The sequence below is a fragment of the Streptomyces sp. NPDC029296 genome, from assembly GCF_055569255.1.
This window is the reverse complement of record NZ_JBVHXT010000048.1, coordinates 1-57,671: the sequence shown is the minus strand read 5'-3', so window position 1 is coordinate 57,671 and position 57,671 is coordinate 1. Positions and strand designations below refer to the sequence as shown.

Annotated in this window: 44 protein-coding genes and 3 pseudogenes (1 of these 47 running past the window's edge); 28 read left to right on the top strand and 19 right to left on the bottom strand. The window is 74.0% G+C overall.

All coding sequences use genetic code 11. The annotated features are described in order from the left end of the window. Both ACZ4W9_RS33500 and ACZ4W9_RS33495 read left to right on the top strand, forming a co-directional pair. Positions 1–428, top strand: the end of a protein-coding gene (locus tag ACZ4W9_RS33500) for a hemolysin family protein (protein WP_467942149.1). The gene continues 907 nt to the left of window position 1, outside the view; only the last 428 of its 1,335 coding nucleotides appear in the window; its start codon lies beyond the left edge, outside the window; its stop codon occupies positions 426–428. Then, positions 425–1,495: a hemolysin family protein gene (locus ACZ4W9_RS33495; protein WP_467942147.1), complete on the top strand. Its 1,071-nt coding sequence runs from the start codon at positions 425–427 to the stop codon at positions 1,493–1,495. The genes ACZ4W9_RS33500 and ACZ4W9_RS33495 overlap by 4 nt, the downstream gene beginning before the upstream one ends. Positions 1,496–1,504: 9 nt before the next feature. Here the strand turns inward: ACZ4W9_RS33495 and ACZ4W9_RS33490 are convergent, their stop codons facing one another. Next, the gene (locus ACZ4W9_RS33490; RefSeq protein ID WP_467942146.1) at positions 1,505–3,370 is read right to left on the bottom strand and encodes an AAA family ATPase; all 1,866 of its coding nucleotides are present in this window, start codon (positions 3,368–3,370) and stop codon (positions 1,505–1,507) included. Between the two features lie 427 nt (positions 3,371–3,797). Then, positions 3,798–4,460: a uridine kinase family protein gene (locus ACZ4W9_RS33485; RefSeq protein WP_467942145.1), complete on the bottom strand. Its 663-nt coding sequence runs from the start codon at positions 4,458–4,460 to the stop codon at positions 3,798–3,800. 292 nt (positions 4,461–4,752) lie between these two features. Between ACZ4W9_RS33485 and ACZ4W9_RS33480 the strand changes: the two genes are divergently transcribed. From ACZ4W9_RS33480 to ACZ4W9_RS33465, 4 genes are all read left to right on the top strand, one after another. Next, positions 4,753–5,709: a hypothetical protein gene (locus tag ACZ4W9_RS33480; RefSeq protein ID WP_467942144.1), complete on the top strand. Its 957-nt coding sequence runs from the start codon at positions 4,753–4,755 to the stop codon at positions 5,707–5,709. A 94-nt stretch (positions 5,710–5,803) separates the two neighbouring features. Next, positions 5,804–7,342: an amino acid permease gene (locus tag ACZ4W9_RS33475; protein ID WP_467942142.1), complete on the top strand. Its 1,539-nt coding sequence runs from the start codon at positions 5,804–5,806 to the stop codon at positions 7,340–7,342. A gap of 214 nt (positions 7,343–7,556) precedes the next feature. After that, positions 7,557–8,912: a peptidase C39 family protein gene (locus ACZ4W9_RS33470; RefSeq protein WP_467942141.1), complete on the top strand. Its 1,356-nt coding sequence runs from the start codon at positions 7,557–7,559 to the stop codon at positions 8,910–8,912. 107 nt (positions 8,913–9,019) lie between these two features. Beyond that, entirely contained in the window at positions 9,020–9,160 is a 141-nt protein-coding gene (locus ACZ4W9_RS33465; RefSeq protein WP_467942140.1) for an SCO1431 family membrane protein, read from the top strand. Between the two features lie 97 nt (positions 9,161–9,257). Here the strand turns inward: ACZ4W9_RS33465 and ACZ4W9_RS33460 are convergent, their stop codons facing one another. Next, the gene (locus ACZ4W9_RS33460) at positions 9,258–10,496 is read right to left on the bottom strand and encodes a glycoside hydrolase family 18 protein (protein WP_467942139.1); all 1,239 of its coding nucleotides are present in this window, start codon (positions 10,494–10,496) and stop codon (positions 9,258–9,260) included. Between the two features lie 326 nt (positions 10,497–10,822). Here ACZ4W9_RS33460 and ACZ4W9_RS33455 point away from each other — a divergent pair, with 326 nt between their 5' ends. Continuing rightward, positions 10,823–11,998, top strand: a complete 1,176-nt coding sequence (locus tag ACZ4W9_RS33455; protein ID WP_467942137.1) for an acyl-CoA dehydrogenase family protein — start codon at positions 10,823–10,825, stop codon at positions 11,996–11,998. A 484-nt stretch (positions 11,999–12,482) separates the two neighbouring features. Here the strand turns inward: ACZ4W9_RS33455 and ACZ4W9_RS33450 are convergent, their stop codons facing one another. Then, positions 12,483–12,917: a hypothetical protein gene (locus ACZ4W9_RS33450; RefSeq protein WP_467942136.1), complete on the bottom strand. Its 435-nt coding sequence runs from the start codon at positions 12,915–12,917 to the stop codon at positions 12,483–12,485. A gap of 234 nt (positions 12,918–13,151) precedes the next feature. Between ACZ4W9_RS33450 and ACZ4W9_RS33445 the strand changes: the two genes are divergently transcribed. The 4 genes from ACZ4W9_RS33445 (at position 13,152) to fxsA (ending at position 17,265) form a co-directional block, all read left to right on the top strand. Next, entirely contained in the window at positions 13,152–13,592 is a 441-nt protein-coding gene (locus tag ACZ4W9_RS33445) for an Lrp/AsnC family transcriptional regulator (protein ID WP_362192249.1), read from the top strand. Between the two features lie 88 nt (positions 13,593–13,680). Then, a complete protein-coding gene (locus ACZ4W9_RS33440) occupies positions 13,681–15,288 on the top strand; it encodes an amidohydrolase (RefSeq protein WP_467942135.1) in 1,608 nt (535 codons plus the stop codon). A 557-nt stretch (positions 15,289–15,845) separates the two neighbouring features. Continuing rightward, positions 15,846–16,640 (top strand): polyprenol monophosphomannose synthase, encoded by a 795-nt coding sequence (locus ACZ4W9_RS33435; protein WP_467942133.1) that lies wholly within the window; start codon positions 15,846–15,848, stop codon positions 16,638–16,640. Positions 16,641–16,710: 70 nt separating this feature from the next. Next, a complete protein-coding gene (gene fxsA, locus ACZ4W9_RS33430) occupies positions 16,711–17,265 on the top strand; it encodes an FxsA family membrane protein (RefSeq protein WP_467942132.1) in 555 nt (184 codons plus the stop codon). A 148-nt stretch (positions 17,266–17,413) separates the two neighbouring features. Here fxsA and ACZ4W9_RS33425 read toward each other — a convergent pair whose 3' ends face one another. The 3 genes from ACZ4W9_RS33425 to yczE all read right to left on the bottom strand — a co-directional run bounded on the left by ACZ4W9_RS33425 (position 17,414) and on the right by yczE (position 19,544). Beyond that, a complete protein-coding gene (locus ACZ4W9_RS33425; RefSeq protein ID WP_003977404.1) occupies positions 17,414–17,788 on the bottom strand; it encodes an RNA polymerase-binding protein RbpA in 375 nt (124 codons plus the stop codon). A gap of 284 nt (positions 17,789–18,072) precedes the next feature. Beyond that, complete coding sequence (locus ACZ4W9_RS33420) at positions 18,073–18,849, bottom strand: glycerophosphodiester phosphodiesterase (RefSeq protein ID WP_467942131.1); 777 nt, start codon at positions 18,847–18,849, stop codon at positions 18,073–18,075. Continuing rightward, a complete protein-coding gene (gene yczE, locus ACZ4W9_RS33415; RefSeq protein ID WP_467942129.1) occupies positions 18,846–19,544 on the bottom strand; it encodes a membrane protein YczE in 699 nt (232 codons plus the stop codon). Before yczE ends, ACZ4W9_RS33420 begins: the two co-directional genes overlap by 4 nt. 103 nt (positions 19,545–19,647) lie before the next feature. On the opposite strand from yczE, the gene ACZ4W9_RS33410 reads away from it, so the two are divergent. After that, entirely contained in the window at positions 19,648–21,156 is a 1,509-nt protein-coding gene (locus ACZ4W9_RS33410) for an SCO1417 family PLP biosynthesis transcription factor (protein ID WP_467942128.1), read from the top strand. Positions 21,157–21,217: 61 nt separating this feature from the next. On the opposite strand, the gene ACZ4W9_RS33405 is transcribed toward ACZ4W9_RS33410, so the two are convergent. Next, positions 21,218–22,828: a hypothetical protein gene (locus ACZ4W9_RS33405; RefSeq protein ID WP_467942126.1), complete on the bottom strand. Its 1,611-nt coding sequence runs from the start codon at positions 22,826–22,828 to the stop codon at positions 21,218–21,220. Between the two features lie 40 nt (positions 22,829–22,868). Further along, positions 22,869–23,063, bottom strand: coding sequence for a hypothetical protein (locus ACZ4W9_RS33400; RefSeq protein WP_030620070.1), 195 nt, complete (start codon positions 23,061–23,063; stop codon positions 22,869–22,871). A 303-nt stretch (positions 23,064–23,366) separates the two neighbouring features. Between ACZ4W9_RS33400 and ACZ4W9_RS33395 the strand changes: the two genes are divergently transcribed. The 3 genes and pseudogenes from ACZ4W9_RS33395 to ACZ4W9_RS33385 form a co-directional block, all read left to right on the top strand. Beyond that, on the top strand, positions 23,367–23,759 hold the full coding sequence (locus tag ACZ4W9_RS33395) for an ankyrin repeat domain-containing protein (protein ID WP_467942125.1): 393 nt from the start codon (positions 23,367–23,369) through the stop codon (positions 23,757–23,759). A 301-nt stretch (positions 23,760–24,060) separates the two neighbouring features. Next, positions 24,061–25,479, top strand: coding sequence for a HEAT repeat domain-containing protein (locus ACZ4W9_RS33390; protein ID WP_467942124.1), 1,419 nt, complete (start codon positions 24,061–24,063; stop codon positions 25,477–25,479). Positions 25,480–25,666: 187 nt separating this feature from the next. Beyond that, a pseudogene (locus tag ACZ4W9_RS33385) lies at positions 25,667–25,895 on the top strand (glycosyltransferase family 1 protein); the annotation flags it as partial. Positions 25,896–25,955: 60 nt separating this feature from the next. Here ACZ4W9_RS33385 and ACZ4W9_RS33380 read toward each other — a convergent pair. From ACZ4W9_RS33380 to ACZ4W9_RS33365, 4 genes are all read right to left on the bottom strand, one after another. Then, on the bottom strand, positions 25,956–26,825 hold the full coding sequence (locus ACZ4W9_RS33380) for a 5-oxoprolinase subunit C family protein (protein WP_467942122.1): 870 nt from the start codon (positions 26,823–26,825) through the stop codon (positions 25,956–25,958). A 43-nt stretch (positions 26,826–26,868) separates the two neighbouring features. Beyond that, positions 26,869–27,486 carry a 5-oxoprolinase subunit B family protein gene (locus tag ACZ4W9_RS33375; RefSeq protein WP_467942121.1) on the bottom strand — a complete coding sequence of 206 codons (618 nt, stop codon included), beginning with the start codon at positions 27,484–27,486 and terminating at the stop codon, positions 26,869–26,871. Continuing rightward, a complete protein-coding gene (locus ACZ4W9_RS33370; RefSeq protein WP_467942120.1) occupies positions 27,483–28,241 on the bottom strand; it encodes a LamB/YcsF family protein in 759 nt (252 codons plus the stop codon). Before ACZ4W9_RS33370 ends, ACZ4W9_RS33375 begins: the two co-directional genes overlap by 4 nt. Before the next feature lie 101 nt (positions 28,242–28,342). Beyond that, entirely contained in the window at positions 28,343–29,665 is a 1,323-nt protein-coding gene (locus ACZ4W9_RS33365) for an MFS transporter (RefSeq protein WP_467942119.1), read from the bottom strand. 124 nt (positions 29,666–29,789) lie between these two features. Here ACZ4W9_RS33365 and ACZ4W9_RS33360 point away from each other — a divergent pair, with 124 nt between their 5' ends. The 5 genes and pseudogenes from ACZ4W9_RS33360 to ACZ4W9_RS33340 all read left to right on the top strand — a co-directional run. Continuing rightward, a complete protein-coding gene (locus ACZ4W9_RS33360; protein ID WP_467942117.1) occupies positions 29,790–30,497 on the top strand; it encodes a GntR family transcriptional regulator in 708 nt (235 codons plus the stop codon). Positions 30,498–30,843: 346 nt separating this feature from the next. After that, the gene (locus ACZ4W9_RS33355; RefSeq protein ID WP_467942116.1) at positions 30,844–32,373 is read left to right on the top strand and encodes a hypothetical protein; all 1,530 of its coding nucleotides are present in this window, start codon (positions 30,844–30,846) and stop codon (positions 32,371–32,373) included. A 31-nt stretch (positions 32,374–32,404) separates the two neighbouring features. Beyond that, a complete protein-coding gene (locus ACZ4W9_RS33350; RefSeq protein ID WP_467942115.1) occupies positions 32,405–33,283 on the top strand; it encodes a hypothetical protein in 879 nt (292 codons plus the stop codon). A 38-nt stretch (positions 33,284–33,321) separates the two neighbouring features. Beyond that, complete coding sequence (locus ACZ4W9_RS33345; RefSeq protein WP_467942113.1) at positions 33,322–37,956, top strand: hypothetical protein; 4,635 nt, start codon at positions 33,322–33,324, stop codon at positions 37,954–37,956. Between the two features lie 252 nt (positions 37,957–38,208). Further along, a pseudogene (locus tag ACZ4W9_RS33340) lies at positions 38,209–39,646 on the top strand (NF041680 family putative transposase); the annotation flags it as partial. A 365-nt stretch (positions 39,647–40,011) separates the two neighbouring features. Here the strand turns inward: ACZ4W9_RS33340 and ACZ4W9_RS33335 are convergent. Together ACZ4W9_RS33335 and ACZ4W9_RS33330 are read right to left on the bottom strand one after the other, a co-directional pair. Continuing rightward, entirely contained in the window at positions 40,012–40,851 is an 840-nt protein-coding gene (locus ACZ4W9_RS33335; RefSeq protein ID WP_467942111.1) for an IclR family transcriptional regulator, read from the bottom strand. 199 nt (positions 40,852–41,050) lie between these two features. Then, on the bottom strand, positions 41,051–41,560 hold the full coding sequence (locus ACZ4W9_RS33330) for a hypothetical protein (RefSeq protein ID WP_467942110.1): 510 nt from the start codon (positions 41,558–41,560) through the stop codon (positions 41,051–41,053). A gap of 420 nt (positions 41,561–41,980) precedes the next feature. Here ACZ4W9_RS33330 and ACZ4W9_RS33325 point away from each other — a divergent pair, with 420 nt between their 5' ends. The 5 genes and pseudogenes from ACZ4W9_RS33325 (at position 41,981) to ACZ4W9_RS33305 (ending at position 46,477) form a co-directional block, all read left to right on the top strand. After that, positions 41,981–44,785 (top strand): nitrate- and nitrite sensing domain-containing protein, encoded by a 2,805-nt coding sequence (locus ACZ4W9_RS33325; protein WP_467942108.1) that lies wholly within the window; start codon positions 41,981–41,983, stop codon positions 44,783–44,785. Then, complete coding sequence (locus tag ACZ4W9_RS33320) at positions 44,782–45,216, top strand: roadblock/LC7 domain-containing protein (protein ID WP_467942107.1); 435 nt, start codon at positions 44,782–44,784, stop codon at positions 45,214–45,216. The genes ACZ4W9_RS33325 and ACZ4W9_RS33320 overlap by 4 nt, the downstream gene beginning before the upstream one ends. A gap of 9 nt (positions 45,217–45,225) precedes the next feature. Next, on the top strand, positions 45,226–45,621 hold the full coding sequence (locus tag ACZ4W9_RS33315) for a DUF742 domain-containing protein (protein ID WP_467942106.1): 396 nt from the start codon (positions 45,226–45,228) through the stop codon (positions 45,619–45,621). Between the two features lie 84 nt (positions 45,622–45,705). Next, positions 45,706–45,891: pseudogene (locus ACZ4W9_RS33310) on the top strand (hypothetical protein); the annotation flags it as partial. Beyond that, the gene (locus tag ACZ4W9_RS33305; RefSeq protein WP_467942104.1) at positions 45,872–46,477 is read left to right on the top strand and encodes a GTP-binding protein; all 606 of its coding nucleotides are present in this window, start codon (positions 45,872–45,874) and stop codon (positions 46,475–46,477) included. The pseudogene ACZ4W9_RS33310 and the gene ACZ4W9_RS33305, both read left to right, overlap by 20 nt. 315 nt (positions 46,478–46,792) lie before the next feature. On the opposite strand, the gene ACZ4W9_RS33300 is transcribed toward ACZ4W9_RS33305, so the two are convergent. Beyond that, positions 46,793–48,442, bottom strand: coding sequence for an EAL domain-containing protein (locus ACZ4W9_RS33300; protein WP_467942103.1), 1,650 nt, complete (start codon positions 48,440–48,442; stop codon positions 46,793–46,795). 346 nt (positions 48,443–48,788) lie between these two features. Here ACZ4W9_RS33300 and ACZ4W9_RS33295 point away from each other — a divergent pair, with 346 nt between their 5' ends. Then, complete coding sequence (locus tag ACZ4W9_RS33295) at positions 48,789–49,325, top strand: NUDIX domain-containing protein (RefSeq protein WP_467942102.1); 537 nt, start codon at positions 48,789–48,791, stop codon at positions 49,323–49,325. A gap of 10 nt (positions 49,326–49,335) precedes the next feature. On the opposite strand, the gene ACZ4W9_RS33290 is transcribed toward ACZ4W9_RS33295, so the two are convergent. Next, a complete protein-coding gene (locus tag ACZ4W9_RS33290) occupies positions 49,336–51,696 on the bottom strand; it encodes a glycoside hydrolase family 31 protein (protein WP_467942100.1) in 2,361 nt (786 codons plus the stop codon). Positions 51,697–51,909: 213 nt separating this feature from the next. Between ACZ4W9_RS33290 and ACZ4W9_RS33285 the strand changes: the two genes are divergently transcribed. Together ACZ4W9_RS33285 and ACZ4W9_RS33280 are read left to right on the top strand one after the other, a co-directional pair. Beyond that, complete coding sequence (locus ACZ4W9_RS33285; protein WP_467942098.1) at positions 51,910–53,886, top strand: acetoacetate--CoA ligase; 1,977 nt, start codon at positions 51,910–51,912, stop codon at positions 53,884–53,886. A 196-nt stretch (positions 53,887–54,082) separates the two neighbouring features. Then, positions 54,083–54,973 (top strand): hypothetical protein, encoded by an 891-nt coding sequence (locus ACZ4W9_RS33280; RefSeq protein WP_467942096.1) that lies wholly within the window; start codon positions 54,083–54,085, stop codon positions 54,971–54,973. 88 nt (positions 54,974–55,061) lie between these two features. On the opposite strand, the gene ptsP is transcribed toward ACZ4W9_RS33280, so the two are convergent. Continuing rightward, positions 55,062–56,732: a phosphoenolpyruvate--protein phosphotransferase gene (gene ptsP / locus ACZ4W9_RS33275; RefSeq protein ID WP_467942095.1), complete on the bottom strand. Its 1,671-nt coding sequence runs from the start codon at positions 56,730–56,732 to the stop codon at positions 55,062–55,064. A 79-nt stretch (positions 56,733–56,811) separates the two neighbouring features. Further along, complete coding sequence (locus ACZ4W9_RS33270) at positions 56,812–57,261, bottom strand: PTS sugar transporter subunit IIA (RefSeq protein ID WP_467942094.1); 450 nt, start codon at positions 57,259–57,261, stop codon at positions 56,812–56,814. Positions 57,262–57,671: the final 410 nt, after the last annotated feature.

Sequence of the window (57,671 nt, the reverse complement as noted above, 5' to 3'; positions counted from 1 at the left end):
TGCTGGCCCGGCTGCGCAGCGAGCAGCCCATCGCGGTCGTCGTGGACGAGTACGGCGGCACGGCCGGCGTGGTCACCCTGGAGGACATCGTCGAGGAACTGGTCGGCGAGGTCCGCGACGAGCACGACGCCAAGGACACGCCCGAGCTGGCCCCCGCCCCGCCCGAGGACGGCCGGCCCGCCTGGGACGTGGACGGCGGCTGCCGCGTGGACCTCCTGACGCGCATAGGCCTGGAGGTGCCCGAGGGGCCGTACGAGACCGTGGCCGGGCTGGTCGCCGACCTGCTCGGCCGGATCCCGGCCCCCGGCGACCGGGCCGAACTGCCCGGCTGGCGGCTCTCGGTCCGCCAGGTCGGCCACTACCGCGCCGAACGGGTCCGCCTGGTCAGGACGGCCCCGGTGCCCGGAGCGACGGAGGCCGTCCGATGAGCGTGCTGCAACTGCTCTTCGCCGCGCTGCTCGTGCTCGCCAACGGATTCTTCGTCGGCGCCGAGTTCGCGCTGGTCTCCGTCCGCCGCAGCCAGATCGAACCGCTCGGCACCGCCCGGGCCCGCCAGGTGCTGTACGGCCTGGAGCGGCTGCCGCAGATGATGGCCGCCGCCCAGTTCGGCATCACCGTCTGCTCCCTGACGCTCGGCGCGGTCGCCGAGCCGACGGTGGCGCGCCTGCTGGAGCCGGTGTTCGAGTGGGTCCACCTGCCGCACGGCATGATCCACCCCCTCGGCTATGTCGTCGCGCTGGCCGCGGTGGTCTTCTTCCACCTGGTCATCGGCGAGATGGTGCCGAAGAACCTGGCCATGGCGGCGCCCGAGAAGGCGGCGCTCTGGCTCAGCCCCGGCCTGGTCTGGTTCGCCCGCCTGTGCAGGCCGGTCACCGCGGCCCTCGGCGCCTGCGCCCAGGGCATCCTGCGGCTGTTCCGGGTGGAGCCGAAGGACGAGGTCGAGGCGGTCGTCACCACCGAGCAGCTCAACCGCCTGCTGGAGGACTCCGGCGAGGCCGGGCTCCTCGACCCCGAGGAGCGCGAGCGGCTGGAGGACGCCCTCGAACTGGGCTCCCGCCCGGTGACCGACGTCCTGCTGCGCCGCGAGTCCCTGGTCACGGTGGAGCCGTCGGTCACCCCGGGGGACATCGTGGAGCTGACCGCCCGCACGGGCTACTCCCGCTTCCCGGTCGCGGCGGCCGGCAAGGGCCCCTTCATGGGGTACGTGCACGTCAAGGACGTCCTCGACCTGGAGGACTCCGACCGGGCCGTCCCGCAGCAGGTCTGGCGGCCCATGGCCACCCTCCGCGCCGAGCTGCCGCTCGACGACGCCCTCACCGTGATGCGCCGGGCGGCCACCCACCTGGCCCAGGTGGCCGACGCCTCCGGCCGGATACTGGGCCTGGTCGCCCTGGAGGACGTCCTGGAGACGCTGGTGGGCGAGGTCCGCGACCCGGCCCACCGGGGCATGCCGGAACCCCGGGCGAGCGGCGAGCCGGAGGAGGCGCTGGCCTAGCCGACGCCCCTAGGAAGAGGGATCCTGCGGCCCCCGGCCCGACAGCACCTCGCCGTAGGCCTGCATCAGGTCGGGCAGCCGCAGGGTCGCCAGGTCCTCCCGGGACAGGGGACCGGCGTACGACGACAGCCGCAAGTCCCGGTACGCGCAGCTCTTCTCGTACAGCGTCCGCAGGAACCGTCCGTTGCCCAGCTCGTCGATCCACCCCTGGTCCACCACGTGCCCGGCGATCGACCGCAGCTCCTCCAGCGCCTCCTCGTCCCACTGGTCGCCGTTGTCCGCGGCGAGCACCTTGCCGATCTCGGTGAGTTCCAGCGGCCGGTACGAGGGGAAGTCCACCCGGGTCGTGAAGCGGGAGGACAGTCCGGGGTTGGCGGCGAGCAGACGGTCCATGCCCTCCGGGTAGCCGGCCAGGATCACCACCAGGTGGTCCCGGTTGTCCTCGGCCCGCTTCAGCAGCACCTGGAGCGCCTCGTCGCCGTAGGCGTCCCCCTTGCCGTACCCGGTATTGGACAGCGAGTACGCCTCGTCCACGAACAGCACCCCGCCGATCGCCGAGTCGATCAGCTCGTTGGCCTTCACGGCCGTCTGCCCCAGGTACTCGCCGACCAGGTCGGCCCGCTGGGCCTCCACGAGGTGGTCGCCGCCGAGCAGGCCCAGGGCGTAGAACACCCGGCCGAGGATGCGCGCGACCGTGGTCTTGCCGGTGCCGGACGGGCCGGAGAAGACGAAGTGCCGCTTGGGCGGCTGCACCGGCAGACCCTGCCCGGCCCGCAGCCGCGCCATGTTCAGCTGCGCGGACAGTGCCTTGACCTGGCGCTTCACCGGCTCCAGGCCCACCATGCGCTCCAGTTCGGCGAGCGCCTGCTCGAGTAACGCGGGGTCGGTCGGCCCGGTGGGGACCGGCGGGGCGGACGCCCCGGGCCCGGTCCTGGTCCGCACCGAGGGATCGGCCGCCGACGGCAGCGGGACGGCCGGCGGATCGGGCTCCGGCAGCCTGAGGTCGCGGCCCTCCATGCCGAACAGCGGATCGAACCCGTCGGGGCCGTCCACCGCGTCCTGTCCCGCGCCGGTCAGCGTGATCGCGGCGAGGTCGCCCGTCTCGTCGTACCCGTCGCCCTCGGCGATCGCGGCGAGCCGGGCCGAGGTGTCCATGAAGGCCGGATCGACCCGGTGCACCGCCCGGTACAGGGGGAGCGCGGCGGCCGACCGCCCCGTCCCCTCGTGCGCTCGCGCCAGCCAGTAGCGCAGCTCCTTGCGCTGCGGCTGCTCGCTGCGGCACCGCATCAGCGCCGCCGACAGCAGCGGTTCGGCCTGGCCGTACATCTCCAGCCGGACCCGGGCCATGCCGCCGAAGAGCCCGGCCTCGATGCCGAGCAGGGGGTCGTCCAGCAGCGGGTCGGTGTGCCGGACCAGCTGCTCCCAGTCCTTGACCAGATAGGCGCGGCAGGCGTGCAGGAAGCGGACCTGGGCGTCGGTGTCGACCGGGGGCAGCCCGGCCAGGGCGCGGTCCAGCTCGGGCACGTGCCGGCCGTCCAGCCAGTGCGAGGCGTGCGCGAGCAGCAGATCGCGCGGGTTCTCCAGCACCGGCTGCACCCACCAGCCCAGCCAGTACCAGGAGTTGAGGGAACGGCGGTGCCGGGCGCGTTGTTCGCCGAAGCGGTCGCGGTGCCGGAACATGCGCAGCAGCGCGGTGGTGGTGTCGACCCGGAGGGCGTGCAGTCCGAGCCAGGCGTCCGCCATGCCCGGGTCCATCCGCACCGCGGTGCGGAACTCCTCCTCCGCCTGCGGGTAGGCGCCCATCGTGTAGGCGTCCACCCCCCGCAGCCAGGCGAGGTCGGCCGGCGCCTCGGGGCCCTGCGTGCCGAAGTCCATCGTCCCCCCACAGACCTTGCCCCGTGGTTCGCCACCGGGCGGTCGCCCGACGGCCGCCGCGGTCGAACCGCTGTGCCGCGGACCGGAGTTGCAGGTGCGCGAGGCTCCCGCTCGAAGGCCGCACCGAGGGCATCGTACCCGCGGTGCGGGTGCCTGCCGAAGGGTGCCGCACAGGGCGTTCGGCGAGGTGGGAGCAGACGGGGCGCACGGGGTTTCGTGACCGAGGGTGAGAGGGCCGGTGCGCCGGCGCGGGGAAACGGGGACCCGCGGGCAGAACGAAGCCCCCGGTCACGGGGGAACAACCGGGGGCTTCGTGTCGGCGGGCGGCTCCGAAAGCCGCACATTGAGAACGTAAGACCTGTACGGGCCCCCGGTCAAGCGAAGTTGAGGTACTGGGGGAACTTCTCCCGCAAGGGTCTTCACAACTTCACCACATCGCGGAGAGTCCGTCACCGAGCGTCACATCGGGCCCGGATTCGGGGGCCGCGGACGGTCCCGGGAGCACCTCGTACCCCTCGGTTCGCTGCCGTATCAGGAGATCGGCGTGGGGGCGTGAGGGATCCGTGGCGAAGTGCGCGCGTTCCGCCGCCACCCACCCGTCCCAGAACTCCCGCTGCTCCGCCCCGTCCCGCCGCCGGCCGCGCGCCCAGGACTCCTCCCGGGGCAGCTCCATCCACAGCAGCCGGGCCAGATGGGGCCGCAGCGCCCGACGGCCGGCGCCGACGCCCTCGAGCAGCACCACGGGCGCGGCCGGCAGCGGGCGGGGACCGCCGAAGGCGCGGGCCCGCCAGTCGTACGGCGTGACGTACCCGCTCTCGCCGCGCCCCAGCGGTTCGATCACCTGGGCCATGAGCCGGCCGGTCCAGTCGAACAGCCGCTCATGGCTCGCGAAGTCGTCGAGGTGGACCACCGGGGCACCGCCCAGCGCCCGCGCCAGCCGCCCGGCGAACGTCGACTTCCCCGAGCCGGCGTGCCCGTCGACGCCGATCAGCCGGACCGGTCCCAGGGACGGGGGGAGCCCGCGCAGCCGGGCGGCGAGGTCGTGGATGGCGGTTCCCGAGGTGTGAGGCGAGGGGGCTGTTCTCCCCATGAAACAGTCTGGTTTCCGCGAAACAGTCTAGTGGCGGGTCCCGGGCGGGCGGCCGGGGGAGAGGTCGGCGGGGCCCGTCGGCGACCCGCGGGGCACGGCGGCGCCGGCGGGAGCCCGCCGGGCCGGGGAAAGTCTCACCTTGAATCACCGGCCGGCAGCCAGTCAAAGGCGTCGATAAACAATCCGAATCCGCTGACCGATATGTCGAATTCGGCGTTTCGGGTGGGCCCCACGCTGAGTAAGGTGCCTCCTGCGCAACGTGATGCGCCGCACGCTGGACGGGCAGGGGGATATGGCCGCGGACTTATTCGAAGGGCACTATGTGTGGCATCCGGCGGCCGACGACCGGGTCCTGGCGAGCGTCTGCGTCGACGTGCGCGCCGGGCGCTACCGGTCCGCCGACGAGGCCCTCGCCGACACCCGGACCGACTTCGCGCTGCGCGCCCACCGCTCCCTGGTGCTCGCCTCCGAGGCGGCCGGCACCGATCTCGCGGAGCGCTGGCTCGCCGAGGAACCGACGCCCGAGGCCGCGCTGATGTGGGCGCGGGTGGCCGTGCAGCGCGCGCTGCGGGCCGCCGACGCGCGCGACGAACGCGCCGAGGCGCTGGAGCGGATAGCGCTCACCGCCTGCGACCGGGCCGCCGAGGCGGCCCCCGCCGACCCCACGCCCTGGGTCGCGCGGCTCGCCATGGCCCGGCTGCACCGGCTGCGCGACCCGGCCCCGAAGGGCCTGCTCACCTCCCCGCCCGGCCCCTGGCGGCTGTTCGCGCACATCCTGTCCCTGGACCCGTGGCACCGCGAGGCACACCACCGGTTCCTGTCCTGCTTCTTCACCCGCCACGGCGGCTCGGTCACCGCCGCCTGGGACGTGGCCGCCTTCCTCAGCCAGCGGGCACCCGCCGACTCCGCCCTGCGGCTGCTGCCCCTGGTGGCCCTGGTGGAGAGCTACAACCCCACCCAGCTGCTCGCCGACCGGGTCTGGGAACAGCCCCAGTGGCGCTCCACCGCGCTGGCGATCTACCAGAACTGGCTGCCCACGATGGCCGGTTACCGCTTCACCCCGGTGCTCGACCTGGCCTACCTCGCGCACGCGCTGGTGATGGGCCAGCGCGAGTTCGAGGCCCGCGCCGTCTTCACCGCGATGGGCCCGTACGCCTCCCGCATGCCCTGGAGCGCCTTCGGCGACCCAGTCGAACAGCTCTCCCGGGCCCGGCGCGCCTGCGGCCTGCCCGTCCCCGGACCGGGCTGACCCCGCTCGTCGTCCCCCGCTTCCCGGTCCGCCCCCTCCCGTCCCCGCTGTCCCCCCTGCCCCCCCTTGTTCCCACCGAGAGAAAGGCCGATCCGTGTCGGAACGGATGTCGACCTCCCGGGCCCGCACCCGGGCCGCGGACACCGTCGTGCTCGACGACGACGCGACGCTGCACGCGATGGGTTATCCGCGCAAGCTCACCCGGCGCTTCAAGGCGTTCGACAATTTCGCGATCTCCTTCACCATCATCAATATCCTCTCGGGCATTTTCTCGTCCTTCGGATTCGGCATGAACGCGGGCGGCCCGCGTGTTCTCGTGTTCGGCTGGATCGGTGTCTCGGTGATGGTGCTGCTCATCGGCGCGGCCATGGCGGAGGTCGCCTCCGCCTATCCCACGAGCGGCGCCCTCTATTTCTCCGCCGGCAAACTCGCCAAGCGGCACAAGGGTGCCTGGTCCTGGTTCACGGGCTGGCTGAACTTCGTGGGCCAGATCGGCGGCACCGCCGCCACCGGCTACGCCGCGGCCACCTTCATCCAGGTGTTCGTCGCGCTCCAGTGGCCCTCCTATGAGCCGACCGCGCACCAGACCGTGCTGATCACAGCCCTGATCATCGTCCTGCAAGGGCTCGCCAACACTTTCACCGTCCAGTTCGTCGCCCTGCTGAACCGCATTTCCGTGTGGTGGCTGCTGATCGGACTCGTGGTGATCGTCGCCGCACTGATCGTGATGCCCGACCATCACCAGTCGGCGTCCTTTGTCACGCATTTCGAGAACAACACCGGCTTCACCAGCGGCCTTTACGGCGGCATGCTCGGCCTGCTGGTCACCAGCTGGACCTTCACCGGGTTCGACGGCAGCTTCCACATGTCCGAGGAAACCGTCCAGGCGACGGTCAGCGCCCCGAAGGGCATCACCCGCGCCATCGCCTGCTCGGCGATCGCCGGCCTGGTCCTGATGCTGGCGCTGGTCTACAGCATCGGCGACTACGCCAAGGTGGCCGGCGCGGCCGCCCCGCCCATCCAGATCCTCATCGACGGCCTCGGGCTGCGCACCGCCAAGGTGCTGCTCCTCGTCGTCATCGGCGCGATGCTCTTCTGCGGCCTCGCCAACCTCACCAGCAACACCCGGCAGATCTTCGCCTTCTCCCGGGACGGCGCCATGCCCGGCTCCCGCTGGTGGCACTCGGTCTCGCTGCGCACCCGCACGCCCGTGAAGGCCGTATGGCTCGCGGTCGGCTGCTCGCTGGCGCTGGTGGTGCCCGGCTGGTGGTCGCACACGGCGTTCACCGCGATCGTCAGCGTCAACGTGGTCGGCCTCTTCCTCGCCTACGCCGTGCCGATCTTCCTGCGGCTGCGGCTCGGCGACGCCTTCCAGCCCGGTCCCTGGCACCTGGGCCGCTGGGGCCGGCCGATCGGCTGGCTGGCGGTGGTGTGGATCCTGCTCAGCAGCGTCCTGTTCATGCTCCCGCAGGCCTCGCCGATCACCGTCGACTCCTTCAACTACGCGCCGATCGCGCTCGCCGTCGTCCTGCTGATCGCCACGGTGTGGTGGTTCGCCACGGCCCGCCGCCGCTTCCAGGGGCCGGTGAGCTACGGGCGGCCCGACGAGGTCGCCGCGATGGACCTGGTCTGACCCCTTCCGCGGACGGGGTGCGCGGGGACCGGTCCAGCCCACGCGGCGCGGCCGCGCGCCGGCACGGTCCCGCGCCCCTCACGGGCGCTGCCAGTGGCCGAGACCAATATTCCTGGCGCGGCATGCGTCGAAGTCCTGGCAGCGCGATTCGGCCTGCTCCATAGTTACCGCACCGGACCAGCCCGACTCGGACACCCTGGGGGTCGTCGCGCCCATGAGCAGAGCCCAAGAGCCGTCCCGCAGAACCGTCCTGGCGGCGGCCGTCGCCGCGGCGGTGACCGGCACCGCGGCCCCCGCCGCCGCCGCGCCGCGCTCCCCGTCCGACGACCCCGCCCCGGCCCGCCCGATCGACTACCACGCCTGGACGACGTACCGCGACTGGCGCTCCGGGACGGCCGAGGGCACCCGGGCCGTCGCCGGACACCGGCCCGGCGTGGTGATCGGCGCCCCCGCCGGCCGCACCGACTACCCCGACCCGCACACCGGCACCACCGCCGCCTGGGAGTACGCCACCTGGACCGGTCCGGCGCACCGGCTCCCCGTGCCCGCGACCGAGGTCGTCGCCTCCTGGAACGCGCACACGCCCGAGGGCACCTGGCTCCAGGTCGAACTGAGCGGCACCTACTCCGACGGCACCGACACACCCTGGTACGTGATGGGCCGCTGGGCGTCCGGCGACCAGGACATCAAGCGGACCTCGGTGGACGGCCAGACCGACGGCAGGAGCACCGTCTGGACCGACACCTTCGCCGTCGACGACCCGGGCAGCGGCCTGCGCCTCGTGTCGTACCGGCTGCGCCTGACCCTCTACCGCAGGCCCGGCACGCGGCTGACGCCGACCGTCTGGCGGCTGGGCGCGATGGGCTCCGACATCCCCGACCGCTTCACCGTCCCGGCCTCCACGCCCGGCCTCGCCCAGGAACTGGCCGTCCCGCGTTACTCGCAGGAGATCCACAAGGGGCAGTACCCGGAGTACGACAACGGCGGCGAGGCCTGGTGCAGTCCGACCTCCTCGCAGATGATCACCGAGTACTGGGGCGGCCGGCTCACCCCCGGGCAACTGTCCTGGGTCGACCCGTCCTACGCCGACCCGCAGGTCTGCCACGCGGCCCGCTTCACCTACGACCACCAGTACGAGGGCTGCGGCAACTGGCCCTTCAACGCCGCCTACGCGGCCACCTTCGAGGGCCTGCAGGGCGTGGTCACCCGGCTCGCCTCCCTCACCGAACTGGAGACGCTGATCGCGGCCGGCATCCCGGCCATCACGTCCCAGTCGTTCCTGAGGAGCGAGCTGACCGGGGCCGGTTACGGCACCGCCGGCCATCTGATGACCGTCATCGGCTTCACGGCCGACGGTGACGTCATCGCCAACGACCCGGCCTCGCCGGCCGACGCGGCGGTGCGGCGCGTGTACAGGCGCCGCGAATGGGAGAACATCTGGCTCCGCACCAAGCGCTACAACGCCTCCGGCAGGATCGCCTCGGGCACCGGGGGGATCTGCTACCTGTACTTCCCGGCCCACCCGACCCCGCACCAGCGCAGGGCCCTCGCGCTGGTGGGCGTGCGCTGAGGGGGCTGTGACCAAGTTCATCGCCGCGAACGCCGTCGCGGGTGGCATGGTGGACGTCAGGGGCGGGGGTTTCAGCCGTATTCGTCCGATGTCTGTGAGTGAACACCATGACCGCACACCCGGCCACCGCCGCCCGCGCCGTCACCGGCGGCCCCCAGGAAGACGGCCCCGAACTCCTCGAGCACATCGTGGGCTGGGTCCTCGTCGCGGTGTTCGCGATGCTCGTGACCCAGCTCGGCCTGCTCTGAACCGACACGTCGAAGCGACGCCTCGCGGCACCGGGAGCCGTCGCCGCCCGCCCGCCGGGACGGCTGACGGGCGGGTGGGGCGGAGGGGCCGGCCGGGCTAGTTGATCGCCTTGATCAGCTCACCGTTCGCGGTGTCGCCGCTCAGCTCCCAGAAGAAGGTGCCGCCGAGACCCTGCTGGTTCTTGTACGTCATCTTCGTGGCGATGGTCGCCGGGGTGTCGTAACTCCACCAGTCGCTGCCGCACTTGGCGTAGGCGGTCCCGGCCACGGTGCCGGTCGCCGGGCACTTGGTCTTGAGCACCTTGTAGTCGTCGATGCCCTGCTCGTACGTGCCGGCCGCCGGGCCCGTGGCCGTGCCGCCGGGCGCCGCCTGGGTGACGCCGGTCCAGCCGCGCCCGTAGAAGCCGAGGCCGAGCAGCAGCTTCGAGGCCGGGACGCCGAGGCCCCTGAGCTTGGCGATGGTCGCGGAGGTGTAGTAGCCCGCCTTCGGGATGCCCGAGTAGGAGTTCAGCGGGGAGTGCGGGGCGGTCGGGCCCTTCGCGTCCCAGGCGCCGAAGTAGTCGTAGGTCATCGGGTTGTACCAGTCGACGTACTGGGCGGCCCCGGCGTAGTCCGCCGCGTCGATCTTGCCGCCGCTGGTGGCGTCCGCGGTGATCGCCGCCGTGACCAGGTTCCCGGAGCCGAACTTCGCGCGCACCGCCGCCATCAGGGTGCGGAACGCGTCCCGCCCGCTGGTGTCACAGGTGTTGCCGCACGCGTTCGGGTACTCCCAGTCGATGTCGATGCCGTCGAAGACACCCGCCCACTTGGAGTTCTTCACCAGGTCGTAGCAGGACTGGGCGAAGGCGGCCGGGTTCTTCGCGGCCTCGCCGAAGCCGCTCGACCAGGTCCAGCCGCCGAAGGACCACAGGACCTTCAGGCCCGGGTGCTTCTTCTTCAGCTTCAGCAACTGGTTGAAGTTGCCGCGCAGAGGCTGGTCCCAGGTGTCGGCGACGCCGTCCACGGACTCGGCGGCGGTGTAGGCCCGGTCGGTGGCCGCGTAGGCGTCGCCCATGGCGCACTTGCCGCCGGTGACGTTGCCGAAGGCGTAGTTGATGTGGGTCAGCTTGGCCGCGGAGCCCGAGGTCTCGATGTTCTTGACGTAGTACTTGCGGTCGTAGGTGCCCCATTCGGTGAAGTAGCCGACGACCTTGGAGCCGGCCGCGGCCTCGGCCTCGGGGGCGCTCGGGGCCGCCGCGGTGGCGGTGCCCGTCCCGGCCAGCAGACCGGCGCCGAGGACGGCGGTACACGCGGCCGACACGAGGGTCCGGACGAGCGAGCGGTGGGGAGTGTGCATCGGGTGTCTCCTCGTGGGGGGAGGGGAAAGCGCGCCGATTGGCATGAACGCGGTAACGCGTGGCCTGCACAGTAGGAGGACTAGACCAGTAGGTCAATGGTTCGGACCAATTTCACCGACGAGTGAAGTCCGCGCGGGAATCCTGAAGTGAGCGGTCGTTAACTGGTGACGGGAGGTCGGCGATCGGGCATACTCACAGCGCATGCCGCTGGTCAGCAGCTTCCGAGACCCGGGAGCGGGCGCCTCGGCACAGCGGAACGATCAGGCGGAGCCGCCCCCACCACGGGCCCTCCCGCCGGTGTCCGAACAGGGAGGAGCCCGACGCCATGTCCGACCGCGACCCGCAGCCGGTGGAGCGTCAACTGCCCACGGAGGAGGCGAGGGACCTGCTCGCCCTCGTCCGGGAGATCGCCCAGCGCGAGATCGCGCCGAAGGCCGCGGAGGAGGAGGACGCCGGACGCTTCCCGCGCGAGGTCTTCACCCTGCTCTCCGAGTCCGGCCTGCTCGGCCTGCCCTACCCGGCCGAGTACGGCGGCGGCGACCAGCCGTACGAGGTGTACCTCCAGGTGCTGGAGGAACTGGCCACGGCCCGGCTCACCGTCGGCCTCGGCGTCAGCGTGCACACGCTCGCGTCCTACGCGCTCGCCACCTACGGCAGCAAGCAGCAGCAGGTCGAGCACCTGCCCGCGATGCTCGGCGGCGGCCTGCTCGGCGCCTACTGCCTGTCCGAGCCGTCCTCCGGCTCCGACGCCGCCTCCCTGCGCACCAAGGCCGTCCGCGAGGGCGGGGGAGAGTGGGTGATCGACGGGACCAAGGCCTGGATCACCCACGGCGGCATCGCCGACTTCTACACCGTGCTGGCCCGCACCGGCGTGGACGGCCCGCGCGGCATCACCGCCTTCCTCGTGCCCGGCGACGCGCCCGGTCTGAGCGGCGCGGCACCCGAGCGGAAGATGGGCCTGAAGGGCTCGCCCACCGCCCAGGTCCACCTCGACGGCGTCCGCGTCCCGGACGGCAGACGCATCGGCGAGGAGGGCCAGGGTTTCTCCATCGCGCTGTCGGCGCTCGACTCGGGCCGGCTCGGCATCGCGGCCTGCGCCGTCGGCCTCGCCCAGGCCGCCCTGGACGAGGCGGTCCGGTACGCCGTCCAGCGCCGCCAGTTCGGCCGGCCCATCGCCGACTTCCAGGGCCTGCGCTTCATGCTCGCCGACATGGCCACCCAGATCGAGGCGGGCCGCGCGCTGTACCTCGCCGCCGCCCGGCTGCGGGACGCGGGCCGGCCGTTCGCCAAGCAGGCCGCCATGGCCAAGCTGCACTGCACCGACACCGCCATGAAGGTCACCACGGACGCGGTGCAGATCCTGGGCGGCTACGGCTACACCGCCGACTTCCCGGCCGAACGCTACATGCGCGAGGCGAAGGTCCTGCAGATCGTCGAGGGCACCAACCAGATCCAGCGGATGGTCATCGCCCGTCACGTGGCGGGCCCGGAAGGTCGCTGAACCGGCCCGTGAGCACCGCCGGGGCCGCCGGCCCGGCCCGCCCAGGCACGCGTCACATCCCGGTGGGCCGGCGGACCCCGGGCCGGGGACGGCGCCGGCGTGTGAGCCGGGCGGGGAGTGGAGGGGTGGCGCCGACGCCCGGTCGCCGGATACGTGGGAGTCGTACCGGGCAACGCGCCGACGGCCGACAGGCCATCCGCCGGCGGATGCGAGCGTCAGTCCACCGGGGCGGCCGGCCCCACGCGGTGGACGACGCCGGACGCGAGCACCTGGCCGCGTGCGTGATCGGGCCGCCGCCCCGGCCGCACGACCGACTGCCGCCGCCCGGCGCGGGGTTCCGCCCCGCCCGGGCGGGGCCGGGACGCGTCCAGGGGACCGAGGGCCTCGTCCGCCACCCCTCCCGGCGGGCCCGGGCGCGCCGAACCCGCACCACGGCGGCCTGCGCGCCATGGTGCGGAGCGGGTACGGGGAGGGGTGGGCCGGCTCAGGCGGCCTGGCGGCGCATCTCCGGCACGCGCATCGGGCGCGAGCCCGGGCCGCCGACGTGCGAGAAGGGCTGCGTCCGCCAGTTCAGACCCTGGGGAAGCGTGAGCAGCAGCGCCGTGTCCTGCTCCTGCGGCTCGACGGACTCGTCCGCGGGGCGGGCGTCGGCCGCCGGACGGCCCGTGCCCGCGCACACCGTGAGCCCGAACGGGTTCCACGGCGAGGCGCACAGCGCGTGCTCCGGCAGGAACTCCTCGTCCGCCAGCAGCGCGATCGGCTGCGCGCAGTCCGGGCAGATCACCCGGTACATCTCGAAGGTGTCGTAGGCGTCCGGTTCCTCGTCGTAGACGTCGGGTTCGACGCCCTCCGGCTCGGGCTCGGTGACCGGCTGGGGCCGCGCGGACGTGGATCGACCAGGGCGATGGGTACTCTGCATGGGATTCTCCCCCTAAGGCTGGGCCGTGAAGGCACTGCGGCCTCGACCACACCAAGCACTTCCCGTCAGCCCTCCGCGGTAATCACGAGAACATCACGGAGCCCTCCCCAGTCGTGTGGCTTTCGTCACATGCCACGCGCAGGTGCCCGTCCCCCCGCCTTTTCCGGGCGACGGGGCATGACCTGCGTCTCCGAGGTATCCGTGGAGATCAAGCGCACTGTAGGTTGTGGCGGCATGGAGGAGCTGGACCGTCAGATCGTGCAGCTGCTCGTCGAGGACGGGCGGATGAGCTACACAGACCTGGGCAAGGCCACGGGCCTGTCCACGTCGGCCGTGCACCAGCGGGTGCGCCGGCTCGAACAGCGTGGCGTCATCCGCGGTTACGCCGCGGTCGTCGACCCCGAGGCCGTCGGGCTGCCGCTGACCGCGTTCATCTCGGTGAAACCGTTCGACCCCAGCGCCCCCGACGACATCGCGGACCGCCTGGCCGGCGTCCCCGAGATCGAGGCCTGCCACAGCGTGGCCGGCGACGAGAACTACATCCTCAAGGTGCGCGTGGCCACCCCGCACGAACTGGAGGAACTCCTGGCCCGGCTGCGGTCGCTGGCGGGGGTGTCGACGCGGACGACGGTGGTCCTCTCGACCCCCTACGAGGCCCGCCCGCCGAAGATCTGACGACGGCCCGGCGCGGCGGCGGCCCCGGGCGCCCCGTCGGCGCGCCCCCGGTGCGGCCCGCCTCCGGGGCCGGGGGAAACTGTCGGCTATGAGCAACCGCACCGCCGAGCCCCCCCAGACCGTCCTGCTCCGCCGCGGCGAGGTGCACAGTCCCGCCGACCCCTTCGCGACGGCGATGGTCGTCGAGGCGGGCCATGTCGCCTGGGTCGGCTCCGAGGGCGCCGCCGACGCCTTCGCCGACGGCGTCGACGAGGTGGTCGACCTCGACGGCGCCCTGGTCACCCCGGCCTTCACCGACGCCCATGTGCACACCACCGCCACCGGCCTCGCCCTGACCGGCCTCGACCTGTCCGGCGCCCCCTCCCTGGAGGCGGCCCTCGCGCGGATCCGCGAGTTCGCCGCCGCCCGCCCCGGCGACCGGGTCCTGCTGGGGCACGGCTGGGACGCCGCCCGCTGGCCCGGCGGCCGGCCGCCGGCCCGCGCGGAGCTGGACGAGGCGACCGGCGGACGCCCGCTGTACCTCTCCCGCATCGACGTGCACTCGGCGGTCGTCAGCACCGCCCTGCTGGACCTGGTCGGCGCCGACGTGCCGCGCGACGACGCCCCGCTCACCCGGGACGCCCATCACGTCGTGCGGGAGGCCGCCCTCGGTGCCATCACCCCCGCCCAGCGCGAGGAGGCCCAGCGCGCCGCGCTGGCGCACGCCGCCTCCCTCGGCATCGGCACCGTGCACGAGTGCGGCGGCCCCCGGATCTCCTCCGAGGACGACTTCACCGGCCTGCTGCGGCTCGCCGCCGATACGCCGGGCCCCCGCGTGGTCGGCTACTGGGCCGAACAGGACACCGCCAAGGCCCGCGCGCTGGGCGCGGCCGGCGCGGCGGGCGACCTGTTCGCCGACGGCGCCCTCGGCTCGCACACCGCCTGCCTGCACGAGCCGTACGCCGACGCCGCCCACACCGGCACCGCCTACCTGGACGCCGGCGCCGTCGCCGCCCATGTGGTGGCCTGCACCGAGGCGGGTCTCCAGGCCGGCTTCCACGCCATCGGCGACGCGGCCGTGGCCGTCGTCGTCGAGGGCGTGCGCGCCGCCGCCGAGAAGGTGGGCCTGGCCCGGATCCGTGCCGCCCGGCACCGCGTCGAGCACGCCGAGATGCTGAGCCCCGAGACCGTCGCCGGCTTCGCCGAGCTGGGCCTGATCGCCTCCGTCCAGCCCGCCTTCGACGCGCTGTGGGGCGGCGAGGACGGCATGTACGCCCGGCGTCTGGGCGCCGGGCGGGCCCGCACCCTCAACCCGTTCGCCGCGCTGCTGCGGGCCGGTGTACCGCTGGCGTTCGGCTCGGACAGCCCCGTCACCCCGCTCGACCCGTGGGGCACGGTCCGCGCCGCCGCCTTCCACCACACGCCCGAGCACCGGATCTCGGTCCGGGCCGCGTTCACCGCGCACACCCGCGGCGGCTGGCGGGCCGTCGGCCGGGACGACGCGGGCGTGCTGGTCCCCGGCGCCCCCGCCGACTACGCCGTCTGGCGCACGGACCGGCTCGTGGTGCAGGCCCCCGACGACCGGGTGGCCCGCTGGTCCACCGACCCGCGCTCCGGCACCCCCGGCCTGCCCGACCTCACCCCGGGCCGTGACCTGCCGGTCTGTCTGCGCACCGTGGTGGGCGGACGGACGGTGTTCGTACGGCCGGGCGAGTGATCTCCCGGGGTGGCGCGGCCCCCGCCGCCCGCCGCGGCCCCGCCGCCCCACCTGCGCATCCTCCCCGCCGTCCGTTGAGCGGGGGCCGTCGCACCAGCTCAGCGGGCTGTTGACAGTCGGCGGCCGGGGGCCGGTAGGTTCGGCCGGGTCCACCACCGGACGCCCGACCGGGGCCGTTCGCAGGGCTCGTCGCAGCGCCGCTGGGTCAGGGACGGTGTACCGCACCGGGGCACCGCCACCGGGATCCAGGCTCAGCGCCCGCGCCGGCGAGGGAACGTCCCGGACGGTCGGCCGGTGTGACCCGGGTGGGGCCCGGGCGCTCCCTAGACAACGGCTTTCGGTAGATCCGCAGCCAGCGGGTCCCAGGTCGGCCCGAAGGGCGCCGGGCCCCCACCCGTCGTGGCGGAAAGCCGCCCGGAGCGCGGCGGGAAGGCACCGAAAATCATCACTCTTACCCCGCTCCCGGGCATTCGACACCATCCGATGCCCGCGCCGTCACGTCTTCCCAGGCCGCGGCCACTATGGTGGACCCCTGCGTACGACATGAAGGGGCAGCAGTGAACGACGGCGACGGGACCCTCGCGGCCAAGGCCCAGGGGAGGCAGTTCGGTCCGCTCGGCACGGCCTTGGTGATCATCCCGACCTACAACGAGGCGGAGAACATCAAGTCCATCGTCGGCCGGGTACGCGAGGCCGTCCCCGAGGCGCACGTACTGATCGCGGACGACAACAGCCCCGACGGCACCGGCAAGCTCGCCGACGAACTGGCCGCCGCGGACGACCACGTCCGGGTGCTGCACCGCAAGGGCAAGGAGGGCCTGGGCGCCGCCTACCTGGCGGGCTTCCGCTGGGGCCTGGAGCACGACTACGGCGTGCTGATCGAGATGGACGCCGACGGCTCCCACCAGCCCGAGGAACTGCCCCGGCTGCTCACCGCCCTCAAGGGCGCCGACCTGGTCCTCGGCTCGCGCTGGGTGCCCGGCGGCCGGGTGGTGAACTGGCCCAGGTCGCGGGAGTTCCTCTCGCGGGGCGGCTCGACCTACTCGCGCCTCATGCTCGACGTGCCGATCCGGGACGTGACGGGCGGCTTCCGGGCCTTCCGCCGGGAGACGCTGGAGGGCCTCGGCTTGGGCGAGGTCGCCTCGCAGGGCTACTGCTTCCAGGTCGACCTGGCCCGCCGCGCGGTCAAGGCCGGCTACCACGTCGTCGAGGTGCCCATCACCTTCGTCGAGCGGGAGCTGGGCGACTCCAAGATGAGCCGGGACATCGTGGTCGAGGCGCTGTGGCGGGTCACCGCCTGGGGCGTCGGCGACCGCATCGGCCGGTTCACCGGCAAGGACCGGCCCGCCTAGCACACCGGTCACGGCCGCGGCCGGCCGCTCCCTTATCCGGTGCTGAGCCCCGCCCAGGCACACTGGGGGTATGACGACTGGCGCTCCGACCTCCCCGTACCCCGCCCGCCGCCGCTCCCGGCTGCGCAGGTATCTGCCGCTCGGCGTCGCCGCGTGGCTGGTGCTGGAGATCTGGCTGCTGACCCTGGTCGCGGGCGCGGCCGGCGGTCCGACGGTGTTCCTGCTGCTCGTCGCGGGCCTCGTGGCCGGCTCGGCCGTCATCAAGCGGGCGGGCCGCCGCGCCTTCGCGAGCCTGAACGAGGCCGTGCGCCAGGGCGGCTCGCCGGCCCGCGGCGGCGGCAACGGCCTGATGATGCTCGGCGGTCTGCTGCTGATCATCCCGGGCCTCGTCTCGGACGCGGCGGGTCTGCTCCTGCTGCTCCCGCCGGTCCAGCGCGCGGTGAGCCGCCTCGCGGAGAACGCCGTGGAGAAGCGCCTGCGCCGGGTCGCCCCGGGCGGTCTGGGGGACGTGTTCCAGCAGGCCCGCATGCACCGCCCCGACGGCAAGGTGGTGCCGGGCGAGGTCATCAGGGACGACGAGCCGTACGACCCGTCGCGGGGATCCCGTCCGCCGCTGACCCGCTGAGCGGCCCCGTCCGGGCGCACGGTTTCCGCGCACCTGCGCACAACGACCACACGCACGCGCAACGACCGCGGGCGCCGTACATGGTCTTCATGTACGGCGCCCGCGGTCGTTGTGTCGCGCTGTGAATCGGCCGAGCCCCGCGCGGGGACTAGGCGCTCTTGCGGCTGTCCCTGGGGTGGACCGCGATGTTCATCGCGCCCGAACGCAGCACCGCCAGACGCTCCTCGAGGACCTCTTCGAGTTCCTCGCGGGTGCGCCGCTCCATCAGCATGTCCCAATGGGTGCGCGCGGGCTTGGCCTTCTTCTCCTCAGGGCCGTCGCCGTCCACCAGGAGTGCCTGGGCACCGCAGACCTTGCACTCCCACTCCGGCGGGATCTCCGCCTCCACCGAGAAGGGCATCTCAAAGCGATGTCCCTTCTCGCATGCGTACTCCACGGCCTGGCGCGGGGCCAGGTCGATGCCGCGGTCCGTCTCGTAGCTGGTCACCACGAGGCGCGTACCGCGAAGAGCTCGCTCACTCATGAATCGTGCCTCCCGGGCTTGTCGCCCACAGGACAGGTGTCGCTGTCGTCGTCATCCGGTCAACGTCCGGTCGGCGGTAAAGATTCCCGTTCCGGGTCATGCGTCGCCGTCGTAGCCGCCCCTTGTTCTACCCACAGGCGCCCGGTTTGTCACATCTGCTAGCAGATGTCACCCAGCGTTCCGGCATCTTTGACGCGCAGTAACGGTACGCCTGGCAGGCCAAACGCGTACACTACCGCTCTTTCGCGCCGAGTGCGAAATCGTAGCCGGATCGCTCCGGGCGGTCAGGCCCAGACGCCGCGCTTCTCCATGACCTCGCGCAGGATGTCGATGCGGTCCGTCATGATGCCATCCACGCGGAGGTCCAGCAGCCGGTGCATGCGCTCCGCCTTGTTGACGGTCCATACGTGCACCTGGAGCCCGCGCGCGTGGGCGGCGCGGACGAAGCGGTGGTCGACCACGGGCACGCCCGACCGGTCCTCGGGCACCTGCGCGGCCACGGCCGACCGGCGCACCGCGGCGGGCAGCCCCCAGGAGCGCAGCCGCAGGCCCAGTACCCCGCGCGTGCCGAACGAGGTGGCGAGCCTCGGCCCGGCCAGCCGCTGCGCGCGCAGCACCCGCGCCTCGGAGAAGGAGCCGACACAGACCCGGTCCCAGGCGTTCGCGCGCTCGAGCAGCGCCAGCAGGGGCCGCAGCGCCGGCTCCGCCTTGACGTCGATGTTCCAGCGCACCCCGGGGAAGGTCTCCAGCAGTTCCTCGAACAGGGGCACCGGTTCGCGGCCCGCCACGCGCGCCCGCCGCACCTCCGCCCACGGCAGGCCGGCGATCCGGCCCGCGCCGTCGGTGACCCGGTCCAGCGTGTCGTCGTGGAAGGCGACGAGCCGGCCGTCCGCCGTGGCGTGTACATCGGTCTCGATGTACCGGTAGCCCAGCTCCACCGCCCGCCGGAACTGCGCCACGGTGTTCTCCAGGCCGTCGGCCGCGCCGCCCCGGTGGGCGAAGGCGATCGGCCCCGGGTGGTCCAGATACGGGTGGCGCGGCGGGGGCGTCGTCAAGGTCACGGACGCAGTATCGCCCGTCCGGGTGTCCCGGCGGCAACGACGGTGCTGCCCGCCGGTGCCGCCGGGACGGCGAACATCCGCAGGAACACCTGCGCCAGCGGGCCGATGGACACGGCGTACAGCACGGTGCCCACCCCGATGGTGCCGCCCAGGGCGAACCCGGTCGCCACCACCGCCACCTCCACGGCCGTCCGCATCAGCCGGACCGAGCGGCCGGTACGCCGGTGCAGCCCGGTCATCAGCCCGTCGCGCGGGCCGGGACCGAAGCGCGCCGTGATGTACAGGCCGGTCGCCATGCCGTTGAGCACGACGCCGGCGAGGAGCAGGGGGACGCGTACGGCGAGGGAGTGGACGTCCGGGAGCAGCGCGAGGGTGCCGTCCATCGCCAGACCGACCACGAATACATTGGAGACCGTGCCCAGCCCGGGCCGCTGCCGCAGCGGGACCCACAGCAGCAGCACCGCCGCCCCCACGATGACCGACACGACCCCGATGCTGAGTCCGGTCAGTTCCGCGAGCCCCTGGTGCAGCACGTTCCACGGCTCCAGGCCCAGTCCGGCCGCCACGAGCAGCGCGGAACTCGCGCCGTAGAGAGCGAGTCCGGCGTAGAGCCGGACCAGGCGCCGGCCGAGTCGCCGGCCGGGCGCGGACGTGCCGACGGTGGATCCGGTGGTCCCGGAGCCGACAGTGGACATGGAAATACCCCCCTGAGTGGTGGCGGTGGCCTGACACATGGCACTCTGTGGCTTGATACCAATCGCCATCCATGGCCAATCCGGGGAAGGTGGACTGATCTTCATGGCGCAGTGGACCTCGGCGGTGGGGGCGGCGCAGCTCGCCCGGCTCCTCACCTCCCAGCAGGACCGCCCGGCCGGCCCCGGCACCCGCCGTCCCCCCGCCTACCGCGCCCTCGCCGACGGCATCCGGCTGCTCGTCCTGGAGGGCCGCGTCCCGGTGGCCGCGCGCCTGCCCGCCGAACGCGAGCTGGCCCTGGCCCTCGCCGTCAGCCGTACCACCGTCGCGGCGGCCTACGAGGCGCTGCGCGGCGAGGGCTTCCTGGAGTCCCGGCGCGGCGCCGGCAGCTGGACCGCCGTGCCGGCCGGCAACCCGATCCCGGCGCGCGGCCTGGAGCCGCTGCCCCCGGAGTCCCTCGGGTCGATGATCGACCTGGGCTGCGCCTCGCTCCCGGCGCCCGAGCCGTGGCTCACCCGGGCCGTGCAGGGCGCCCTGGAGGAGCTGCCGCCGTACGCCCACACCCACGGCGACTATCCGGCCGGGCTGCCCGCGCTGCGCTCGATGATCGCCGAGCGCTACACCGCGCGCGGCATCCCCACCATGCCGGAGCAGATCATGGTGACGACCGGCGCGATGGGCGCCATCGACGCGATCTGCCACCTCTTCGGGGGCCGCGGCGAACGCATCGCCGTCGAGTCGCCGTCCTACGCCAACATCCTCCAGCTCATGCGCGAGGCGGGCGCCCGGCTGGTCCCGGTCGCGATGGCCGAGGGGCTCTCCGGCTGGGACGTGGACCGCTGGCGGCAGGTGCTGCGCGAGGCCGCGCCGCGCATCGCCTACGTGGTCGCCGACTTCCACAACCCCACCGGGGCGCTCGCCGACGAGGACCAGCGGCGCCGGCTGGTGGACGCGGCGCGCTCGGCCGGCACGGTGCTGGTCGCCGACGAGACGATGAGCGAGCTGTGGCTCGACGAGGACGTCCGGGACGGCGGCATGCCCCGGCCGGTGTGCGGCTTCGACCCGGCCGGCTCCACGGTGATCACGGTGGGCTCGGCCAGCAAGGCGTTCTGGGCGGGGATGCGGATCGGCTGGGTGCGGGCGGCGCCGGACGTCGTCCGCAGTCTGGTCGCCGCGCGGGCGTACGCCGACCTGGGGACCCCGGTGCTGGAGCAGCTGGCCGTGAACTGGCTGTTCAGCACCGGTGGCTGGGCACAGGCGGTGGAGCTGCGCCGCGCGCAGGCCCGGGAGAACCGGGACGCCCTGGTGACGGCGGTGCGCCGGGAGCTGCCCGACTGGGAGTTCGAGGTGCCGCGCGGGGGGCTGACGCTCTGGGTGCGCGCCGGCGGTCTGTCGGGGTCCCGGATCGCGGAGGCCGGTGAGCGGACGGGCGTCCGCGTGCCGTCCGGGCCGCGCTTCGGTGTCGACGGGGCGTTCGAGGGCTATCTGCGGCTTCCGTTCACCGTCGGGGGAGCGGTGGCGGACGAGGCGGCGGCCCGGCTGGCCGCGGCGGCGCGCCTGGTGGAGGCCGGCATGACCGGGGGGACGGAGTCGCCGCGCACGTTCGTGGCGTAGGGCGGTACGCCCGCCCCCTGGGCGGGGGAGGGGGCGCCCCGCCCGGGCGCCCGGGACCCGGTCAGGAGTCCGCCGCCACGGCCTCCGCCGGCACCGGTGTCCCGGCCGGTACCGGTTTCGACAGGTCCGCCGGCCCGGCCGGGGCGGCGGTGGGCCGCGCGGGCAGCAGGTCCAGCACCGCCTGCCGGTCGGCGTCGCTCGTGGCGTCGTCGTAGGGGTCGGGCGTACGCGGTACCTGGAGCCGGTGCACCGGGCCCGCGCCCAGCCGGGCGTACCCGCGCCCGGGCGGCACGTGCGCCGGCGGCGTGGTGTGCGGCACCGCCCCGAGCACCGCCTCGACCTGCCGCGGGGACGCGGCCCCGAGCACGACCCGCGCACGTGTGTGCTGCCGTACCGCGTCGCCGAGCGTCTCCGCGCTGTCGGACTGTTCGGCGACGACGACGGTCACGTTCGCCGCGCGGCCGTGCCGCAGCGGCACCTGGAGCAGCGCCTGCGGGTCCTTGCGGCCGTCGGCCGCCGCGAGGTGCGTGAAGACGGCGGGCCGGTCCAGCAGGATCCACAGCGGACGCCGGGTGTCCTCGGGCGGCGGGTCGCCCGCCTGCCGGGCCAGGTTGACCGCGATGAGCCGCCGCTCGGTCTCCCGCGCGGCCCACTCCAGGCTGGCCAGCGCCCCGGCGAGCGCGCACTCCACGGCCAGGACCCCGTCCCGGCCGGTCAGGCAGGCGTACTCGCCGGTGCCGCCGCCGTCGACGATCAGCACATCGCCGTGGCGCAGGGCCTGCAGGGCGATGGAGCGCAGCAGGGTGGACGTGCCGCTGCCGGGGTGGCCGACGGCCAGCAGGTGCGGCTCGGTGGAGCGGACGCCGGTGCGCCAGACGACCGGCGGGACGTCGACCCGTTCCTCTCCGTAGGACAGGGGTAGCGTGCGCCGCACCTCGCTGGGGTCGGTGTAGCCGAGGACGGTCTCGCCGGGCGCGGTGACGAAGCGCTGGGCGGGGATGTCGGCGGGCAGCGGGGCGAGCGCGGTGACGGTGAGCCGGTTGGCCTCCTCGTCCCAGTCGAAGTGGTACTCGCGGCTCCGCCCGGCCTTGGCGGTGAGCAGCTGCTCGACCCGTGCGCGGGACTCGGGCTCACCGTCCGGGAAGTAGGCGGGGTAGCGGATCACCAGGTGGCCGACGCGTCCGGCGGCGTCGAACTCGGCCGCTGTGAACGCCTTCTCCCACTCCCCGCCGTGCGCGTACAGCGGCGCCGGGTCGTCGGTGCCGGCGAAGTGGGGCACCAGGGCCTCGTAGAGCGCCGTGAGGCGTTCGGTCCGGGCGGCGTCGGCACCCTCGGACGCCGACGGGGCGCGGTCGCGGCCCTGCCAGGCCGCCGCCGCCATCACGGTGACGACGGCGAGCAGCGGCCCGTACGGCATCAGGGCCACGACCATGACCGCGGAGGCCGCGAGGAACAGCAGGGGCCCGCGTCTGTCCTTCGGCGTGTCCGCCCACCGGCGACGGCCGGCCGTGGCCAGCACGCCCAGCCCGCGCATGACGGTGATCAGCGGATGGAGGATGTCGGTGGCGCTGTCGGCCGCCGTCCGGGCCAGCTCCCTGCTCCGGGCGAGCTGCGTCCGGGCGAGCTGGGCGCTGTCCTTGCTCAGGATGCGGGGGAGGGGGCGCCGGGCCACTGCTGACTCCTGATCGTGCGTGCGGGCGGTACGGGCGGGGTCAGAACTTGATGCCGCCCAGGAGGCTGGCGAGGCTCTCGCCCCCGGCTTTGATGCTCGGGGCGATGCCGGTGGTCGACAGGTAGAAACCGAACAGGGCCGACACCGTGGCGTGCGAGCCCTTCAGCCCGTCCTTGCGGAAGAACAGGAAGACGACGATGCCGAGCAGCAGCACGCCGGAGAGGGACAGGATCATTTGGGGCCTCCTGGTGTCGAAGGTGGGGGGACAGTCACCATGAGTTCTTCCAGGATCACAGCATGTATCCATACGATTAAAGGTGCAACTGGGTGAAAAGCGGTGGATTTCGCCCGCTCGGAGGAAGGCGGTCACGGCCCGGTTGACCAGGGCGGTTGCCTCCCCCCGGGCCTGTCGGTGATCTTTACCTCGGGCACATCGGGTCATGTGCCCCGACAGCCAGTACGCTGGCGATTCACTCGTACGAAGCAGTCCCCCAGTCAGCCAAGCAGTCCCCCATCAGCATGGAGAGGCGGTCCGGCCATGAGTGAAGCCCCCGACCCCGAGGTCGTGGAGCTGGCGACCAAGATCTTCGATCTGGCCCGGCAGGGGCAGACCGAGGCGCTCGTGGCGTATGTCGACGCGGGTGTGCCCGCCAACCTCACCAACGACCGCGGCGATTCCCTGGTGATGCTCGCCGCGTACCACGGCCACGCCGACGCGGTGCGCGCCCTGCTCGCCCGCGGCGCCGCCGCCGACCAGATCAACGACCGGGGCCAGACCCCGCTCGCCGGCGCCGTCTTCAAGGGCGAGACGGATGTGATCAAGGCCCTCCTGGAGGGCGGCGCCGACCCCGCCAAGGGCACGCCGTCGGCCGTCGACACGGCCCGCATGTTCGGCAAGGCGGAACTCCTGGAACTGTTCGGCGCACGCTGAACCGATTGTTCCGACCAGCAACGACACGGAAAACGGGGGAGGCGGTACGGGGCCGCCGGAAATACGGTCGCGGCAGCACACAGCGCGGGTCATCATGACGACGTGATTCACGGACGCGATGGCTGGGCAGGTGTTGCCGCACCGCGCGGGCCGTGATGCGGTCCGCATGGGCCACCGACGAGAGGCAGAGAGAGATGGTCTACAGCAAGCAAGAAACGGCGGGCGCTCCGACGTTGTGTCGCGCGGCCAGGTAACGCGTGTTCACCCGGTTGCGTCGACGCTTGATGTGAGGCTGTTTCCCATGTTCGATCCGGTCATAGCGCCCAGCGGTACCCTGCTCGGGCTGCTCCAGCGCGGCCGTGGCGACGGAACGCTGCACGCGCTGACGGCCCCGCGCGCCGAAGCGCTCGCGGCCCTGAACCACTGTGTGCTGCGCGACCCCCGCCACGACTGGCAGGTGGAGAACCGCTCCCTCTACTACGCCCGCCTCTACCTCGACCTGAACGGCGGGCTGGACGCCGTCGAGGCGCACCTCTTCGACGCCGAGGACGTCCTCGACACCGACGAGTCCCGCACCGGCCTGGCCCTGGCCGTCCTCGGGCACCTCGCCTCCTACGGCCGGCGGGACGCCCTGGACCTGCTGCGCAGGTACGCCGCGCACGGCTCCAACTGGGCCTGGGCGCTGGACGAGCTGGCCCTCCGGGACGACGACGCGGGCCTGCGCGCCCTCGCCGCCCCCGTCCTGGCCCGCTTCGCCACCGATCCCGAGGGCGAGGCCGAGCTGGCCGCCGCCGTACGCGACGCCTTCGAACCCCGGCCCTGGCGATTGTGGGCCGAGGATCCCCGCACGGCGATCGCCACACGCGTGCGCGCCGCCCAGGAAGCCGGCTGTTTCGACCGCTGGCAGCGGCAGATGCGTCCCACCGGACCCCGGCCCGGCTGGAGCGTGCGCGCCGTCTTCGAATGGGCCCGGCAGGGCATGGAGCGCGGTGCCGCCCTCCATGTGCCCGCCGCCCGCTGCCTGGTCGCCGTGGCCGGTCCCGAGGACCGGCCCGAGATCCTCCGGGCCGCCAGAACGGGTGACGACGGGGCCCGCTGCACCGCCCTGCGCTACCTCGCCGACAGCGAGGATCCCGACGCCCTCGACCTGATCGAGGCCGCGGTCGCCGACGGGAGCACCGTCGTCGTGGAGGCCGCCGTCGACGCCTTCGAACGGATGCGCGGCGTGACCGCCGTGGACCGGGCGCGCGGCTGGGCCCGCCGTTCCGACGCGCTCGGCGCCGCCGCCGGCCGCATCCTCGCCTGCCGCGGCGGCGCCCGCGACCGCGACCTCGTCCTCGCCGCCCTGCGCCAGGCCGTACGCGCCGAGGGCCCCGACGCGCCCACCCTGTGGACCCTCGTCGACGGCGCCGGACGCCTCGGCATCGGCTGCGCGGCCCCCGTCCTGCGGCACGTCTACCGCGAGACGGCCTCCTCCCACCTGCGTGGCCGCGCCGCCCGCGCGCTGGCCGCCACCGACCCCTCCTTCGCCGCCGGCTTCGCCGTCGAGTGCCTGTGGGACTGCGAGGAGACCACCCGCGAACTCGCCGCCCGGCACGCCGAGACCGGGGACACCCGGGTCGTGGAGCGCCTGCGCCGCCTGGCCGCCGACCCGGCCGAGGAGGCCGAGGTGCAGACCGCCGTACGCAGCCGCTTCGGGCCCGACGCCACCCTCGGCTGACCCCACCCGCGCCTCCCGTCCGGGGCCGAACGACCGCCCGGCGGGTGAACTCTGGACGACCCGCGGGTCAGGCCGTCGTGACGGGAGCCTGACCCGCGGGGGTGGACGGCCCAACGCTCAGGGGACGTTCCCCGCACGGAAAGATCGAAGTTGACGTGGGCACGTCCGGCGCGGCGACAACACCCGTATGCGTGTCGTCATCGTGACCGAATCCTTTCCCCCCGAATGTGAACGGCGTGGCCCACTGCGCGCTCCAGACCGCCCGGCACCTCGTGGACCGCGGTCACCACCCGCTCGTCGTCGCCCCCGCCCCCGCGCCCGGCACCGGTCCGGACCCGGACGCCCCCTGCCCGGCCGTCCGGGTCCCCTCCCTGCAGCTGCCCGGCCACCCCCAGGTCCGCGTCGCCCTGCCCAGCCCCGCCCTGCGCATCGTCCGCCTCGCCAGCTTCGGCTTCCGCCGGAAGGCGCCGGCGGGGTCAGCGGCGGCGCACCGGTACGAACCTGACCGGCGTGCCCGGCGGCGCCTGCGCGGCGGCCGGCAGGTCGGCGGCGCGCACCACCGCGATCACCGGGTAGCCGCCCGTCGTCGGATGGTCCGCGAGGAACACCACCGGCCGCCCGTCCGGCGGCACCTGGACCGCGCCGAGCACCATCCCCTCGCTGGGCAGCTCCCCGGCCCGGGCCCGCTCCAGGGCGGGCCCCTCGGTGCGCAGGCCGATGCGGTTGCCCGCCGCGGACACCCGGTACGCGCGCGTGGTGAGGTCCCGGACCGCGCCCGCCGTGAACCAGTCGTCGCGCGGCCCCAGGGTCACCCGGAGCACCAGCTCGGCGGGCGGACGCGGCTGCGGGGCGATGTCCACGCGCGCGGCAGGGCCGGCCGGGGGGCCCAGCGGCAGCACCGTCCCGTCCGTGAGCGGGGCCGGGCCGAGGCCCGACAGCAGGTCGGTCGCGCGGCTGCCGAGGACCGGTTCCACGGCGATGCCACCGGAGACGGCCACGTAGCCGCGGACACCGGCCGTGACCGCGCCCACCTCCAGCAGCTCGCCCGCCGGCACCACGACCGGGGCGCCCCACGCGGCCGGACGGCCGCCCACCGACACCGGGCCCGGCGCGCCGCCGACGGCGGCCGTCACCGTCGAACGCGGGCGCAGCGCACAGCCGTCGAGCGTGGTCTCCAGCACGGCGGCGTCCGGCGGATTGCCCACGAGCCGGTTCACCAGCGCCGCCGCGGGCGCGTCGAGCGCCCCGGAACGCGGCACGCCGAGGTGCGCGTACCCCGGCCGCCCCCGGTCCTGCACGGTGGTCAGCGCCCCGGCCCGCACCACGACGAGCACACGGTCGCTCATGGGCCCGCCTCCCCGGCGGGGGCCGCCGGTACGGACGTCCCCCTCACGTCTCCTCCACCGGTACGAACCGCACCCGCGCCCCGGGCGCCAGCAGCGCGGCGGGCTCGCGCCGGTGGTCCCACAGCACCGCGTCCGTCGTGCCGATCAGCTGCCAGCCGCCCGGGGAGGAGCGCGGGTACACGCCCGTGTACGGGCCGGCCAGGGCGACGGCGCCCGCGGGGACGGCCGTGCGCGGGGTGGCGCGGCGCGGGACGGCGTAGCGCTCCGGGAGGCCGGTGAGGTAGCCGAAGCCCGGGGCGAAGCCGCAGAAGGCCACCGTGAACTCCGTACCGGCGTGGATGCGGGCCGCCTCCCGCTCGGTCACCCCCCAGTGCCCGGCGACCACCGCGAGGTCCGGGCCGTCATAGCGCACCGGCAGTTCGATCAGCTCACCCGCGCCGGACGGTGCCCCGGGGATCCGCGCGGTGGTCAGTTCCGCCGCCCAGCGGTGCGGGTCGGCCAGGCCGTCGAGCAGGACCGTGCGGGCCGCGGGGACGATCTCCCGCACGGTGAGCGCGCCCTCCGCGCGACGGCGCAGCAGCAACGCGTGCAGGGCCCTCGCCTCCTCGCCGGAGGACACCTCCACGAGGAGCGCGTCGTCGCCCACGGCGAGCGCCCTCACGCGAACGCCTCCACCCGCACGCCCGCCGCCACCAGCCGCTCGCGCACCCGGCGGGCCAGGTCCACCGCGCCGGGCGTGTCGCCGTGCAGGCACAACGACCGGGCGCGTACCGGGATCCGCGCGCCGGAGTGCGCGATGACCGCACCGGAGCGCGCCAGGCTCACCGAGCGCTCCACGACCGCCTCCGGGTCGGTCACCACGGCGCCCTCACGGCCGCGCGGCACCAGCGTGCCCTCGTCGGTGTACGCGCGGTCCGCGAAGGCCTCCGTGACGGCCGGCAGCCCCGCCTCGGCGGCCAGCTCCAGCAGCCGCGAGCCGGGCAGGCCCAGCACCGGCAGCGCGGCGCCCGCGAGCCGTACGCCGTCGATCACCGCGCGGGCCTGCTCCGCGTCGCCCACCACCCGGTTGTAGAGCGCGCCGTGCGGCTTGACGTACGCCACCCGCGAGCCCGCCGCCCGGGCGAACACCTCCAGGGCGCCGATCTGGTACGCGACCTCGGCCGCCAGCTCGGCGGGCGGCACGTCCATCGCGCGCCGCCCGAACCCGGCCAGGTCCCGGTAGGAGACCTGCGCGCCGATCGTCACCCCGCGCTCGGCCGCCAGCTCGCACACCCGGCGCATGGTGACCGGGTCCCCCGCGTGGAAACCGCAGGCCACGTTGGCGCTGGTGACGACGGACAGCAGCTGCTCGTCGTCGGTCAGCCGCCAGCGCCCGAAGCCCTCGCCGAGGTCGGCGTTCAGATCGATCGCGGTCATGGTGTTCTCGTGTCTCCGGTTCTCGTGCGGTGGGGTGTACGGCGATTCTCGTGCGGGTGGGGCGTCGCGGCGACGCGGTGGGCCCCGCGGGGGGCTCTGTCTCAGGCCAGCTCCCTCCCGCGGGTCTCCGGCAGTCCCAGCAGGGCCAGCGCGGCGATGCCGTAGCCGATCGCGCCGAAGACCAGCGCGCCGCCGACGCCCCAGCCGTCCGCGAGGAAGCCGACCAGGGTGGGGAACACCGCGCCCACCGCGCGGCCGGTGTTGTACGCGAACCCCTGACCGGTGCCGCGCACGGCCGTCGGGTACAGCTCGGCCAGGTAGGAGCCGAAGCCGCTGAAGATGGCCGACATGCAGAAGCCGAGCGGGAAGCCGAGCACCAGCAGCAGCGTGCCGGCGCCGTGCGGGATGTTGGCGTACGCCAGGATGCACAGCGCCGACAGCAGCGCGAACAGCCAGATGTTGTTCCGCCGGCCCAGCCGGTCGGTCAGCAGGCCGCCGGTCAGGTAGCCGAGGAAGGCGCCGGAGATCAGGAGGGCCAGGTAGCCGCCGGTACCGACGACCGACAGACCGCGTTCGGACTTCAGGTACGTCGGCACCCAGGTCGCCAGCGTGTAGTAACCGCCCTGCACGCCCGTCGACAGCAGGCTCGCCAGGACCGTCGTGCGCAGCAGCCCCGGCGCGCCGTCCCGGCCGGGACGGAAGACGGCCGTGAACGAGCCGCGCCGCGGGTCCTGCTCCCGGGCCGCCGTCGCCGTGGGCGCGTCGTGCACCCGGCGGCGCAGCCACACCACGAGCAGCGCCGGCAGCGCCCCGGTCCAGAACATCACCCGCCAGGCCAGGTCCTCGCCCACGAACGAGAAGACCAGCGTGTAGACCAGCGCCGCCAGCCCCCAGCCGGCCGCCCAGGCGCTCTGGACCGCGCCGAGCGTACGGCCCCGGTGGCGTGCGCCCGCGTACTCGGCGACCAGGATCGCGCCGACCGCCCACTCGCCGCCAAAGCCGAGGCCCTGCAGGGCGCGGAAGAGCAGCAGCATCTCGTAGCTGGGCGCGAAGCCGCAGGCGACGGTGAACACGGCGTACGTGACCACCGTGATCATCAGGGCCCGGACCCGGCCGACCCGGTCCGCGACCACGCCGGCCGCGGCGCCGCCGACCGCCGAGACCACCAGTGTGACGGTGGTGAACAGACCGGTCTGGCCGCTGTTCAGGCCGAAGTACGCGGCGAGCGCCACCATGCTCAGCGGCAGGGTGAAGTAGTCGTAGGAATCCAGGGCGTATCCGCCGAAGGCCCCGCCGAACGCGCGCCGGCCGCGCGGGCCGAGAGCGCGCAGCCAGCCGAACGCGCCGTCCTCGGCGGCCCGCCCGTCTCGCGCCTGCCATACGCCGGCGAAGGGCCCGGACGAGGGGGGTGGGGTCGTGCTCATGGGCACCTCACAGGAGGGGGGAGGGTGCTGGGAAGTGAGCCGTGTCGAGCACCGTAGAGGATCGTTCAACGATCCTTCAATACCCGTGTTGTTTCGTTCCGATGTCTACGCTTGAATTCCGGGCATGGCAGAGCAGCTGACGGGACTGGCCGGCGACCGCGTCCTCCTGGGCCGTACCAGCACCGCGGAGCGGGTCTCCGACATCCTCAGGAGCCGCATTTCCGAGGGCTACTTCCCGCCCGGCACCCGGCTGTCGGAGGACAGCATCGGCGGGGCCCTCGGCGTCTCCCGCAACACCCTGCGCGAGGCGTTCCGGCTGCTCACCCACGAGCGCCTGCTGATCCACGAACTCAACCGGGGCGTGTTCGTCCGGGTCCTGACGGTCGAGGACGTGGAGGACATCTACCGCACGCGCACGCTCGTGGAGTGCGCCGTCGTGCGCGGCCTCGGCGCACCGCCGTACCGGCTCGGCGGGCTGGTCTCGGCGGTCGAGGAAGGGCACACGGCCGCCGCCCGGAACGACTGGAAGGGCCTGGGCACGGCCAACATCCACTTCCACCGGGAACTGGTCGCCCTCGCCGGCAGCGAACGCACCGACGAGCTGATGCGCAGCGTCTTCGCCGAGCTGCGCCTGGCCTTCCACGTGGCGGACGACCCGCGCCGGCTGCACGAGCCGTACCTCGCCCGCAACGCCCGCATCCTGCGAGCGCTCCAGGCGGGGGACACCCGGGGCGCCGAACGGCTACTGGAGACGTACCTCGCCGACTCCCTGGAGCGGGTCGTCGAGGTGTACCGGCGCCGGGTGGGCGAGGACACGGCCGGTCCGTCCTGAACCGGTGCGGCAGGCCTGCCCGGACCGGTGCGGCCGGCCTGCCCCGACCGGCGCGGTCGGCCTGTCCCGACCGGTGCGGCCCGACCGTCCCGAACCGGTGCGGCCGGCTTGGCCGAACGAGGCGGTCGGCCCGCCCGAACGAGGCGGTCGGCCCGCCCGGACCGGTGCGGTCGATCCTCCCGGACCGGTGCGGCCGGGCCGTCCCGGCCGACGCGGTCGGCCGGCCTCGACCCAAGCGGCCGGCCGGCCCCGGGACCCAAGCGGCCGACCGTCTTCCGCTTCTGTGACGGCCGTCGCTTCTGAGCCGTTTGGGTCGATGTCGGACCCAGGACCTAGTCTGTGCACCGTGACTTCGCCTGCATCGACGGACCGTGTTCCGCCCCAGCTCAGCGCGGGGCCGCGCCCCGCTCAGGGCCCGGCCGCCGACGAGGGACTGGCGCGTCGGCTGCGCGCGCTCGCGTGCACCGCGCCGCTGCACGACCTGGACGCCCGCAAGGCCAACCTGGCCGGCGAGTACTCGGTGTACGGAATGGCCGAGGTGGCGCTCGCCGCCATCGACCTGGTCACGCTGAACATGGACTTCGACACCGGCGCCGACCACGAACAGGTCGTGGCCCGGCTCGTCCCGCGCATCGCCGCCCAGGCCCCGCACCGGTCCGCCGCCGAACACGAGCGCGTGGCCCGCTGGGTGCTGGAGAACCTGATCAACGTCGGCAGCGTGGACCGCGGCTTCCGCGCCGTCTACGGCACCTTCGCGACGGACGGCACGTACGTCCGCCGGGACTACGACTTCAAGCTGATCGAGGAGGTCCCCGGCCCCGGCGGCACGGTCTACCTGCGCACCACGGACGAGGCGGTCAACGTCCTGGTCGGCGCCCTCGACACGGACGTCACCAGCGCCCAGATCGCCGCCGAGGTCAAGCTGGAGGTGCTGATCAGCCGCGGCCGGCTCGCCGACGCCCAGCTCGCCGCCGAGCAGGCCCGCTACCGCACGGTGCAGTACTCCGAGACGCTGCGCCGCGCCCTGGACGCCACCCGGCGCAACGTCCGCGCGGTGGACTGGCTCAACACCGTCCCCGACATGATCGCCGAGGCCCTGGACCACGTGGCCGAGCGCTACCGCCACGAGAACGCCATCCTCACCAACATCCGCAAGGCCCGCGACGAGACCGAGGAGCCCGAGCACAAGCGCCGCGCCGCCGAACTCGTCGACATCGTCAAGGACTGCATCCGGCGCCACACCCAGCTCCAGTCGCGCCTGCTGGAGGCCGGCCCGCTGTTCCGCGCCGAACAGGACCGGCAGGCCTTCGCCACCCCGGCGGCGACGTCCGGGATAGACCTCTACGGCCATCTGGTCGCCCCCGTGCTGCCGTTGCCCCTGGAGCAGGCCATCCGGGTCACCGACGCCTTCTTCGCGCGCGGCACCGGACTGCGCACACCGGTCTGCGTCCGGGTCGGCGACCTCGTCGACATCCTGCTGACCCCGCCCGTGGAACGGGAGCACCTGGGCGCGGAGATGCCCGAGCCCGACCTGATCGCCACGCCCGACGACAGCCGGTTCACCGAGGAACAGCTCGCCGCGGCGACGGACCTGCTGGACCTGCCGCCGGACGCGCCCCGAAGACTGTCCGGACTGCTCGCCGAGGCCAGGGCCAGGGAGGGCTACGAACTGGCCTATCTGGTGGCGCTGCTCGCCGTCCACGCGGCCAGCCCCCCCGTCGGCACCGCCTACCGGCAGGGCGAGGAGAAGCTGCTCTTCGCCGTGGACGACGGGACCGAGCTGGACGATCCCGACTTCGGCGGGGCCGACCTCATCGTGGGCACGGCCCTGCTGGACGCCGCCGGGATGGCGGCCGACCGGACGGAAGCAGCATGACCGAGCACGACCGCGACAAGGAGTCCAGCCCGTGACCGAGCACGTCGAGTGGACCGAGGCGGAGACACCCGCCCCGCCGGCGTCCACCGCCGTCACCCCCGCCGACGCCGCCGACGCGGCGCGGCTCGTCGCCTTCGGACTCCAGCCCAAGCTGGCGCCCGCGCGTGACCAGGAGTACACCGAACTGCTGCGCCGCTACCGCGAGGACCCGGCCTTCGCCCGGCTCGCCGACGCCGTCGCCGCCGGACTCGGACTCGTCGTGCTGGAGGTGTCGCCGCGCGCGGGCATGGCCGTCACCGCCGCCGAGGACTCGGTCTTCGCCGTCCGCATGGGCGACTACGCGCGTCGCACCGCCGCCGACTCCGGCGACCGCTTCCTGCACGGCCTCGCCCACCTCGCCGTCGCCGCCCTGGCGTTCCCGCGCCCCGAGGACCTCGCCGACGACTCCTACATCGGCCGGGTCACCGTCAACGGCGTCGACGCCTTCGTCCGGCAGGCCTGCCGCCGCCTGGAGGAGCGCGCCGAGGAGCGCGGCGAGAACACCGACCCGGTGACCGACGCGCCAGGACTGGAGGCCGCCTGGCGGATCTGGGCCAGGCGCAGCGCCACCGGCGCCACCAAGGACGCCCGCCGCCCCGCCGCCTCCACCACCGGCATCGTCGCCAAGGCCCTGGCCTTCCTCACCGACTCGGGCTTCCTGCAGCGCACCGGCGACGACAGCGGCGGCACCTACCGCACCACCGCCCGCTACCAGCTCCAGGTCCGCGACATGGCCGGCAACGCCGCCCTGGCCGAACTGGCGGAGCTGGGCGTCGTCCCGGTCACCGACGGCACGGCCACCCTGCTGCCCGCCGAAGACACCGACGACCTGGACCTGGTGGCCGACGCCGGGCTGCCGTTCCACTCCTGAAACCCCCTCCACCGCAAGAACACTGACGAGAGTCCGCCATGTACGAGCTGTCCCGGGTCCGCCTCTACTCCATCGGTCCCGCCGGTGCGCGCTACGCCGACACCGTGCTTGACCTGCGGGGTGTCGGCGAGCCCGTGCCCGACCCGGCGCCCACGCAGGCGGAGTTCTTCGCGGAGGAGCCCGTCGGCCCGCCGCGCCGGCCCGCGCCCGCGGGCGTGCTCTTCCTGGAGAACGGCGGCGGCAAGTCCGTCCTGCTCAAGCTGATCTTCTCGGTGATGCTGCCGGGCCACCGCAACACCCTCGGCGGCGCCAGCTCCGGTGTGCTGCGCAAGTTCCTGCTCGCCGACGACTGCGGTCACGTGGCCCTGGAGTGGCAGCACGTACAGACCGGCGAGTGCGTGGTCGTCGGCAAGGTCAGCGAATGGCGCGGACGGCAGGTCTCCAACGACCCGCGCAAGTTCGCCGAGGCCTGGTACTCCTTCCGCCCCGGCCCCGGCCTGAGCCTGGACAACCTGCCCGTCGCCGAGGCCACCGCCGTACGGCCGCCCGCCGAGGGCACCTCCGGCGCGCACGGCCGCCGCCGTACCATGAAGGGCTTCCGCGACGCCCTCATGGAGGCCGGCAAGGCCTACCCGCACCTGGAGGCGCACTGGGAGGAGATCCACGAGCGCTGGACCGAGCACCTCGGCGACCTCGGCCTGGATCCCGAACTCTTCCGCTACCAGCGCGAGATGAACGCCGACGAGGGCGAGGCGGCCGGCCTCTTCGCGGTCAAGAAGGACTCCGACTTCACCGACCTGCTGCTGCGCGCCGTCACCGACACCCGCGACACCGACGGCCTCGCCGACCTCGTCAGCGGCTTCGGCAACAAGCTCGGCCGGCGCGCCGAGCTGATCGCCGAACGCGACTTCACCGCCGGCTCGGCCGACCTGCTCGGCAAGATCGTGGAGGCCGCCGACGCGCGGGCACGCGCGCGTGACGTGCACGCGGGCGCCGAGCGCCGCACCCGCACGCTGGCCCGCCGGCTGTCCGCGCGGGCCGTGCGGGAGCGGGCCCGGGCCGCCGACCTCGCCCAGCGGGTCACGGCCGCCGCCTACGCGGTCACCCACTCCGAGGGCGCCCGCGAGCGCAGCGCCCTCATCGCCGCCGAACTCGCCTACCGGCACGCCTCGCTGGCGCTCGCCGCCGCCGAGAAGTCCGCCGCCGCGCAGAAGCGCGAACTGGCCGAAGCCCGCACCCTGCACTCCGCCTGGCAGGCCGCCGAGGCCGTGCTGCGCCACCGGGCCGCCGCCGACCGCGTGACGCGCGTGTCCGCCGCCATCCAGGAGGCCGAACGGGACGCGGCCCCCGCGCTCGCCGCCCGCGCCAAGGCCGCCGTGGACCTCGTACGCGCCCTGCACGCCGCCGCCGGGAGCGCCGAGGCCCTCGCCAACGAGGAGGAGGAGCGGTCCGCCGCCCTCCAGGAGGCCGGCGACGGCGCCTACCGGGACTCCACCGCCGCCGCCACCGAGGCGCAGCGGGCCCGCAGCGAGGCCGGGCACCTGCGCCAGCGCCTCGCCGAGGTCGAACAGGAGACCGCCGAGGCCGTCCGCGCCGGCTGGCTGGACGACAGCACCCCGGACGCCGACCCGGCGCGGGCCGCGCTCGCCGCCAGTGACGCCGAGAAGACCGCCGTGGCCGCCTGGGACACGGCCCGCGAGGCCGCCCGCAAGGCCACCGAGCACGCCCGCGAGGCGGCTTCGGCCGAGTCCCGCGCGGAGCTGACCGCGGCCCGCGCGGCGGACGCGGCGACCGCCGCCGGGCGGGCGTACGAGGCCGAGCGGCGCCTCGCCGAGGCGCTGGCCGCCGAGGAACGGCTGGCGGAACTGCTGAGCCTGCCCGGGGCACCGGGCACGGTGCGCGTACCCGGGCCCCGCACCGGCCCCGACGACGCCGTCCCCGCCCCCCGCGCCGCCGGGGAGGGCGCGCTCACGCCCGAGGACCTCGACCGCTTCGCCGACGAACTGCGCGAGCTGCTCGACGACGCCGTGTCCACCGCCGAACGGAACCTGTTCGACCTGCGCACGGCCGCCGCCGACGACGCCCGGATCCTCGGCGCCCTCGGCGACGGCGGACTGCTGCCGCCCGGCCCGGACGTGCTGGCCACCGTCGAGTTCCTCGGCGAGCACGGCATCCCGGCGCTCCCCGGCTGGCGCTACCTCGCCCAGGCCGTCGACCCGGCCGACCACGCGCGCGTGCTCGCCGCCCGCCCCGAACTGGTCGACGGCGTGATCATCACCGACCCGGACACGCACGCGCGTGCCCGCGAGGTCCTCGGCGACGCCGCCCTGCTGCCCCGTTCCGCCGTCGCCGTCGGCACCGCCGCCGCGCTGCTCGCCCCGCCGCCCGCCGCCGTCGCCGGCGACGTCTTCCTGGTGCCGCCGAACCCGGCCATGCACGACGAACACGCCGCCGACGAGGAACGCCAGGCCCTGCGCGCCCGGGCCACCGAACGCGACGAGGAGATCCGCCTCCTCGCCGCCCGCCTCGGCAAGGACCGGGAACTGGCCGCCCGGCTCGCCTCCTGGCGCACCGGCTGCCCCGCCGGGCGCCTCACCGAGCTGGCCCGGGCCGCCGAGGAGGCCCGCGCGTTCGCCGCGGAGGCCGAGGCCGAACTCACCGAGGCGCGGACCCTCCGCGCGGAGGCGGAGGAGACCGCGGCCGAGGCCGTCCGGGTCCGCGACGAGCGACAGGAGGCCGCGCAGAAGGCCCGGCGCGCCGCCGACGCCCTCGCCGGTCTCGCCCACCGGCTGCGCGAGCGCGCCCGCTGGCAGGCGAAACTGCGCGAACTCGCCGACGAGGCCGCCGAGTCCGAGGCCCGTGCCCAGTCCTGCCTGGAGCGTGCCCGCGCCGCCGACGAGGACCGCCGGGCCGCCCAGCGCGCCGCCGACGACGCCCGCCGCACCGCGCGCGCCCTGCGCGCCGAGCGCTCCGAGATCGCCGGCGCCCCCGACGACGTGCCCGCCGCGGACACGGACGCCCCGAAGGCGTCCCTGCCCGCCCTCCGCGAGGCCTACCGGGCCGCCTCCCAGGTGTACGAGAAGGTCGGCGTCGGCGCCGACCTGCGCGCCGAACAGGCCCGCGCCGAGAGCGACGAGAGCGCCGCCCGCGCCGAACTGGACCGGCTCAGCAACAAGGTCCGCACCCGCGCCGAGCAACTGCTCCAGTCGCCCGACGGCTCCGACGGGCCGTCCCGGCAGGCCGCCGCCGCGCGCGCGGAGGAGCTGGTGCAGCTCCTGGAAACCCGTATGTCGACCGCGAGCGAGCAGCTCGGCCGGCTGCGCGGCGAGGCCGAGCGCCTCGCCCCCGAGGACGGCGAGGCGCACACCGAGCTGCCCGGGGAACTGATCCCGCGCGACGCCGAGCACGCCCAGGCCCTGCTGCGCACCGCCACGGCCGAACTCGCCGCCCGCACCGAGGCGCTGACCGGGGCCCGGGAGGCGCACGCGGAGCTGCTGGCGGCCCAGCGCGCCGCCGAGGACGCGGCCGGCGGTTTCGACGAGATCGCCGCCATGCTCCGCGACCTGCTGCGCGAGCAGGCGACCGAGGAGGAGCGGGAGGAGCCGGAGCCGTACCCGGGCACCCTGGAGGAGGCCCGGCAGTCCGCCGCCGAGGCCCGCCGCTCCCTGCGCGGCTGCGCCGCCGACCTGTCCGCCGCCGAGGCCGCCGTGCGCGAGGCGAGCGACGTCCTCGTCCGGCACGCCAACTCCACCCGCTACGAGCACGTCCGCACCCCCGCCCGGCAGCAGATCCGGGAGCTGCCCGCCGCCGCGCTGCCCGAGCACGCCCAGAAGTGGGCGGACGCGTTCGCGCCCCGGCTGCGCGTGCTGACCGACGAGCTGGCCCAGCTGGAGCGCAACCGCGACTCCATCGTGGACCGGCTGCGCGGCCTCGTGGAGTCGGCGCTGGCCACCCTGCGATCCGCCCAGCGGCTCTCCCGGCTGCCGGAGGGGCTCGGCGAGTGGTCCGGGCAGGAGTTCCTGCGCATCCGCTTCGAGGAACCCGACCAGGCCACGCTCACCGAGCGGCTCGGCGAGGTCATCGACGAGGCCACCCGCGCGGCTGTGAAGAAGAACTCCGACCTGCGCCGGGACGGCATGTCCCTGCTGCTGCGGGGCGTCGCCGCGGCCCTCCAGCCCAAGGGCGTGGCCGTGGAGATCCTCAAGCCCGACGCCGTACTGCGCGCCGAGCGCGTCCCCGTCGGCCAGATGGGCGACGTGTTCTCCGGTGGCCAGCTGCTCACCGCCGCCATCGCCCTGTACTGCACGATGGCCGCGCTCCGCTCGAACGACCGGGGCCGCGACAGGCACCGGCACGCGGGCACCCTGTTCCTGGACAACCCCATCGGCCGCGCCAACGCCACCTACCTGCTGGAGCTCCAGCGGGCCGTGTCCGACGCGCTGGGCGTGCAGCTGCTGTACACCACCGGCCTGTTCGACACGACCGCCCTCGCCGAGTTCCCGCTGGTCATCCGTCTGCGCAACGACGCCGACCTCCGGGCGGGCCTGAAGTACATCAGCGTGGAGGAACACCTCCGGCCCGGCCTGCCGCAGCCGCCCCAGGTCGGGGAGACGGTGCACAGCGAGATCACGGCGACGCGCATGTTCAGGAAGCCGGCGCCGAGCGCGTCGTAGGAGGCGTTCGCCCCCTCGGTGTTGCGCAGGCCGCGATGGAGCTGTGTCGTGCGCAACACACGAGGGACCCGGGCGGCACGGCGGGCGGGGGCGCCGGCCACCCGGTGCTCAGCTTGTTCTTTATGGTCTGACCTCGAACGATGCCCCGAACGCGGTCGCTCGTACGGGGATTCCAGGGACGTGAACACGGCCTCCGTCTGATCCTGTGCTCCGACCAAAGAGGCACTTGACCAGTACGAAGGCCGTGGGGGAATGAGTCTGCTGCATCACGATGTCCGGTGCGATGCGTTCGCGGTGGCATCACACTTCCGGGACGACTTCTTCGACTGTCTGACCGCGCGCGGGGACACGCTGTTCGAGCTGACCGACGCGCTGCTGTGCGCGGACGGGCCGGTGACCACGCCGGTGGATCTGACGCTGACGGCCGAGCACCGGCGCGGGCACGGCGCGATGTACGACGCGCTGAACCGTGGGAGCGTGGATGTGCCGCGACTGCGGCACATGCTGGCGGGGCTGCCGCAGCCCGAGGCCGCCGACGGGCGGCTGGTCCTGGCGGTGGACGTGACCCACTGGCTCCGGCCGGACGCGCCGACCAGTGCGGATCGTTTGTTCTGCCACGTCTACGGCCGCAGCGGACGCTCCTCGGACCAGTTCGTGCCCGGCTGGCCCTACTCGTTCGTCGCCGCGCTGGAGTCGGGACGGACCTCGTGGTGCCAGATCCTGGACGCGCTGCGCCTGGGGCCGGCCGATGACGTCGCCGAAGTCACCGCAGCCCAGGTCCGCCGCGTGGTCGAGGACCTCATCGACATGGGTCGTTGGCAGGCCGGTGACCGCGACATCCTGCTCGTCTTCGATGCCGGCTACGACGCTCCGCGCATGGCCTATCTCCTGGAAGGACTGCCGGTGGAGGTCCTCGGGCGGATGCGCACAGACCGCGTGATGCGCAAGCCGGTCCCGGTGCCGTGGATCTCACCGCCGCAGGGCGGACGCCCGCCCAAGCACGGCAAGGAGTTCCGCTTCGCCAAGCCCGACACCTGGGGCGAGTCCGACGCCGCAACCGTGCAGGTCACCGACCGCTACGGCACCGCGCGCGACGGCCTGGGACCGCATTCACCCGAGGCTGACTACGCGCTCGGCATGACTCGACCACACCGGCGAACTCCCTCTCATCGAGGGCACGTTGATCCGCCTGGAGGTCGACCGCCTGCCCGGCGGCCACGATCCGCTCCCCGTCTGGCTGTGGACCTCAGCCACCGGCTTGCCGGGCGAAGGCGTCGACCTGCGCTGGCAGGCGTTCCTGCGCAGATTCGACCTGGAGCACACCTTCCGGATGATCAAGCAGACGCTGGGCTGGACCCGCCCAAAGCTCCGCACACCCGAGGCGGCGGACCGGTGGACCTGGCTCGTCGTCGCGGCCCACACCCAACTACGCCTCGCCCGGCCGCTGGCCGCGGACCTCCGCCGCCCCTGGGAGAAACCGGCCGAACCCGACCGGCTTACCCCAGCCCGGGTCCGCCGGGGGTTCAGAAACGTGCGCCCGAACCTGTCCTGCCCGGCCCGTGCACCCAAACCCAACCGGCCTGGCCCCGGCAGGCCACTCGGCTCGAAGAACCGGCACCCTGCCACCCGCTACGACGTGGGCAAGACCACCAGGCGCCCCGAAAGCATCACCGAACGCGATCAGCTCAGAGACGGACCACGACTTCAGAATGGAACGGCCAGCCCGGCCTCGCGCAATCGAAGCAGTGCCCTGCCCATGCACTCGGCGACCGAGGCCCCGTCGGCCCTCATCCCACCGTCCAGCGGCCCGCCAGAAGCGGCAAATGTCCACGCCGGCTGACCGTCACGCATGCGCTCCGCGTCGACCCGGATCATGGCACCGACCCCCTGCTCGCCAAGCCACTCCAGGATGGACAGCGTCACGTCCTCGACGCCGCTGTCCAGGTCCACCTTGGGCCACCGCCCCATCCCCTTGGCCATGGCCACAACCCTACTCAGCATCTGATCGGGTCACGTCACGCACTCTCAGGGTGGCTCGGACCATAAAGAACAAGCTCAGAAGCCGTACCCCATCCGCCGGGACAGCTCGGCGCCCGCCGCGACCGTACGCTCGGCCACCTTCGGCAGCCGGTCCGCGCCGAGCCGGTACACCGGGCCCGAGACGCTGATCGCCGCGATCACCTCGCCGTCGTGCGCGCGGACCGGTGCCGCCACGGCGGCGAGCCCCAGCTCCAGCTCCTCGACCGTGACGCCGTAGCCCTGCCGGACCACGGCCTCCAGCTCGGCGCGGAGCATCGCCGCCCCGGTGACCGTACGGTCCGTGAACCGCGTCAACGGCCGTGCCAGCAGGCCCTCGCGCAGGGTCGGCGGCAGGTGCGCGAGGAGCACCTTGCCGCTGGACGTGGCGTGCAGCGGGGTGCGCCGGCCCAGCCAGTTCTGCGCGGTCACGGCCGCGGTGCCGCGGGCCTGCATGATGTTGACCGCCGCGTCGGTGTCGAGGACGGCGATGTTGACCGTCTCGCCCAGTTCGTCGGCGACCTCCCGGCACACCGGGACGCCCTCCTGGGAGATGTCGAGCCGCACCGCGGCCGCCCCCGCCAGGCGCAGTACCCCGGCCCCCAGGCAGTACTTCCCGCGGTCCTTGGCCTGGGCCACCAGGCCCCGGTTCTCCAGGACGCCGAGCAGCCGGAACGCCGTGGACTTGTGGACGTCCAGCTCCGCGGCGATCTCGGTGACGCCCGCCTCGCCGTGCCGGGCGAGGATCTCCAGCACGCTCACGGCACGGTCCACCGACTGCACCGCGCCGGCCGTCCCGCGGCCGCCCCGTCTCTCCGGGCTCCCGGGTCCCGGGGCCGTCTCCTCGCTGCGGTCGGGCTGCTTCTGGGTGCGGGGCATGGCTCGGCTCTCGTTACCTGGGCGGGCGCGTTCGTTGCGTAGAGCGCCTCACCGTGCGCCATACGAAACGGATGCTATCGAAGCGCCCCGACAGCCCATCGGGTGATCGCGCCCCGCCCACCCGTGTGCCCTCCCCTTCCCGGCCCGCCTTCGGCGGGCGCCGTCCCCGTTCGAGACGCCCCCCCGCGTGCCGCCCGTTTCAGGAGTGCGACAGCCGACCCGCGCCGCCTCCGCGGCGTATCCGCTCCTGTTCCCGCAGGGCCGCGCGCTCCTGGCGGCGGCGGGCCCGGCGCTCGCGGCGCAGGGACCGGGCCGTGCTGCTCGGTTCCGAGATCACGCCGTGCCGCTGGTTCCACACCTGGCGGGTCACCCACACGTCGACCACGGCCCAGGTGGCCACCACCGTGCTGGCGACGCCGCTCATCACCATCGGGAAGGCCAGCCAGGACCCGGCCAGCGTGCACAGGAACGCCACCATCGCCTGGAGCAGCGTGACCGCGATGACGAGGACGGCCCGCACCGCCGCCGCACGCACCGGGTCGGGCACCGGATGCCGGTGCGCGGGCTCCTCCACCCACAACGGCCGGTAGTCGTACCGCGATGCGTGGCCGTGCGCACCGCCGTGCTCCGGCGCCCCGCCGTTCCACCGTGTCCGCGTGCGCCCCGGTCCGTGATCCCCGGGCGTCCCGCGCCGTTCCGCCGTGCCCATCACCGTGTCACTCCCCACCGCCGGCAGACCGCTCGCCCCGGAATCCCGAAGACCCCGACTCCCCAGTGGCTGCCCGGCTCGCGCTGCTTTACGCCGCCGGAACGCGGGACGCGGCCGCTGTGGCTCATTCCGCCCCCAATTCCCCTAGAGAAGGACGAACGAGGCCGCGCGAAGATTCCCGCCGAGCGAAAAAATCCGGCCAACCGTCCGTCGAAGTTCCCACCGGCTACCGGACATGATCCTCCGGATCGCGGTGGCAATCTCCCCCAATGCCCGGACAACTCGCCCTCTCCCGCCGACGGTGCGGAACTTCACCCGCCGGACATGTCTTCGAGTTATCTGTGGGGCGGTAGTAGGCTCGCGCCGTTTGCTGACGGACATGAACACCCCCGACCAGCGGGGGTCGAGCTGGGGGAGGCCATGCGCTTTCGCGGGAAGTCGATCCGCCGGAAGATCGTGGCGCTGCTTCTCGTGCCGCTGGTGTCCCTGACCGGCGTCTGGGCCTTCGCCACGGTGTTCGCCGGCCGGGAAGTGGCTCAGTTGTTCCGCGTGTCCGACGTCGTCGAGGACATCGGCTACCCCACCGAGGACGCCGTGCGCGTCCTGCAGCAGGAACGCCGCCAGGCCCTCGTCTACCTCGCCGACCCGCGCGCCTCCGAGTCCCTGTCCGCGCTGCACCGCACCCGCGCCGCCACCGACCGGGCGATCGCCACCCTCCGCGAGCACGCCGGGGACGGGGACACCCGGGCCGACCTGGAGGCGGACGACCGCGAGCACCTGGCCACCGTCATGGACGCCTTCGGCGGCCTGGACTCCCTGCGCCGCAGCGTCGAGGAACGCTCCGTCACCCGGTCCCAGGCGCTCGGCCTCTACAACCGCCTCGTGGACCCCTGCTACGCGCTGCTGGCCTCCCTCGTCGGCATCGACGACGTCGAGGTCGAGAAGCAGGCCCGCGCCCTGGTCAACATCAACCGTGCCCGGGAACTGCTCGCCCGCGAGGACGCCCTGCTCGGCTCCTCCCTCGTCGTCGGCCGGCTCACCCGGGACGAGACCCGCGACCTCTCCGGCCTCGTCGCCCAGCGCACCCTCCTGTACGACATCAGCCTCCCGCTGCTGCCCGCCGCCGAACGCGCACGCTACGAACGCTTCTGGAAGAACGCCACCACGGCGCCCCTGCGCGAGGCCGAACGGTCCGTCATCGCCACCGGCTCCGGCACCCCCCGCCGTGTCACCGCCAAGAGCTGGGACACCACCGCCGCCACCGTCCTGGACGAGCTGGGCGCCCTCGACGACCAGGCGAGCGACCGCTATCAGGACCGCATGCGCCCGGTGGCCGTCGGCGTCATCGCCAAGGCGGCCGTGGTGGGCCTCCTCGGCCTGATCGCCCTCCTCGTCTCGGTCGTCCTGTCCATCCGCGTCGGCCGGGCCCTCATCCGCGACCTGCGCCAGCTGCGCCTGGAGGCGCACGAGGCGTCCGGGGTCCGGCTGCCCAGCGTGATGCGCCGGCTGTCCGCGGGCGAACAGGTCGACGTCGAGACCGAGGTGCCCCGCCTGGAGTACGACAAGAACGAGATCGGCGAGGTCGGGCAGGCCCTCAACACCTTGCAGCGCGCCGCCGTCGAGGCCGCCGTCAAGCAGGCCGAACTGCGCGCCGGCGTCTCCGAGGTCTTCGTCAACCTCGCCCGCCGCAGCCAGGTGCTGCTGCACAAGCAGCTCACCCTGCTCGACAGCATGGAACGCCGTACCGAGGACACCGACGAACTCGCCGACCTGTTCCGCCTGGACCACCTCACCACCCGGATGCGCCGCCACGCCGAGGGCCTGGTGATCCTCTCCGGAGCCGCGCCCTCCCGGCAGTGGCGCCGGCCCGTGCAGCTGATGGACGTCGTCCGCGCCGCCGTCGCCGAGGTCGAGGACTACGAGCGCATCGAGGTCCGGCGGCTGCCGCGGGTCGCCGTCACCGGGCCCGCCGTCGCCGACCTCACCCATCTCGTGGCCGAACTCCTGGAGAACGCCACGGTCTTCTCGCCCCCGCACACCGCCGTCCAGGTCGTCGGCGAGCGGGTCGCCAACGGCTTCACCCTGGAGATCCACGACCGGGGGCTCGGCATGACGGCCGAGGCACTGCTCGACGCCAATCTCCGCCTCGCCGAGACACCCGAGTTCGAACTCTCCGACACCGACCGGCTGGGCCTGTTCGTCGTCAGCCGCCTCGCCCAGCGCCAGAACGTCCGGGTCTCCCTCCAGCCGTCCCCCTACGGCGGCACCACCGCCGTGGTGTTCATCCCCGACCCGCTGCTGACCGAGGACGTCCCGGACACCAACGGCCTCGGCTTCCGGCTCGACCGCGACCGCCCGGGCAACGGCCCCGAGCAGGCGCTCGGCCACGGAGGCGGGCGCTCCCCGGCCCCACTGCGGCTGCCCGGCCTGCCGACCTCCGTGCTGGACGGACCGGTGGAGCTGGAGGCGCCCGTCGACCTCGACGCGCTGGACGACTTCCCCGGTGCCCTCCCGGACGAGGACAGCGAGCGCGGCGGCCTGTTCCGCCCCCGCCGGTCCCGCCCGGACGGCGACGATCCGGCCGGCCGGCCGCCGCACCACGAGTCCGGCGACCGGGGGGCCGTACCGCTGCCCCGGCGGCAGACGCCCAAGCTGGTCAGCTCGCACGGCAAGCCCGTCACCGACCAGCGCTCCCGCCGCGGCGAACCCGCCCCGGGACCCGCCGCCGGACCGCAGGACACCGACCCGGGCGGACTGGCCCCGCTGCCCTCCCGCCGCCGCGGCAGCGCCTCCCGGCGCCCCGCCGGCATCGGCGACCCGGCCGGGGACCGGGCCGCCACTCCGGCCGGGAACACCGACGGCACGCCCGAGGCCCCCGCGCTGCCCCGGCGCACCCGGACCAGGACGCCCGGCACCGGCGGCCCGGCCGACCCGGCACCGCCCGCCGGCGGCCCCACCGGGCCGGCCGGCGACCCGGCACCGGAGCCCGGCGCCCGGCCGCTGCCCCGGCGCGTGCGGCAGGCCAGCCTGGCGCCCCAGCTCAAGCAGGACACCGAACGGCGCGCCGCGCACGCGGCACAGCCCGACGACCGCGACGCCGACGAGGTCCGCAGCAGGATGGCCTCGCTCCAGCGCGGCTGGCAGCGCGGCCGGGAGGAGAACGCCGCGGGCGACGGGGCCCGGGACGGCACAGCACAAGGAACGACCAAGGGAGACGGTCGATGACCGCACCGAAGGCCACCGGCCACACGGCGACGAACAAGGGGGAGCTGAACTGGCTCCTGGACGACCTGGTGGACCGGGTCGCCAGCATCCGCAAGGCGGTCATCCTGTCCGGCGACGGACTGCCGACGGGAGTGTCCAAGGATCTGACCAGGGAGGACAGCGAGCACCTGGCCGCCGTCGCGTCCGGGTTCCACAGCCTCGCCAAGGGCGTCGGCCGCCACTTCGACGCGGGCGGCGTCCGGCAGACCATCGTCGAGCTGGACGGTGCCTTCCTCTTCGTCACCGCCGCCGGCGACGGCAGCTGCCTCGCCGTCCTCTCGGACGCCGACTCCGACGTCGGACAGGTCGCCTACGAGATGACGCTGCTGGTCAAGCGGGTTGGCGTGCATCTGGGCACCGCCCCGCGCACCGATCTGTCCGCAGGCGGGTAGTGGGGTGGCATGAGCGGAGACGGTCAGGGAAGAAACCACTGGTTCGACGACGAGGCCGGCCCGGTCGTCCGGCCGTACGCCATGACACGCGGCCGCACCACGAGTGAGGGCCAGCACCGCCTCGATCTGATCGCCGTGGTCGTCACGGAGCCCGACGCCGGCGATCCGGAAGCGGATCCGACGATGTCCCCGGAGCACGTGGACATCGTCGGGCTCTGCCGGGACGAGCCCCAGTCGGTCGCCGAACTGGCCGCGGAACTCGACCTGCCCATCGGCGTGGTCCGCGTCCTCATCGGCGACCTGGTGCACACCGGTTTCGTCCATGTGACCCGCCCGGTGCCGCCGGCCGAGCTGCCGGACGAGAGTATTCTGCGCGACGTGATCAACGGCCTCCGGGCGCTGTGACCGGCGCGGGAGCGGGGTAGCGACGTGACTGGCCGGCAGTTCCGGACGGACCGGGCGGCACCTGCGCGGACGCCGTCGCCCGTCGCGGACCGGGTGGAGCGGACCGACGGCACCGGCACCGGCCCCGGCGGGAACGGCTCGAACGGCTCGGCCGATGCCGGCCCCGCAGCCGTACTCGTCATCGAAACCCCCGGTGGCGGCGGCCACGGCCGACCGTCGCCCGAACCCCATCAAGCAGGAGAAGAGATCGATGATCTTCGGGCGTTCTGAGCGCGGCAAGCCCCCGGTCGAGCCCGTCACGCTCAAGATCCTGGTGGCCGGCGGCTTCGGCGTGGGCAAGACGACGCTCGTCGGCGCGGTCAGCGAGATCAGACCGCTGCGCACCGAGGAGCTGCTCACCGAGGCCGGGCGGCCGGTCGACGACACGAGCGGCGTGGAGGGCAAGCACACCACCACGGTGGCCATGGACTTCGGCCGCATCACGCTGCGCGAGGACCTGGTGCTGTACCTGTTCGGCACGCCCGGGCAGGAGCGGTTCTGGTTCATGTGGGACGAGCTGTCCGAGGGCGCGCTCGGCGCCGTCGTCCTCGCCGACACCCGCCGCCTGGAGGACTGCTTCGCCGCCGTCGACTACTTCGAGCGGCGCTCCATCCCCTTCGTCGTCGGCATCAACTGCTTCGAGGGCTCCGCGCGTTACCCCGCCGAGTCCGTCCGCCAGGCGCTCGACCTGGACGACGGCGTGCCCCTCCTGCTGTGCGACGCCCGGGACCGGGAGTCGGTCAAGGAGGTGCTCATCGGACTCGTGCGGCACGCGATGGCGTACACGGCCGGGCAACGCCGCGCCGCCACCGGCTGACCGCCCGCCCTCCCGCCACCGGCCGCCGGGCACGGCCCGCACCCCCGCCGACCGGGGTACGGGCCGTGGTCCTGTACGGCGGCCGGATCACCCCGGGGCCGGGCCGTCGGGGCAGGCCGGAGCCGCGCCGTAGTGCCGGATAACGCCGGGAATGTACGGTGATGTCGGCTGCCACCGGGACGTTTTCACCGGCGTTGCGGGGGCGTCAAGGCTGTGGACGGCGACGGTGACCCCGGCCCGCCCACCGCGGCGCGGGGAGGGGCGGGCCGGCGGGCGGTCGCCGCCGTAGCGAACGGCCCCGTACGGGACGGCGGTTCACCGCCGTGGTTCGGCGGCCGCCAATCCGGTCCCCGCCGGGGCCGGTCCCGGGCCGCCGCGCCGGATCTCGTGGCCGGGAAGCCCGGCCCGGCCGAGCACCCAGCTCGCGCCGTGCAGCGCCTTGGCCGCCTTCTTCAGCTCGGCGAGCCGCGCGGCGGCCTGATGATGGTCCCCGACGGTGCCCGGCGCGCAGACGACGGTCGCCAGCGACAGCGTGACCGGCCGTCCGCCCGCCGCCCAGGACGCGTCCAGCACGGCGCTCGCCAGCGGATCGAGCGCCTCCTCGTCGGCCAGCACCAGGAAGTCGTCCCCGCCGATGTGCCCCACCCGGGCCTGCCCCGCCGCCCGCTGGAGCGCGCCGCCGACCGCGCGGATCAGCTCGTCGCCCGCGGCGAACCCGGCCCCGTCGTTGACCTGCTTGAAGTGGTCGATGTCCAGCCAGCTGAGCGCGAACGCCCGGCCCTCGGAGATCCGCCGGTCCACCTCGCCCACGATCGCGTCCGAACCGGGCAGCCGGGTCAGCGGGTTGAGTCCGGCCGCCTCCTCCACCCGGCTCTCGGCCAGCGCCCGCACCAGATCCGCGAGCCGTACGACGCCCACGCACCGGCCCTGTTCGTCGACCACCGCCACATCGTCCGAGGTCCGGTCCCGGCCGCCGACCGCCACCACGTCCAGCACCTGCCAGGCCGTGGCGTCCACCCCGACCGTGCGGGGCGTGTCGCCCAGTTTGAACGCGGGCCGGCCGGCGTACAGGGCGTGCCCGTAGCGGGTCGACATGGACAGCAGGAAGCGCGAACGGTGCACCGACCGGACGGGACGCCCGGACGCGTCCACCAGCAGCACCCCGGAGACGTCCGGGGAACCGGTCAGCAGGGCCCGCACCCGCTCGGCCGAGGCGGTCAGCGGCAGTACGGCGGCGGGCCGCACGAACTCCCGCACCGACGGCCCGGACCGGGGCACGGTCACGGCACCGGGCGCGCGGGGCGGAACGTACACGTCCACCACGGGGATCCGGGCCGGCGGCGCGAACAGCTCGCCCTGGGCCAGCTGGGCACCGGCCGCCAGGGCCGCCGCGCACTGGTGCTCGGTCTCCACGCCCTCCACCGCGACCAGGGCGCCCAGCCCCTCGCACAGCGTCCGCATCGCCCGGACCGCGGCCGGCCGTGCCAGCAGGGAGGCGTCGAGCTTGACCAGGCCGGGGGAGAGGTCGGTGAGCAGCCTGAGCGGCACGTCTCCGTCCCCGATGCCGTCCGCGCTGATCCGGAACCCCTGCTCGCGCAGCGAGGCCACCGCCTCCAGCAGGGCCCGGTGCGGCACGTGCGTGTAGGGCGGGACGATGTCGAGCGTCACCTCCCAGGGCATGCGCCCCGCGCCGCGCACCGCGTCGTGCAGCGGGGTGAGGCCGCCCAGGTCGGCGAGCGTGCCCGCGAACACGTTCAGGTGCAGCGGCAGCAGCGTCTCCTTGCGCGCCGCCGCGCGGAACGCCAGCACGGCCAGCCTGCCGTCCAGCTCGGGGTCCCGGCGGGCCTCGGCCAGGATGTCGCCGGTTTCCGGGCGGGCGAGTGTCTCCAGTGCGGCGACCGCGCCCGTCCTCAGGTTGACCACCGGCTGGAAGGCGAAGCGGAGAGTATCCGTCCAGGAGTGCACGGGAGCATGATGGCGCCGCCCGCGCACGACCTGGCGCAGTTCATGAGACGTTCACACAGGATTCCGTGACGATCACACAGAGTGTGCGGCGTCCGAGTCCGCGGGCGCGCGGGTACGCGGCAGCCCCTTCACCGGGAAGAAAACTGACGGGGTGTCATAACTGCGCCGAGGGCAATCTGAAATGCGCAGACTGCCGCGGTGAACCGAATGGCCCCGAACGGCGTCGTGTTACAGGAGAGGCGGCCGGGACCGACGGGGGTGATTCCGGCCGCCTCTTCCCGATCCGCCCGTTCCTGACACGTCACCGCCGGAACACGCCTCTCTCGTGATCGGATACAGTCCGCGCGTGTCCGAAACTCGACAACCATCTGCCAATTCCGTGCCGAACTCCCACTGTTCGAGCTGCGGAGCGCCCTATGGAGAGGGCATCACCGGCTGGCCGCGGACCTGCCCGTCCTGCGGAACCACCGCCTACCGCAACCCGCTGCCGGTCGCGATCGCGCTCCAGCCCGTGTACGACACCAAGGGCACCTCCCTGGTCGTCATCACCCGCACCGTCGCCCCCGCGCGCGGCGGCACGGCCCTGCCCGGCGGCTACGTCGACGACCGCGAGGACTGGAAGCAGGCCGTCGTCCGCGAACTCGAGGAGGAGACCGGCATCGGCGCGGCCGCCCGCGACGTGCGGCTCGTGGACGCCATGAGCGCCCCCGACGGGCACCTGCTGCTGTTCGGGCTGCTCCCCGAACGCCCGGCCGACGGGCTGCCGCCCTCCGGCCCCACGGACGAGACCGAGGGCTGGCGCCTGCTGCGCCGGCCCGAGGAACTCGCCTTCCCGCTGCACACCGTGGCCGTCAAGGCCTGGTTCGAGGGCCGCTACGTGTGAACCGCGCCGGTCAGCCCAGGCCGCGCACGCGCACCGGGTAGGGCGGCTCCGCCGGGCCGTCCTCCCGCTCCCGGGTGACCACCACCCGCTCCTCCCGCCGGCGGGCGGCATAGCGCTCGGTCTCCGGCTCCGCCCACCCGTCGCCCGCGTCCGGCACCACCAGGCCGCCCCCGGCCCGCCCGCGCGCGGGCGCCCACACCTCCAGCTCCAGCCCGCCGCCGGCCCCCCGCACGGGCAGCACCGCCCCCGCGCGCGCGAAGACCGGCACCCGGGACAGCGGCGCGTCGACCACCACCCGCGCCGGCCCCTCGTAGACCTCCTCCGTCGCCGTGTCGTACCAGCGGCCCCGCGGCAGGCGCACCGCACGCCGGCTCGCACCGGGCTCCAGCACCGGGGCCACCAGCAGGCCGTCGCCCAGCAGGAACGCGTCCTCGCAGTCGCGCAGCGCCCGGTCCTCCGGCGACCCCCACCACAACGGCCGCACATAGGGCGCCCCGGTCCGCCGGGCCAGCCGCGCCAGTGTCAGGAAGTACGGCAGCAGCCGCCGGCGTTCGAGCAGCGCCGCGCGCGCGTGCTCCAGCACCCCGGCACCGAACTCCCACGGCTCCCGGCGCCCCGCCCGGGGACCGGTGTGGGTGCGGAACAACGGCAGATACGCGCCCAGCTGGAACCACCGCAGATACAGCTCCGGTGACGGACCGCCGTCACCGCCCCCCACGTCCGGACCCGAGTACGGCACCCCGCACAACCCCAGCCCCAGCACCAGCGACAGCGACGCCCGCAGCCCCGGCCAGCCCGTCGCCACGGCCCCCGACCACGTGCCCCCGTACCGCTGCGACCCCGCCCAGCCCGAACGGGAGACCACGAAGGGCCGCTCCCCGGGCGCCAGCTCGCGCAGCCCCGTATAGGCCGCCCGGGCCATGCACAGGGCGTACACGTTGTGCGCCTCCCGGTGGTCGCCGCCGCGCCCCTCCAGGGCATGCCGGGCCGACCGGGGCAGCGTGGGCTCACCGAAGGCGCTGAACGACGTCGGCTCGTTCATGTCGTGCCAGAACCCCGCGAAGCCCTGCTCCAGCCGCTCCCGGTACAGCCCGCCCCACCACGCGCGCACGCGCGCGTGCGTGAAGTCCGGGAAGACCGACTCGCCGGCCCACGCCTCGCCCTCCACCGTGCGGCCCCGCGCGTCCCGCACGAACGCGTCCACGGCCGCACCGCCGTCGTACACCGCGTCGCCCTCTTCCGCCCGCACCGCCGGCTCCACGGCCGACACCAGCCGGATCCCGTCCCGGCGCAACTCCTCCGCCAGCACCGGCAGCTTGGGAAAGCGTTCCTGGTCGACGGTGAACACCCGGTGGTCCTCGTAGTGGTCGATGCCGAGATGCACCGCGTCCAGCGGCAGGCCCCGCTCCTGATAGCCGGCGACGATCCGGCGCACCTCCTGCTCGCCGCCGGCGTCCCGCCACGCGTGCTGGTGCCCCAGGGCCCACGCGGGCGGCAGCGCGGGCGCCCCGGTCAGCGAGGCCCACGTGTACAGCACGCGCGCGGGAGTGCCCACCATCGCCCAGCAGCGCAGCGGCCCGCCGTCCATGTGCACCTCGCAGCGGCCCGCCCGGTCGTGCCCGGACCCGGCGCCCTCCTCGCCCTCCCGCAGCACCACCGAGCCGTCCCAGGTGGTGTCGTGGAACACCAGGTGCGTGCCCGCGTCCGCCACCACCAGCTGCACCGGCATCGTCAGATACAGCGGATCGTCACCGGGCCCGAACGCGCGGCCCGGGTCGGTGTTCCACAGCCGGTACCTGCCGTCCCGCAGCCGCGGCCCGGACGCCCGCCCGCCCAGCCCGAAGAACCGGGCGTCCGCCGCCACCTCCGACCGCTGCGTCCACCGCGCCGTACCCCCGCCGACCGGTTCCCACCAGCGCGGCGGCAGATCCCGCCGCAGCACCACCCCGCCCGGCGTGCACACCTGCACCGCACCGTGCCGCGACACGACCACCGTCACCCGCTCGGCCACCACCCGCCAGCCGCCGTCCTTGTCCGGCTCCAGCACCGCCCGCGGATCCGGCTCCGGACCGCTCCCCGCCAGCGCGTACGACGGCAGCGCGGCCGCCCCGTCCCACCCCCAGAACACCGCTCCGTTCGCCGCCACGACGATCCGCAGCTCGGAGCGCCCGAACCGGATCACACCGCCGCCCGGACCCGGCTCCACCTCCTGCACCCGCCCCGGCACCCGGGCCCGCTCCGGCCCCCGCCGCGGCAGCCCCGCCGCGTCGATCCGGCTCCTGCGCCACGCGGCCCGCACGGTACGCAAACCCCGTGCCGCCCTCCCCGAACCGACCACACTCATCGAACGCACCAGGTCACGACCGTCCATGCTGCTCACCCTGCCACTGAGCGCCCCACGCGCGGGCGCCGTTCAACTGCCGTTCACCCGTGCCCGGGCCACATCTTCACGAGGCGGACTATGTGCGGCGCACCCTGGTGCAGAAGTCGATCACATGGCATCGTCCGTGTCAGCCGCGTCACGCGCACACCCCAGCCCGTGCGCGGACCGACGCACACGACGCGCACAGCCCGGGAGCCACCGATGTCGACCGCGAACCCCCAGCCGCTCTGGCAGCCCGATCCCGAACGGATCGCCCAGGCCCGCATCACCCGGTTCCAGGCATGGGCCGCCGAACACCACGGCGCCCCGGCCGAGGGCGGTTACCCGGCCCTGCACCGGTGGTCCGTCGACCAGCTCGACGCCTTCTGGAAAGCCGTCACCGAGTGGTTCGACGTACGCTTCTCCACCCCCTGGACACGCGTGCTCGACGACCGCGCCATGCCCGGCGCCCGCTGGTTCCCCGGCGCCACCCTCAACTACGCCGAACACGCCCTGCGCGCCGCCGCCGACCGCGCCGGCGAACCCGCCCTCCTGTGCGTGGACGAGACCCACGAACCCCGCCCGGTGACCTGGTCCGAGCTGCGCCGCCAGGTCGGCTCCCTCGCCGCCGGGCTCCGCGCGCTCGGCGTACGCCCCGGCGACCGCGTCAGCGGCTACCTCCCGAACATCCCGGAGGCCGTCGTCGCCCTCCTCGCCACGGCCGCCGTCGGCGCCGTCTGGACCTCCTGCGCCCCCGACTTCGGCGCCCGCAGCGTCCTCGACCGCTTCCAGCAGGTCGAACCCGTCGTCCTGTTCACCGTCGACGGCTACCGTTACGGCGGCAAGGAACACGACCGCCGCGAGACCGTCGCCGAACTGCGCCGCGAACTGCCCACCCTGCGTGCCGTCGTCCACGTCCCGCTGCTGGGCACCGAGGCCCCCGAGGGCACCCTCGCCTGGTCGGAACTGACGGCGGCGGACACCGAGCCCGTCTACGAACAGGTCCCCTTCGACCACCCGCTGTGGGTGCTGTACTCCTCCGGCACGACCGGCCTGCCCAAGGCCATCGTCCAGTCACAGGGCGGCATCCTCGTCGAACACCTCAAACAGCTCGGCCTGCACTGCGACCTCGGCCCCGAGGACCGCTTCTTCTGGTACACCTCGACCGGCTGGATGATGTGGAACTTCCTCGTCTCCGGCCTCCTCACGGGCACCACGGTCGTCCTCTACGACGGCAGCCCCGGCCACCCCGACACCGGCGCCCAGTGGCGGATCGCCGAACGCACCCGCGCCACCCTCTTCGGCACCTCCGCCGCCTACGTCATGGCCTGCCGCAAGGCCGGCGTCCACCCCGCCAGCGACCACGACCTGTCCACGGTCCAGTGCGTCGCCACCACCGGCTCCCCGCTGCCGCCCGACGGCTTCCGCTGGCTGCACGACGAGTTCGCCGAGAGCGGGGCCGACCTGTGGATCGCCTCCGTCAGCGGCGGCACGGACGTCTGCTCCTGCTTCGCCGGAGCCGTCCCCACCCTCCCCGTGTACACCGGCGAACTCCAGGCACCCGGCCTCGGCACCGACCTGCGCTCCTGGGACCCGAACGGCAAGCCCCTCGTCGACGAGGTCGGCGAGCTGGTCGTCACCCGGCCCATGCCGTCCATGCCGATCCACTTCTGGAACGACCCCGACGGCACCCGCTACCACGACAGCTACTTCGACACCTACCCCGGCGTCTGGCGCCACGGCGACTGGATCACCGTCACCTCCCGGGGCTCGGTGATCATCCACGGCCGCTCCGACTCCACCCTGAACCGGCAGGGCGTCCGCATGGGCTCGGCCGACATCTACGAGGTCGTCGAGCGCCTGCCCGAGATCAGGGAATCGCTCGTCATCGGCGTCGAGCAGCCCGACGGCGGCTACTGGATGCCCCTGTTCGTGCACCTCGCACCGGGCGCCGTCCTGGACGAGGCACTCCTGAACCGCGTCAAGCGGGCCCTCCGCGAACAGCTCTCACCCCGGCACGTCCCCGACGAGATCATCGAGGTCCCGGGCATCCCGCACACCCTCACCGGCAAGCGCATCGAGGTCCCGGTCAAGCGCCTCCTGCAGGGCACTCCCCTGGAAAAGGCGGTCAACCCCGGCTCCATCGACGACCTCGCCCTGCTCGGCTTCTACGAGCGGCTGGCCCGCGAACGCGTCTGACCCACCGGAAGATCACCCTCCGCACAGGTCCCGGACCCCGCCGAGCCCGACCGCGGGCCCGGGACCGACCACCCCCACACCGCCTCGACCTGGGGAAACAATCCCCACCCCGGGTCCGCACCCGCCTGCGACCCCCCGCTGTCAGTGCCGCCGGTTACGGTGAGTGAGCATTGATCGACCGCGCATTGGGGGAATCATGGCGCACACCGACCACCAGACCATGCGACGCGTCCTGCGCCGCGAGATCGCCGGCACCATCGGCGTCCTCACCGACGACCACGACTTCCGCGCCATGCGGCGCTACCGCAGCTTCACCTTCGACGACCACACGGCATACCTCCGCCACCTCGAAACGGTCCTGAAGATCCGCGCCGCACAGGGCAGCCACACCACACTGGCCCTGTTCGACCCCGAGGACTACGCCGCGTACTGCGCGGACACCGGCCTCGACCCGGACACCCCGGCCAGCCGCACCCGGTTCACCGCACAGCTCGCGGCCACCGGCCCCACCGTCCCCTACGACGGCCGCCCGCTCGCCGACCTCCTGCCCCAGCTCGTGGACGAAGCCGTCCGCCAGGCCACCTGGGAGTACGCCACCACCCTCCTCACCCGCCTCGGCCCCTGCCCGACCTGCGGCGAGGACATCGGCAGGACCGCCTTCACCCGCGCCTCCGCACTCCTGGCACGCATCCTCGACACCGCGCCGCCCGGCGACCGGCACCTCGTCTGCACCGTCTCCGGACCACCGGACACCCTCGTCTCCGTGCTGCACGGAGACGAGGACGGCCACGGCGCCACCCGCCTGGACGAGGCCGAGGCCCTGGAATTCACCAGCGTCCTCGCCCTCGGACTCGCCACCCGCAGCCCCGGCGGACTCGTCATCCGCACCACCGCCCCCGGCACCGCCGACCGCGTCTACGGCTGGCGACTGCGCGGCGGCACCCTCGAACCCCTGACGGCCGCGGAGGTCTTCGACGCCTACTGCACCGACGTCGAATCCGGCGACCTCATCGCACCCGAGTCCGGCGTCGACTACGGCGCGCCCCCCGACCTCGGCGACGACACCGCGCCGGACCACCGCCACTGACCCACCGGCCCCCCACGGAACACGTCAGGGGCGCCCCGCCCGAAGGCAGGACGCCCCTGACGACCGGCACCCGAAGGCACCGGCACGGCTACTCGCCGGACAGCACCGCCTGAGCCGCGCCGCGCGCCTCCTCGGCACTGTCCGCCGCACGCGCCGCCGCCGCGGCCCGCTCGCACTGCGCCAGCGTGTACTTCGCCAGCGTGGCGCGGACGTACGGAATCGACGCCGAACCCATGGACAGGGAGGTGACGCCCAGACCCGTCAGCACACAGGCCAGCAGCGGATCGGACGCGGCCTCACCGCACACCCCGCAGCTCTTGCCCTCGGCCCTCGCCGCCTCGGCGGACAGCGCGACCAGGTCGAGCAGCGCCGGCTGCCACGGGTCCTGGAGCCGCGACACCGCACCCACCTGCCGGTCCGCCGCGAACGTGTACTGCGCGAGGTCGTTGGTCCCCAGCGACAGGAACTCGACCTCCCGCAGGATCGAGCGCGCCCGCAGCGCGGCCGACGGGATCTCGACCATCGCGCCGAACTTCGCCTGGAGCCCCGCCGCCCGGCAGGCGTCCGCGAACGCCTTGGCGTCCTGCCGGTCCGCCACCATGGGCGCCATCACCTCGAGGTGGACGGGCAGCCCCTCGGCGGCCTTCGCCAGCGCCGTCAGCTGGGTGCGCAGCACCTCCGGGTGGTCGAGCAGCGTCCGCAGACCCCGCACGCCCAGCGCCGGGTTCGGCTCGTCCGCCGGCGTCAGGAAGTCCAGCGGCTTGTCCGCGCCCGCGTCCAGCACCCGCACGACCACACGACCCTCGGGGAACGCCTCCAGCACCTGCCGGTAGGCCTCCACCTGCTTCTCCTCGGACGGAGCCTTCTTGCTGTCGTCCAGGAAGAGGAACTCGGTACGGAACAGACCGACGCCCTCGGCACCGGCCTCGACCGCCGCCGCCACATCCGCCGGACCGCCCACGTTGGCCAGCAGCGGCACCTTGTGCCCGTCCGCGGTCACACCCGGACCCGTCGAGGCGGCCAGCGCCGCCTTGCGCTCGGCGGCCGCGGCCGAAAGCCGCGCCTTCTGCTCCTCGCTCGGGTTCACGAAGACATCACCCGTGCTGCCGTCCACGGCGACGAGCGTGCCCTCGGCCAGCTCACCGGCGCCCGGCAACGCCACGACGGCGGGCACGCCCAGAGCCCGCGCCAGGATCGCGCTGTGGCTGGTCGGACCGCCCTCCTCGGTCACGAAACCGAGCACGAGCGACGGGTCCAGCAGAGCGGTGTCGGCCGGGGCCAGGTCCCGGGCCACGAGGACATACGGCTGGTCGCTGTCCGGGACACCCGGCATCGGCACGCCCAGCAGCCGGGCGACGATGCGGTTGCGCACGTCGTCCAGGTCGGCCACGCGCCCCGCGAGGTACTCACCGGCACCGGCCAGCAGCTCCCGGTACGCCGCGAACGCGTCGTACACCGCGCGCTCCGCGGTGCTGCCGACGGCGATCCGCCGGTCCACGTCCGCCATCAGCTCGGGGTCCTGCGCCATCATGGCCTGCGCTTCCAGCACGGCCTGGGCCTCGCCCCCCGCCAGATTGCCGCGCGCCATCAGGTCGGCGGCCACCGCGTCCACGGCCTGCCGGGCACGCCCCTGCTCCCGCTCGGCGTCCTCGGCCGGGATCTGCTTGGCCGGCGGTTCCAGCACCGCCGTGCCCATGTGCCGAACCTCGCCGATCGCCACACCGTGGCTCACGCCGACGCCTCGCAGCGTTGTCTCCATCTCACCCGTCTCCGATAAGCGCGGCGGGCCCCGCCGCCGCGGTGGTTGTCCTGTTCGCCGCCCTGCGACGGCACGGCCGTCAGTTCCAGGAGAAGAGGCTCTCGCCGGCCTCCACGTCACCGCTGTCCCGCAGCTCGGAGAGGGCCTCGGCGGTGGCTTCGAGGGCGACGACCGGGCACACCGGGGACTTGCCGGCGGCTTCGACGGCGGCCGGGTTCCACCGGATGATCGCCTGGCCTCGGGTGACCTTGTCCCCCTTGTTGACGAGCAGCTCGAAGCCCTCGCCGTTGAGCTGGACCGTGTCGATGCCGAGGTGGGTGAGCACGCCGTGGCCGCTCTCGTCGACCACGACGAACGCGTGCGGGTGCAGGGAGACGATGACACCGTCCACCGGCGCCACCGCCTCGGAGGCCTCGCGCACGGGATCGATCGCGGTACCCGGGCCGACCATGGCCCCGGAGAAGACCGGGTCCGGCACTGCGGCCAGCCCGATGGCCCGTCCGGCGAGAGGGGACGTCACGGTGGTCATGGGAAGCCTCCCGAGGAGTGGAGCTGCTCGCGGACCGTCACCGCCTGTCCCGGACGGCGCACTGAGCAGCAGCGTATGTCAAATGAACTGGCGGTTCCGGATAGAAGCTACCAGCTAGTGGTCTAGACCACCAACCGTGGCGATTTGCATGGCGTTCCAAGCCGCGTGTACAGTCGTACTCCTGCTCGGGACAGAGAGACGCGAAACGGCGTCCAGCTCCGGGCGGCAACCAAACTCATCAGATCCTGATCTCGGATCTTCTTCTGCGTGCTCGCAGGAGGGTGGTCAGAGAGACGGAAAAGCCTGGTAGAGTTTGAAACGCAAGACCGAAGGGAAGCGCCCGGAGGAAAGCCCGAGAGGGTGAGTACAAAGGAAGCGACCGTTCCTTGAGAACTCAACAGCGTGCCAAA

Bases quoted from the DNA above. Each gene is read 5' to 3' on its own strand.
- ACZ4W9_RS33495 (WP_467942147.1), top strand. From the start codon at position 425: ATGAGCGTGCTGCAACTGCTCTTCGCCGCGCTGCTCGTGCTCGCCAAC.
- ACZ4W9_RS33490 (WP_467942146.1), bottom strand. From the start codon at position 3,370: ATGGACTTCGGCACGCAGGGCCCCGAGGCGCCGGCCGACCTCGCCTGG.
- ACZ4W9_RS33485 (WP_467942145.1), bottom strand. From the start codon at position 4,460: ATGGGGAGAACAGCCCCCTCGCCTCACACCTCGGGAACCGCCATCCAC.
- ACZ4W9_RS33480 (WP_467942144.1), top strand. From the start codon at position 4,753: ATGGCCGCGGACTTATTCGAAGGGCACTATGTGTGGCATCCGGCGGCC.
- ACZ4W9_RS33470 (WP_467942141.1), top strand. From the start codon at position 7,557: ATGAGCAGAGCCCAAGAGCCGTCCCGCAGAACCGTCCTGGCGGCGGCC.
- ACZ4W9_RS33465 (WP_467942140.1), top strand. From the start codon at position 9,020: ATGACCGCACACCCGGCCACCGCCGCCCGCGCCGTCACCGGCGGCCCC.
- ACZ4W9_RS33460 (WP_467942139.1), bottom strand. From the start codon at position 10,496: ATGCACACTCCCCACCGCTCGCTCGTCCGGACCCTCGTGTCGGCCGCG.
- ACZ4W9_RS33455 (WP_467942137.1), top strand. From the start codon at position 10,823: ATGTCCGACCGCGACCCGCAGCCGGTGGAGCGTCAACTGCCCACGGAG.
- ACZ4W9_RS33450 (WP_467942136.1), bottom strand. From the start codon at position 12,917: ATGCAGAGTACCCATCGCCCTGGTCGATCCACGTCCGCGCGGCCCCAG.
- ACZ4W9_RS33445 (WP_362192249.1), top strand. From the start codon at position 13,152: ATGGAGGAGCTGGACCGTCAGATCGTGCAGCTGCTCGTCGAGGACGGG.
- ACZ4W9_RS33440 (WP_467942135.1), top strand. From the start codon at position 13,681: ATGAGCAACCGCACCGCCGAGCCCCCCCAGACCGTCCTGCTCCGCCGC.
- fxsA (WP_467942132.1), top strand. From the start codon at position 16,711: ATGACGACTGGCGCTCCGACCTCCCCGTACCCCGCCCGCCGCCGCTCC.
- ACZ4W9_RS33425 (WP_003977404.1), bottom strand. From the start codon at position 17,788: ATGAGTGAGCGAGCTCTTCGCGGTACGCGCCTCGTGGTGACCAGCTAC.
- yczE (WP_467942129.1), bottom strand. From the start codon at position 19,544: ATGTCCACTGTCGGCTCCGGGACCACCGGATCCACCGTCGGCACGTCC.
- ACZ4W9_RS33410 (WP_467942128.1), top strand. From the start codon at position 19,648: ATGGCGCAGTGGACCTCGGCGGTGGGGGCGGCGCAGCTCGCCCGGCTC.
- ACZ4W9_RS33400 (WP_030620070.1), bottom strand. From the start codon at position 23,063: ATGATCCTGTCCCTCTCCGGCGTGCTGCTGCTCGGCATCGTCGTCTTC.
- ACZ4W9_RS33395 (WP_467942125.1), top strand. From the start codon at position 23,367: ATGAGTGAAGCCCCCGACCCCGAGGTCGTGGAGCTGGCGACCAAGATC.
- ACZ4W9_RS33390 (WP_467942124.1), top strand. From the start codon at position 24,061: ATGTTCGATCCGGTCATAGCGCCCAGCGGTACCCTGCTCGGGCTGCTC.
- ACZ4W9_RS33380 (WP_467942122.1), bottom strand. From the start codon at position 26,825: ATGAGCGACCGTGTGCTCGTCGTGGTGCGGGCCGGGGCGCTGACCACC.
- ACZ4W9_RS33370 (WP_467942120.1), bottom strand. From the start codon at position 28,241: ATGACCGCGATCGATCTGAACGCCGACCTCGGCGAGGGCTTCGGGCGC.
- ACZ4W9_RS33365 (WP_467942119.1), bottom strand. From the start codon at position 29,665: ATGAGCACGACCCCACCCCCCTCGTCCGGGCCCTTCGCCGGCGTATGG.
- ACZ4W9_RS33360 (WP_467942117.1), top strand. From the start codon at position 29,790: ATGGCAGAGCAGCTGACGGGACTGGCCGGCGACCGCGTCCTCCTGGGC.
- ACZ4W9_RS33345 (WP_467942113.1), top strand. From the start codon at position 33,322: ATGTACGAGCTGTCCCGGGTCCGCCTCTACTCCATCGGTCCCGCCGGT.
- ACZ4W9_RS33335 (WP_467942111.1), bottom strand. From the start codon at position 40,851: ATGCCCCGCACCCAGAAGCAGCCCGACCGCAGCGAGGAGACGGCCCCG.
- ACZ4W9_RS33330 (WP_467942110.1), bottom strand. From the start codon at position 41,560: ATGGGCACGGCGGAACGGCGCGGGACGCCCGGGGATCACGGACCGGGG.
- ACZ4W9_RS33325 (WP_467942108.1), top strand. From the start codon at position 41,981: ATGCGCTTTCGCGGGAAGTCGATCCGCCGGAAGATCGTGGCGCTGCTT.
- ACZ4W9_RS33320 (WP_467942107.1), top strand. From the start codon at position 44,782: ATGACCGCACCGAAGGCCACCGGCCACACGGCGACGAACAAGGGGGAG.
- ACZ4W9_RS33315 (WP_467942106.1), top strand. From the start codon at position 45,226: ATGAGCGGAGACGGTCAGGGAAGAAACCACTGGTTCGACGACGAGGCC.
- ACZ4W9_RS33305 (WP_467942104.1), top strand. From the start codon at position 45,872: ATGATCTTCGGGCGTTCTGAGCGCGGCAAGCCCCCGGTCGAGCCCGTC.
- ACZ4W9_RS33290 (WP_467942100.1), bottom strand. From the start codon at position 51,696: ATGGACGGTCGTGACCTGGTGCGTTCGATGAGTGTGGTCGGTTCGGGG.
- ACZ4W9_RS33285 (WP_467942098.1), top strand. From the start codon at position 51,910: ATGTCGACCGCGAACCCCCAGCCGCTCTGGCAGCCCGATCCCGAACGG.
- ACZ4W9_RS33280 (WP_467942096.1), top strand. From the start codon at position 54,083: ATGGCGCACACCGACCACCAGACCATGCGACGCGTCCTGCGCCGCGAG.
- ptsP (WP_467942095.1), bottom strand. From the start codon at position 56,732: ATGGAGACAACGCTGCGAGGCGTCGGCGTGAGCCACGGTGTGGCGATC.
- ACZ4W9_RS33270 (WP_467942094.1), bottom strand. From the start codon at position 57,261: ATGACCACCGTGACGTCCCCTCTCGCCGGACGGGCCATCGGGCTGGCC.